At 71.6% G+C, this 57,196-nt stretch carries 46 protein-coding genes (1 of these 46 cut by a window edge); 21 read left to right on the forward strand and 25 right to left on the reverse strand.

Annotated features, from left to right (window positions below):
* Positions 1-570 precede the first annotated feature (570 nt).
* Positions 571-1,020 (forward strand): PTS glucose transporter subunit IIA, encoded by a 450-nt coding sequence (locus tag ACFY1L_RS16940; RefSeq protein WP_388824039.1) that lies wholly within the window; start codon positions 571-573, stop codon positions 1,018-1,020.
* Between the two features lie 78 nt (positions 1,021-1,098).
* Positions 1,099-2,769, forward strand: a complete 1,671-nt coding sequence (ptsP, locus tag ACFY1L_RS16945; protein ID WP_388824041.1) for a phosphoenolpyruvate--protein phosphotransferase — start codon at positions 1,099-1,101, stop codon at positions 2,767-2,769.
* An 83-nt stretch (positions 2,770-2,852) separates the two neighbouring features.
* Here ptsP and ACFY1L_RS16950 read toward each other — a convergent pair whose 3' ends face one another.
* Positions 2,853-3,746, reverse strand: coding sequence for a hypothetical protein (locus tag ACFY1L_RS16950; RefSeq protein ID WP_388824043.1), 894 nt, complete (start codon positions 3,744-3,746; stop codon positions 2,853-2,855).
* Positions 3,747-3,768: 22 nt separating this feature from the next.
* Complete coding sequence (locus ACFY1L_RS16955) at positions 3,769-5,022, reverse strand: MFS transporter (protein ID WP_388824045.1); 1,254 nt, start codon at positions 5,020-5,022, stop codon at positions 3,769-3,771.
* A 265-nt stretch (positions 5,023-5,287) separates the two neighbouring features.
* Here ACFY1L_RS16955 and ACFY1L_RS16960 point away from each other — a divergent pair, with 265 nt between their 5' ends.
* Positions 5,288-5,500 (forward strand): hypothetical protein, encoded by a 213-nt coding sequence (locus ACFY1L_RS16960; protein ID WP_388824047.1) that lies wholly within the window; start codon positions 5,288-5,290, stop codon positions 5,498-5,500.
* Positions 5,501-5,509: 9 nt separating this feature from the next.
* On the opposite strand, the gene ACFY1L_RS16965 is transcribed toward ACFY1L_RS16960, so the two are convergent.
* Positions 5,510-7,477 carry an acetoacetate--CoA ligase gene (locus ACFY1L_RS16965; protein WP_388824049.1) on the reverse strand — a complete coding sequence of 656 codons (1,968 nt, stop codon included), beginning with the start codon at positions 7,475-7,477 and terminating at the stop codon, positions 5,510-5,512.
* A 213-nt stretch (positions 7,478-7,690) separates the two neighbouring features.
* On the opposite strand from ACFY1L_RS16965, the gene ACFY1L_RS16970 reads away from it, so the two are divergent.
* Positions 7,691-10,057 carry a TIM-barrel domain-containing protein gene (locus ACFY1L_RS16970; protein WP_388824051.1) on the forward strand — a complete coding sequence of 789 codons (2,367 nt, stop codon included), beginning with the start codon at positions 7,691-7,693 and terminating at the stop codon, positions 10,055-10,057.
* 1 nt (position 10,058) lies between these two features.
* Here ACFY1L_RS16970 and ACFY1L_RS16975 read toward each other — a convergent pair whose 3' ends face one another.
* Both ACFY1L_RS16975 and ACFY1L_RS16980 read right to left on the reverse strand, forming a co-directional pair.
* Entirely contained in the window at positions 10,059-10,595 is a 537-nt protein-coding gene (locus ACFY1L_RS16975) for an NUDIX domain-containing protein (RefSeq protein WP_388824053.1), read from the reverse strand.
* Positions 10,596-10,642: 47 nt separating this feature from the next.
* Entirely contained in the window at positions 10,643-11,452 is an 810-nt protein-coding gene (locus tag ACFY1L_RS16980; protein WP_388824055.1) for a M15 family metallopeptidase, read from the reverse strand.
* 247 nt (positions 11,453-11,699) lie between these two features.
* On the opposite strand from ACFY1L_RS16980, the gene ACFY1L_RS16985 reads away from it, so the two are divergent.
* The 4 genes from ACFY1L_RS16985 (at position 11,700) to glpK (ending at position 17,142) form a co-directional block, all read left to right on the forward strand.
* Positions 11,700-12,125, forward strand: coding sequence for a Zn-ribbon domain-containing OB-fold protein (locus tag ACFY1L_RS16985; protein ID WP_388824057.1), 426 nt, complete (start codon positions 11,700-11,702; stop codon positions 12,123-12,125).
* Positions 12,122-13,312 (forward strand): lipid-transfer protein, encoded by a 1,191-nt coding sequence (locus tag ACFY1L_RS16990; RefSeq protein WP_388824059.1) that lies wholly within the window; start codon positions 12,122-12,124, stop codon positions 13,310-13,312. Before ACFY1L_RS16985 ends, ACFY1L_RS16990 begins: the two co-directional genes overlap by 4 nt.
* A 161-nt stretch (positions 13,313-13,473) precedes the next feature.
* Positions 13,474-15,126, forward strand: coding sequence for an EAL domain-containing protein (locus ACFY1L_RS16995; protein WP_388824061.1), 1,653 nt, complete (start codon positions 13,474-13,476; stop codon positions 15,124-15,126).
* 504 nt (positions 15,127-15,630) lie between these two features.
* The gene (gene glpK / locus ACFY1L_RS17000) at positions 15,631-17,142 is read left to right on the forward strand and encodes a glycerol kinase GlpK (protein WP_388824063.1); all 1,512 of its coding nucleotides are present in this window, start codon (positions 15,631-15,633) and stop codon (positions 17,140-17,142) included.
* A 67-nt stretch (positions 17,143-17,209) separates the two neighbouring features.
* Here glpK and ACFY1L_RS17005 read toward each other — a convergent pair whose 3' ends face one another.
* Genes ACFY1L_RS17005 through ACFY1L_RS17025 form a run of 5 tightly spaced genes read right to left on the reverse strand, consistent with a single transcriptional unit; the run spans position 17,210 to position 25,177 of the window.
* Positions 17,210-17,815 (reverse strand): ATP/GTP-binding protein, encoded by a 606-nt coding sequence (locus ACFY1L_RS17005; RefSeq protein WP_388824065.1) that lies wholly within the window; start codon positions 17,813-17,815, stop codon positions 17,210-17,212.
* On the reverse strand, positions 17,796-21,413 hold the full coding sequence (locus ACFY1L_RS17010; RefSeq protein ID WP_388824067.1) for a hydantoinase B/oxoprolinase family protein: 3,618 nt from the start codon (positions 21,411-21,413) through the stop codon (positions 17,796-17,798). Before ACFY1L_RS17010 ends, ACFY1L_RS17005 begins: the two co-directional genes overlap by 20 nt.
* A 24-nt stretch (positions 21,414-21,437) precedes the next feature.
* Complete coding sequence (locus ACFY1L_RS17015; RefSeq protein ID WP_388824069.1) at positions 21,438-21,833, reverse strand: DUF742 domain-containing protein; 396 nt, start codon at positions 21,831-21,833, stop codon at positions 21,438-21,440.
* 9 nt (positions 21,834-21,842) lie between these two features.
* Positions 21,843-22,280, reverse strand: coding sequence for a roadblock/LC7 domain-containing protein (locus tag ACFY1L_RS17020; RefSeq protein WP_388824071.1), 438 nt, complete (start codon positions 22,278-22,280; stop codon positions 21,843-21,845).
* The gene (locus tag ACFY1L_RS17025; RefSeq protein WP_388824073.1) at positions 22,277-25,177 is read right to left on the reverse strand and encodes a nitrate- and nitrite sensing domain-containing protein; all 2,901 of its coding nucleotides are present in this window, start codon (positions 25,175-25,177) and stop codon (positions 22,277-22,279) included. Before ACFY1L_RS17025 ends, ACFY1L_RS17020 begins: the two co-directional genes overlap by 4 nt.
* 419 nt (positions 25,178-25,596) lie before the next feature.
* Here ACFY1L_RS17025 and ACFY1L_RS17030 point away from each other — a divergent pair, with 419 nt between their 5' ends.
* Entirely contained in the window at positions 25,597-26,163 is a 567-nt protein-coding gene (locus ACFY1L_RS17030; RefSeq protein ID WP_388825368.1) for a hypothetical protein, read from the forward strand.
* A gap of 7 nt (positions 26,164-26,170) precedes the next feature.
* On the opposite strand, the gene ACFY1L_RS17035 is transcribed toward ACFY1L_RS17030, so the two are convergent.
* The 4 genes from ACFY1L_RS17035 to ACFY1L_RS17050 all read right to left on the reverse strand — a co-directional run bounded on the left by ACFY1L_RS17035 (position 26,171) and on the right by ACFY1L_RS17050 (position 34,071).
* A complete protein-coding gene (locus ACFY1L_RS17035; protein ID WP_388824075.1) occupies positions 26,171-30,787 on the reverse strand; it encodes a hypothetical protein in 4,617 nt (1,538 codons plus the stop codon).
* A 37-nt stretch (positions 30,788-30,824) separates the two neighbouring features.
* Positions 30,825-31,715, reverse strand: a complete 891-nt coding sequence (locus ACFY1L_RS17040) for a hypothetical protein (protein WP_388824077.1) — start codon at positions 31,713-31,715, stop codon at positions 30,825-30,827.
* Positions 31,716-31,746: 31 nt separating this feature from the next.
* Positions 31,747-33,273: a hypothetical protein gene (locus ACFY1L_RS17045; RefSeq protein ID WP_388824079.1), complete on the reverse strand. Its 1,527-nt coding sequence runs from the start codon at positions 33,271-33,273 to the stop codon at positions 31,747-31,749.
* A 102-nt stretch (positions 33,274-33,375) separates the two neighbouring features.
* Positions 33,376-34,071 carry a GntR family transcriptional regulator gene (locus tag ACFY1L_RS17050; RefSeq protein WP_388824081.1) on the reverse strand — a complete coding sequence of 232 codons (696 nt, stop codon included), beginning with the start codon at positions 34,069-34,071 and terminating at the stop codon, positions 33,376-33,378.
* Positions 34,072-34,244: 173 nt separating this feature from the next.
* Here ACFY1L_RS17050 and ACFY1L_RS17055 point away from each other — a divergent pair, with 173 nt between their 5' ends.
* The 5 genes from ACFY1L_RS17055 to ACFY1L_RS17075 are packed head-to-tail and all read left to right on the forward strand — an operon-like array spanning position 34,245 to position 38,615.
* Positions 34,245-35,540, forward strand: a complete 1,296-nt coding sequence (locus tag ACFY1L_RS17055; RefSeq protein ID WP_388824083.1) for an MFS transporter — start codon at positions 34,245-34,247, stop codon at positions 35,538-35,540.
* Entirely contained in the window at positions 35,537-36,358 is an 822-nt protein-coding gene (locus ACFY1L_RS17060) for a putative hydro-lyase (RefSeq protein ID WP_388824085.1), read from the forward strand. The genes ACFY1L_RS17055 and ACFY1L_RS17060 overlap by 4 nt, the downstream gene beginning before the upstream one ends.
* A gap of 18 nt (positions 36,359-36,376) precedes the next feature.
* A complete protein-coding gene (locus ACFY1L_RS17065) occupies positions 36,377-37,135 on the forward strand; it encodes a LamB/YcsF family protein (protein ID WP_388824087.1) in 759 nt (252 codons plus the stop codon).
* The gene (gene pxpB / locus ACFY1L_RS17070; protein ID WP_388824089.1) at positions 37,132-37,749 is read left to right on the forward strand and encodes a 5-oxoprolinase subunit PxpB; all 618 of its coding nucleotides are present in this window, start codon (positions 37,132-37,134) and stop codon (positions 37,747-37,749) included. Before ACFY1L_RS17065 ends, pxpB begins: the two co-directional genes overlap by 4 nt.
* Complete coding sequence (locus ACFY1L_RS17075; protein WP_388824091.1) at positions 37,746-38,615, forward strand: biotin-dependent carboxyltransferase family protein; 870 nt, start codon at positions 37,746-37,748, stop codon at positions 38,613-38,615. The genes pxpB and ACFY1L_RS17075 overlap by 4 nt, the downstream gene beginning before the upstream one ends.
* A gap of 10 nt (positions 38,616-38,625) precedes the next feature.
* Here ACFY1L_RS17075 and ACFY1L_RS17080 read toward each other — a convergent pair whose 3' ends face one another.
* From ACFY1L_RS17080 to ACFY1L_RS17100, 5 genes are all read right to left on the reverse strand, one after another.
* Positions 38,626-39,480: an SGNH/GDSL hydrolase family protein gene (locus ACFY1L_RS17080; protein ID WP_388824093.1), complete on the reverse strand. Its 855-nt coding sequence runs from the start codon at positions 39,478-39,480 to the stop codon at positions 38,626-38,628.
* On the reverse strand, positions 39,477-40,634 hold the full coding sequence (locus ACFY1L_RS17085; protein ID WP_388824095.1) for a glycosyltransferase: 1,158 nt from the start codon (positions 40,632-40,634) through the stop codon (positions 39,477-39,479). The genes ACFY1L_RS17080 and ACFY1L_RS17085 overlap by 4 nt, the downstream gene beginning before the upstream one ends.
* Entirely contained in the window at positions 40,631-41,767 is a 1,137-nt protein-coding gene (locus ACFY1L_RS17090; RefSeq protein WP_388824097.1) for a glycosyltransferase family 4 protein, read from the reverse strand. Before ACFY1L_RS17090 ends, ACFY1L_RS17085 begins: the two co-directional genes overlap by 4 nt.
* A 186-nt stretch (positions 41,768-41,953) precedes the next feature.
* The gene (locus tag ACFY1L_RS17095) at positions 41,954-43,372 is read right to left on the reverse strand and encodes a HEAT repeat domain-containing protein (protein ID WP_388824099.1); all 1,419 of its coding nucleotides are present in this window, start codon (positions 43,370-43,372) and stop codon (positions 41,954-41,956) included.
* A gap of 300 nt (positions 43,373-43,672) precedes the next feature.
* Positions 43,673-44,065, reverse strand: a complete 393-nt coding sequence (locus ACFY1L_RS17100; RefSeq protein ID WP_388824101.1) for an ankyrin repeat domain-containing protein — start codon at positions 44,063-44,065, stop codon at positions 43,673-43,675.
* A gap of 260 nt (positions 44,066-44,325) precedes the next feature.
* Here ACFY1L_RS17100 and ACFY1L_RS17105 point away from each other — a divergent pair, with 260 nt between their 5' ends.
* Positions 44,326-44,520, forward strand: a complete 195-nt coding sequence (locus tag ACFY1L_RS17105; RefSeq protein ID WP_099934012.1) for a hypothetical protein — start codon at positions 44,326-44,328, stop codon at positions 44,518-44,520.
* 40 nt (positions 44,521-44,560) lie between these two features.
* Positions 44,561-46,177, forward strand: a complete 1,617-nt coding sequence (locus ACFY1L_RS17110) for a hypothetical protein (RefSeq protein WP_388824103.1) — start codon at positions 44,561-44,563, stop codon at positions 46,175-46,177.
* A gap of 50 nt (positions 46,178-46,227) precedes the next feature.
* Here ACFY1L_RS17110 and ACFY1L_RS17115 read toward each other — a convergent pair whose 3' ends face one another.
* Positions 46,228-47,727 (reverse strand): PLP-dependent aminotransferase family protein, encoded by a 1,500-nt coding sequence (locus tag ACFY1L_RS17115; RefSeq protein WP_388824105.1) that lies wholly within the window; start codon positions 47,725-47,727, stop codon positions 46,228-46,230.
* A 99-nt stretch (positions 47,728-47,826) separates the two neighbouring features.
* On the opposite strand from ACFY1L_RS17115, the gene ACFY1L_RS17120 reads away from it, so the two are divergent.
* From ACFY1L_RS17120 to ACFY1L_RS17135, 4 genes are all read left to right on the forward strand, one after another.
* Positions 47,827-48,480: a YitT family protein gene (locus tag ACFY1L_RS17120; protein WP_388824107.1), complete on the forward strand. Its 654-nt coding sequence runs from the start codon at positions 47,827-47,829 to the stop codon at positions 48,478-48,480.
* Positions 48,477-49,244: a glycerophosphodiester phosphodiesterase gene (locus tag ACFY1L_RS17125; RefSeq protein WP_388824109.1), complete on the forward strand. Its 768-nt coding sequence runs from the start codon at positions 48,477-48,479 to the stop codon at positions 49,242-49,244. The genes ACFY1L_RS17120 and ACFY1L_RS17125 overlap by 4 nt, the downstream gene beginning before the upstream one ends.
* A gap of 62 nt (positions 49,245-49,306) precedes the next feature.
* Positions 49,307-50,644, forward strand: coding sequence for an MFS transporter (locus tag ACFY1L_RS17130; protein ID WP_388824111.1), 1,338 nt, complete (start codon positions 49,307-49,309; stop codon positions 50,642-50,644).
* A 267-nt stretch (positions 50,645-50,911) separates the two neighbouring features.
* Positions 50,912-51,286 carry an RNA polymerase-binding protein RbpA gene (locus ACFY1L_RS17135; protein WP_003977404.1) on the forward strand — a complete coding sequence of 125 codons (375 nt, stop codon included), beginning with the start codon at positions 50,912-50,914 and terminating at the stop codon, positions 51,284-51,286.
* 138 nt (positions 51,287-51,424) lie between these two features.
* On the opposite strand, the gene fxsA is transcribed toward ACFY1L_RS17135, so the two are convergent.
* The 4 genes from fxsA to ACFY1L_RS17155 all read right to left on the reverse strand — a co-directional run bounded on the left by fxsA (position 51,425) and on the right by ACFY1L_RS17155 (position 55,547).
* Positions 51,425-51,982 (reverse strand): FxsA family membrane protein, encoded by a 558-nt coding sequence (gene fxsA / locus ACFY1L_RS17140; RefSeq protein ID WP_388824113.1) that lies wholly within the window; start codon positions 51,980-51,982, stop codon positions 51,425-51,427.
* Positions 51,983-52,099: 117 nt separating this feature from the next.
* Positions 52,100-52,894, reverse strand: coding sequence for a polyprenol monophosphomannose synthase (locus ACFY1L_RS17145; protein WP_388824115.1), 795 nt, complete (start codon positions 52,892-52,894; stop codon positions 52,100-52,102).
* 555 nt (positions 52,895-53,449) lie between these two features.
* On the reverse strand, positions 53,450-55,060 hold the full coding sequence (locus ACFY1L_RS17150) for an amidohydrolase (RefSeq protein ID WP_388824117.1): 1,611 nt from the start codon (positions 55,058-55,060) through the stop codon (positions 53,450-53,452).
* 46 nt (positions 55,061-55,106) lie between these two features.
* Entirely contained in the window at positions 55,107-55,547 is a 441-nt protein-coding gene (locus ACFY1L_RS17155) for an Lrp/AsnC family transcriptional regulator (protein WP_037670872.1), read from the reverse strand.
* 267 nt (positions 55,548-55,814) lie between these two features.
* Between ACFY1L_RS17155 and ACFY1L_RS17160 the strand changes: the two genes are divergently transcribed.
* Positions 55,815-56,249, forward strand: a complete 435-nt coding sequence (locus ACFY1L_RS17160) for a hypothetical protein (RefSeq protein ID WP_388824120.1) — start codon at positions 55,815-55,817, stop codon at positions 56,247-56,249.
* A gap of 10 nt (positions 56,250-56,259) precedes the next feature.
* Here the strand turns inward: ACFY1L_RS17160 and ACFY1L_RS17165 are convergent, their stop codons facing one another.
* Positions 56,260-57,196: the 3' portion of a phosphotransferase family protein gene (locus ACFY1L_RS17165; RefSeq protein WP_388824122.1), read on the reverse strand. Its footprint extends 161 nt past the window's final position; the window shows 937 of its 1,098 coding nt (coding positions 162-1,098); the start codon falls outside the window, past its right edge; its stop codon occupies positions 56,260-56,262.

Raw genomic sequence — 57,196 nt, forward strand, 5'->3', positions numbered from 1 at the left:
CTCCGTGAATGTTCTCCCGTAATCGGGACGACACCACGAGAGCGGAACAGCCAGGCGGAATAAGCCCGGCCGTTCACAGCGTCCTCGCTGTGTTTGTTTCAAAGGAACCTCGCCCCAACCGAATAAATCCGGCCGGAGACGGGGTATCAACTAATCTGGCGTTGATTTTTGGCACGCTGTTGAGTTCTCAAGGAACGGACGCTTCCTTCGTACTCACCCTCACGGGCTTTCCTTCGGGCGCTTCCCTTCGGTGCTCCAAACTCTATCAGTGTTTTTCCGTCTCTCTGACCACCCTCCTGCGGGCATGCAGAAGGTGACCCCGAGATAGGATCTGACAAGTATGGGTGCTGCTGAGCAAGGACGCTTGGTCGCGTCGCTCGGCCTCAAGCAGGAGTACGACTGTACACGGGGCTGTGAAGCGGGTGCAAATCGATTAGGCTGGTGGTCTAGACCACTAACCGGTACCTTCGTGCGGAACCGGCACTTCATATGACATACCCTGCTGCACAGTGTGCCGTCCGTGACTGGCAGTGACGGCCCATATGCAACTCCACTCCTGGGAGGCTTCCCATGACCACCGTGACGTCCCCGATCGCAGGACGCGCCATCGGACTGGCAGCTGTGCCGGATCCGGTCTTCTCCGGGGCCATGGTCGGCCCGGGTACTGCGATCGACCCCGTGCGTGAGCCCTCCGAGGCCCTTGCTCCCGTGGACGGAGTGATCGTCTCTCTCCACCCGCACGCCTTCGTCGTCGTCGACGAACAGGGACACGGCGTACTCACCCACCTCGGTATCGACACCGTGCAGCTCAACGGCGAGGGCTTCGAGTTGCTCGTGAACAAGGGCGACACCGTGACGCGTGGTCAGAGCGTGGTGCGCTGGAACCCGGCCGCCGTGGAGGCCGCCGGGAAGTCCGCGGTGTGCCCGATCGTGGCGCTCGAGGCCACCGCCGAGGCTCTCTCCGATCTTCGTGACGACGGCGATGTGAAGGCCGGCGACAGTCTCTTCGTCTGGAAGTGACGTCAGTGCCGTCGTATGACGGCGAGTAGGACAACCACCGCGGCGGCGGGACCCGCCGCACTATCGGAGACGGGTGAGATGGAGACAACGCTGCGAGGCGTCGGCGTGAGCCACGGTGTGGCGATCGGCGAGGTTCGGCACATGGGAACGGCGGTGCTGGAGCCGCCTGCCAAGCAGATTCCGGCGGAGGACGCGGAGCGTGAGCAGGGGCGCGCCCGCATGGCCGTGGAGGCTGTGGCGGCCGATCTTATGGCGCGTGGCAATCTGGCGGGGGGCGAAGCCCAAGCAGTGCTCGAGGCGCAGGCCATGATGGCCCAGGACCCCGAGCTGATGGCGGATGTCGAACGGCGTATCGCCGTCGGAAGCACAGCCGAGCGCGCTGTGTACGACGCGTTCGCCGCATACCGCGCCCTCTTGGCCGGTGCCGGTGAGTACCTCGCCGGTCGTGTGGCGGACCTGGATGACGTGCGGAATCGTATCGTCGCCCGGCTTCTCGGGGTGCCGATGCCTGGCGTCCCGGACAGCGACGAGCCGTACGTACTTATTGCACGTGACCTTGCGCCTGCCGACACCGCGCTGCTCGATCCGACCCTGGTCCTGGGTTTTGTCACTGAAGAGGGCGGGCCGACCAGCCACAGCGCGATTCTGGCGCGGGCGCTCGGAGTTCCCGCCGTGGTCGCGCTGCCGGGTGCCGGTGAGCTGGCCGAAGGCACGATGATCGCCGTGGACGGCAGCACCGGCGAGATCTTCGTCAATCCGAGTGAGGAGAAGAAGGCACAGCTGGAGGCCCAGGCTGCTGAGCGCAAGGCAGCGCTGGCCGCCTCGACCGGGCCGGGTGCCACCTCCGACGGACACAAGGTGCCGCTGCTGGCCAACGTCGGTGGTCCGGCGGACGTGCCGGCCGCCGTCGAGGCCGGAGCCGAGGGCGTCGGTCTGTTCCGTACCGAGTTCCTCTTCCTGGACGACAGCAAGAACGCGCCGTCCGAGGAGAAGCAGGTCGAGGCATACCGGCAGGTGCTCGAGGCGTTCCCCGAGGGCCGTGTCGTCGTGCGTGTGCTGGACGCGGGTGCGGACAAGCCACTGGACTTCCTCACGCCGGCCGACGAGCCGAACCCGGCTCTGGGGGTCCGCGGTCTGCGGACACTGCTCGACCACCCCGAGGTGCTGCGCACCCAACTGACCGCGCTCGCGAAGGCGTCCGAGGGTCTGCCGGTCTACCTCGAGGTCATGGCACCGATGGTCGCGGACCGCGCCGATGCCAAGGCGTTCGCGGACGCGTGCCGTGAGGCCGGGCTGCAGGCGAAGTTCGGCGCGATGGTCGAGATTCCGTCGGCCGCGCTGCGGGCTCGGTCGATCCTGCAGGAGGTCGAGTTCCTGTCGCTGGGGACCAACGACCTCGCGCAGTACACGTTCGCTGCCGACCGCCAGGTGGGCGCGGTGTCCCGTCTGCAGGATCCGTGGCAGCCCGCGCTGCTCGACCTTGTCGCATTGTCCGCGGAGGCGGCGAAGGCCGAGGGCAAGAGCTGTGGTGTGTGTGGTGAGGCCGCGTCCGACCCGCTGCTCGCATGTGTGCTGACCGGTCTGGGTGTCACCTCCCTCTCCATGGGTGCGGCGTCGATTCCGTATGTCCGGGCGACGCTGGGCAAGTACACGCTGGCCCAGTGTGAACGTGCCGCTGCGGCGGCCCGGGCTGCGGACAGCGCCGAGGAGGCGCGCAACGCGGCTCAGGCGGTGCTGTCCGGCGAGTAGTCGGACCGGGGCAGGTGTCGGCAGGTCTGCTTGCCGCCGTTCTTAGGGGCGCTTCACTCGCGAGTGGAGCGCCCCTTGCGCTGTCAGTGGTGGTGGCCCGGTGTCGGTCCTTCCTCTCCGAGGTCGGGCGGTGCGCAGTAGTCGACGTCCGATTCCGGGGAGATCAGGTCTCCCGATTCGATGTCGGTGCAGTAGGCATCGAACACCTCACCGGCGGTGAGAGGCGCGAGCCCTTCTCCGCGGAGGCGCCAGCCGTAGACGCGGTCGGTGGTTCCGGGGGTGCTGGTGCGCATGACGAGTCCGCCTGGGCTCCGGGTGGCGATGCCGAGGGCCAGGACCGTGGTGAACTCGAGGGCTTCGGCCTCGTCGAGTTGGATGGCGCAGTCGTCGTCCTCGTCGGCGTGGAGGACGGAGACGAGGGTCTCCGAGGTTGCCGAGACGCTGCAGACGAGGTGCCGGTTGCCAGGCCCTGAGGCGTCGAGGATGCGTACGAGGAGGCCGGAGGCGCGGGTGAATGCTGCGCGGCCGATGTCCTCGCCGCAGGAGGCGCAGGCGCCGAGGCGGGCCAGGAGCGTGGACGCGTACTCCCAGGTGGCCTGCCGGACGGCTTCGTCGACGAGGGTGGGGACGAGGTCCGCCAGGGGCTGGCCGTCGTAGGGGACGGTGGGTCCGGTGGTGGCCAGTTCGGCGGTGAACCGGGTGCGGCTCGACGGGACGTCGGGGTCGAGGCCTGCGTCCGCGCAGAATTCCGCGTACTCGTCTGGATCGAAGAGTGCGACCGTGGTGTGACTGCCTTGGGAGGCGCGTGTCTTGAGGAGGGCTTCCACCTGCTGCAGATAGGTCTCGTGGCTGTCGAAGGTGAAGCTGCGGTAGCGCTGCATGGCGCTGAAGTCGTGCTCGTCGGTCAGCAGGCCGATGGTGCCGGCGATTTCGCGGCGCAGAACGCGTCGCATGGTCCGGTGGTCGGTGTGCGCCACTGTTCCCCCTGAGTGCAGTCGATCATTGCTCACTCACAGTAATCGGGGGCACTGACAACGGCGTCGGAGCGAGGCGATCCCGGACCAGTCGGTGCTGGATCAGGCAGGTCAGGGCGATGAGGGCGCCGAAGCAGGTCCAGCCGGCCGGGCCGATGGTGACGGCCGCGGTGACGGCGAGTGGTCCCACGCTGCGTTGGGCGGACTGGGCCAGGCCGTGGACGCCGAGGTAGGCGCCCTGCCCGGTGTCGGGGGCCAGGGCGACGGAGAGCTCCCAGGAGACGGTGGCATGGAGCATCTCGGCCAGGGTGAATGCGACGGCCGCGACGGTGAGGAGCGGGATCGCGGTGGCAGTGCCGCCGGTGGCCGAGAAGGCCATGGCGATACCGCCCAGGGCGAAGGCGGCTGACAGCGGAGCGAGCAGCTTGCGCGCGGCCGTCGTCGTGGTCGCGAAACGAGCCAGGGGGACCTGCAGGGCCACCACCATCACGTTGTTGAGGACCAGCAGCAGGGGTGCGAGGCCATGCGGTGCGCTTGTCGCGTGTGCGATCCAGAGGGGTAGACCGACCTTGAACACGGCGTCGTCGAGGAAGAGAACGGTTTCGGTGGCGACGTAGGCGAGATAGGTGCGGTCGCGCCAGGGGTTTGTGTGCGGCGGCTTGGTCGTGGGTGTTGGGGTCTTCGACGTGGCGACGGTGTGCGAGGCGGACGGGGGTTCGCCGCAGCGCAGCGTGAGGAGTGCCGAGGCGATGAAGGACAGGGCGTCTCCGGCCAGCAGCCATTGGTAAGCGGCGGCAGTGCCGAGGGCGAGTGCCGCCGCGGCGGCGAGACCGCCCAGGGCCCAGCCCGCGTTGGCCACAGTGCGGTGGACGGCCTGATAGCGGACGCGGTCCGGTCCTGCCACGCGAGTGGCATAAAGCCTGGTGAGGACGCTCGCCGCGCGGTCTCCGAGGCTGCCGACAGCCGAGAACGCGAGGAGCAGGGTGTAGTCGTTCGTGGTGAGCAGTGCCAAGGAGGCGACGGCACGCAGAAGTTGGACGGCGATCAGGACACGGGTGAGCGGGAATCGGTCGGCGAGGCGGCCGCCCAGGGGTGCGCCGGCGATGCGCGGGCGCAGAATCCGTACGGCGGCTGCTTCTCCGTGGCACGCCGGGACGCGCTCGTGGAAGTGCTTCGGGGTGAGCCCGATGTGCTGGTCGTCGAGAACGACCACGCGTCCGCCGTTGCCGCCGTGCCGCTGCACACGCTGACGAGCGGTGGGCTGACGCGCTGGGTGCACGTGCGGACTGTGAGCAAGTTCCTCGGCACCGACCTGCGGTGGGCGACGGCGGCGTGTGATGCAACGACGTTGGCCCGCCACGACGGCCGGTTGCTACTGACGTCGGGTTGGGTCAGTCATCTGCTCCAGGACATCGTCCACGGGCTGCTGACCGACGACGGCACGCGCGCGTTGGTGGCGCGCGCAGGAGACGTACGCGCTGCGCCGTGGCGCTCTTCTCGACGAACTGGGCGAACGTGGTGTCCGGGCGCACGGAGCGAGCGGGATGAACCTGTGGGTGCCCGTGCAGGACGAGTCGGCCGTGGTGAACGGGCTGCGTTCGTACGGCTGGTGGGTCGCGGCGGGCGCCCGCTTCCGGTCGTCGTCGGCAGCGGGGGTGCGGATCTCCGTCGCCGAGCTCGAGACTGCCGACGCGGTGCGGTTGGCCTCGGACTTCGCTGCCGTGCTCGGTGAGTCCGAGGCCACCTACGGTGGTTGACCTGCCCGGTCAGGCGCGCTTGCGGGCGAGGTCCTCGTAGAAGTGCAGCAGGTCCAGGTTGTCGATCGAGCCGGGGTTGACCGCCTTCTCCAGTGAAGTGCCCTGGAGGAGGCGCTTGACCGGGACCTCGATGCGCTTTCCGGTGAGCGTGTGCGGGATGCCGGGGACCTCGATGATCTCGTCCGGAACATGGCGTGGTGAGAGCTGTTCGCGGATGGTCTGCTTGATGCGGTTCAGGAGGGCCTCGTCCAGGGCGGCCCCGGGGGCCAGGTGCACGAAGAGGGGCATCCAGTAGCCGCCGTCGGGCTGTTCGATGCCGATCACCAGGGATTCCCTGATCTCGGGCAGGCGCTCGACGGCCTCGTAGATGTCCGCCGAACCCATGCGCACGCCCTGCCGGTTGAGCGTGGAGTCGGAGCGGCCGTGGATGACGACGGAGCCGCGGGAGGTGAGGGTGATCCAGTCGCCGTGGCGCCATACGCCGGGGTAGGTATCGAAGTAGCTGTCGTGGTAGCGGCTGCCGTCGGGGTCGTTCCAGAAGTGGATCGGCATCGACGGCATGGGGTTGGTGACGACGAGCTCGCCGACCTCGTCGACCAGGGGCTTGCCGCTCGGGTCCCAGGACTGCAGGTCGGTGCCGAGGCCGGGTGCCTGGAGTTCACCGATGTACACCGGGAGGGTCGGTACGGCTCCTGCGAAGCAGGAGCACACGTCCGTGCCGCCGCTGACGGACGCGATCCACAGATCGTCGCGGACCTCGTCGTGCAGCCAGCGGAATCCGTCGGGCGGGAGCGGTGAGCCGGTGGTTGCGACGCACTGCACCTTGGAGAGGTCGAAGTCGCGCGCGGGGTGTACGCCTGCCTTGCGGCATGCCATGACGTACGCCGCCGAGGTGCCGTAGAGGGTGGCGCCGGTGCGTTCGGCGATGCGCCACTGGGCGCCTGTGTCCGGGTAGCCGGGGCTGCCGTCGTAGAGCACGATCGTCGTCCCGGTGAGGAGGCCGGAGACGAGGAAGTTCCACATCATCCAGCCGGTCGACGTGTACCAGAAGAAACGGTCCTCGGGGCCGAGGTCGCAGTGCAGACCGAGTTGCTTGAGGTGTTCGACCAGGATGCCGCCCTGGGACTGGACGATGGCCTTCGGGAGGCCGGTCGTGCCCGAGGAGTAGAGCACCCACAGCGGGTGGTCGAAGGGGACCCGCTCGAAGACGGGCTCGGTGTCGGCGCTGGTCAGGGACGACCAGTCCAGGGCGCCTTCGGGAGCTTCGGTGCCGAGGAGGGGGATGTGGACGACGGCTCGCAGCGTGGGCAGTTCGCGGCGCAGTTCGGCGACGATGTCGCGGCGGTCGTGCTCCTTGCCGCCGTAGCGGTAGCCGTCGACGGTGAACAGGACGACCGGTTCGACCTGCTGGAAGCGGTCCAGGACACTGCGGGCACCGAAGTCGGGAGCACAGGACGTCCAGACGCCGCCCACGGCGGCCGTGGCGAGGAGGGCGACGACAGCCTGCGGGATGTTCGGGAGATAGCCGCTGACGCGGTCGCCGGGGCGTACACCGAGGGCGCGCAGCTCGGCCGCCAGGGAGCCCACCTGGCGGCGTAGCTCGGACCAGGTCACCGGGCGCGGTTCGTGGGTCTCGTCGACGTACAGGAGGGCCGGTTCGTCCGGGCGGGTCGCGGCCGCGCGCAGAGCGTGTTCGGCGTAGTTCAGGGTCGCCCCGGGGAACCACTCGGCGCCCGGCATCGAGCGGTCGCCGAGCACGCGCGCGTAGGGTGTCGAAAACCGTACGTCGAACCACTCGGCGACGGCCTTCCAGAAGGTGTCCAGTGCCTCGACGGACCAGCGGTGCAGTGCCGCGTAGCCGCCCTCGGCCGGGGCTCCGTGGCGCTCGGCCGCCCAGGCCTGGAACTTCGTCAGCTGCGCCTGGGCGATACGTTCCGGATCTGGTTGCCAGAGCGGCTGGGGGTTCACGGTCGACATGGGGCGGCTCCCGGACTGTGCGCGTCGTGTGCGTCGGTCGCGCACGTGCTGGGGTGTGCGCGTGACGCGGCTGACACGGACGATGCCATGTGATCGACTTCTACACCAGGGTGCGCCCCACATAGTCGGTGTCGTGAAGATGTGGTCTCGGCACGGGTGAACGGCAGTTGAACGGCACGCGTGTGTGGGGCGGTCAATGGCAGGGTGAGCAGCATGGACGGTCGTGACCTGGTGCGTTCGGTGAGGGTGGTCGGTTCTGCGGGGGCGGCCCAGAGGTTGCGTACCGTGAGGGCGGCGTGGCGCAGGAGGCGTGCGGATGCTTCCGCGCTGCCGCCGAGGAGGGCCGAGCGGGCGCGGGTGCCCGGGCCCGTGCAGGAGGTGGAGCCCGGTCCGGGTGGTGGCATCGTCCGGTTCAGCCGCTCGGAGCTGCGGATCGTCGTTGCCGTGAACGGGGCGGTCTTCTGGGGCTGGGACGGGGCCGAGCCCGAGCCGTCGTACGCGTTCGCGGGCCGCTGCCCGGAGCCCGATCCGCGGGCGGTTCTGGAGCCGGACAAGGACGGCGGCTGGCGGGTCGTGGCGGAGCGGGTGACGGTCGTCGTCTCGCGGCACGGGGCGGTCGAGGTGCGTACGCCCGGAGGTGTGACCCTGCGGCGTGATCTGCCGCCCCGCTGGTGGGAGCCGGTCGGCGGCGGCGCCGCGCGCTGGATGCAGCGCTCGGAGGTGTCCGCGGACGCGCGGTTCTTCGGTCTGGGGGGACGGGCGTCGGGCCCACGGCTGCGCGAGGGGACGTACCGCCTGTGGAACACGGACCCCGGCCGCGCCTTCGGGCCCGGCGACGATCCGCTGTACATCACGATGCCGGTGCAGCTGGTGGTGGCCGACGCCGGCACGCATCTGGTGTTCCACGACACCTCGTGGGACGGCACGGTGACGCTGCGGGAGGGCGAGGAGGGCGCCGGTTCCGGACACGACCGGACAGGGACGTCCGAGCTGCGCATGGACGGCGGTCCACTGCGCTGCTGGGTAATGGTGGGCACCCCCGCGCGCGTGCTGCTCGCCTGGGCGTCGCTGACGGGTGCGCCGGCGCTGCCGCCCGCCTGGGCGCTGGGCCATCACCACGCGCGCTGGGGCTTCGGCAGCGAGCAGGAGGTGCGGCGGATCGTCTCCGGCTATCAGGAGCGCGGGCTGCCGCTGGACGCCGTGCATCTGGACATCGACCACTACGACGAGCACCAGGTGTTCACCGTCGACCACGAGCACTTCCCCAAGCTGCCCGTACTGGCCGAGGAACTGCGGCGGGACGGAATCCGGCTGGTGTCGATCGTCGACCCGGCGGTCAAGGCCGCCGAGGGCAACGCCGTCTACGACAGCGGCACGGCCGAGGATGCGTTCGTACGGAACGCCTCGGGGCGTGTGGTGCGCGGGGTCGTGTGGCCCGGGGAGGCGGTCTTCCCGGACTTCACGCACGCGCGCGTGCGTGCGTGGTGGGGAGGTCTGTACAAGGAGCGGCTCGCGCAGGGGTTCGCGGGTTTCTGGCACGACATGAACGAACCCACCTCGTTCGCCGCGTTCGGAGAGTCGACGCTGCCGCGCTCGGCCAGGCACTCCCTGGAAGGACGGGGCGGGGACCACCGGGAGGCGCACAACGTCTACGCCCTGTCCATGGCCAGGGCGGCCTACGAGGGGCTGCGCGAACTGGCGCCCCAGGAGCGGCCGTTCGTCTTCTCGCGTTCCGGGTGGGCCGGTATGCAGCGCTACGGGGGGACGTGGTCCGGTGATGTGGCCACCGGCTGGCCCGGGCTGCGGGCCTCGCTGTCGCTGGTGATGGGGCTGGGGCTGTGCGGGGTGCCGTACTCGGGTCCGGACGTGGGCGGCTTCGACGGCAGTCCGTCGCCCGAGCTGTATCTGCGCTGGGTCCAACTGGGCGCGTACCTGCCGCTGTTCCGCACGCACGCGAGTCTGCGGGCAGGGCGCAGGGAGCCCTGGGAGTTCGGCCCCGAGGTGCTGGAGCACGCGCGCGTGGCGCTCGTCGAACGCCGGCGGCTGCTGCCGTACTTCATGACGCTGGCGCATCTGGCCCGGCGCACGGGAGCGCCCTATGTGCGGCCCCTGTGGTGGGGCACGCCAGAGGACCGTGCACTGCGGGACTGCGAGGACGCCTTCCTGCTGGGCGACTGCCTGCTGGTGGCGCCGGTGCTCGATCCGGGCACGGACCGGCGTGCTGTGCAGCTGCCCCGGGGGCGCTGGTACGACACGGTGACGGAGAAGGTGTACGAGGGGCCGGGGCAGGTGCTCGTCGACGCTCCCTTGTCGCGGATTCCGGTGCTCGCGCGCGCGGGTGCCGTCGTCCCCGTGCGCGGGGACGACGGCGGTCTGGAGCTGGAGGTGTGGGCGCCCGCCCGAGGACGGAGCGGCGTCGGACTGGTGGTGCAGGACTCGGGGGACGGTTGGGACGAGCCGGAACTCGAGCGCTACGTCGCCCGTTGGAAGGGACGGCGACTGGTGGTCAAGCGGGAGGGCGAGGGCGGCTCGGGCAAGCCGCCCTACCCGGTGCGGGTGCGGGGAGTCGAGCAGGGCTGACTCAGAGGTACCGGCCCTCGAACCAGGCCCGCACGGCCAGCGTGTGCAGGGGGAAGGCGAGCTCCTCCGACCTGCGTAGGAGGTGCCAGCCTTCCGTCTCGTCCGTGGCGGCGGACTGGGGGAGCCCCTCGGCCGGGCGCTCCGGGAGGAGCCCGAACAGCAGCAGATGTCCGTCGGGGGAGCTCATGGCGTCGACGAGCCGCACATCGCGGCTCGCCGAGTCGATGCCGGTCTCTTCCTTGAGCTCGCGGACCACGGCCTGCCGCCAGTCCTCACGGTCGTCTATGAAGCCGCCGGGCAGGGCGATACCCCCGCGCGCGGGGGCGATGGTTCGGGTGATGACGACCAGGGCGGTGCCCTTCGTGTCGTACACGGGCTGGAGCGCGATCGCGACCGGAAGCGGATTGCGGTAGGCCACGGCGCGGCACTCCGGACAGGTGCGGGGCCAGCCGGAGACGCCCTCTCCGTAGGGCGCTCCGCAGCTCGAACAATGCGAGTCGGGCGCGGAGTTGGGGGCGGAGGCATGAGTTTCGGACACGAAGCGGAATGTATCCGATCACGTGGAGGGCGTCTCCTCGAGGCGGCTCAGTGGCCGTTCGTGAGCGACTTCCAGGACACCGGGAAGTCGAAGTAGGTGTCCGGGTAGGGCTCGGGCTTGAACGTGTAGTGCCACCACTCCTCGGCCAGGTTCACGAATCCGAGACCCTCCAGGGTGCTCTTGAGCAGCAGCCGGTTGGCGCGCTGTTCGCCCTGGATGCGCGGGTCGAGGGTGTGGGCCAGGGTGTCGAAGCAGTCGAAGCCGGTGCCCATGTCGACGGAGTTGTCGGGGAAGCGCTCGTCCTTGGGTGCGTAGCAGGGCACGAGGGGTTCGCCGGGGTGGTACGGCCGGGTCGGCCTCGCGGGGAGCTTCACGATGGTGAGATCCATGGTGGAGCCTCGGCTGTGGCCGGATTTCTCCGCGATGTAACCGTCCTCGAACAGCCGGGTCTTGTCGACGTTCGGGTAGAACTCGCCCTTCATCGCCTGGTCGTCGAGGTCCTCGGCCCACCGGACGAAGTGGTTCACGGCGCGTTGCGGCCGGTAGCAGTCGTACACCTTGAGCGTGTAGCCCTTGCGCAGCAGCTTCGTCTGGGCCTTGTGGAGTGCTTCGGCGGCCGGCCGGGTGAGGATGCACAGCGGCTGCTGGTAGCCGTCGATGCGTTCGCCGACGAAGTTGTGCACCGTGAAGTAGCGCATCTCCTGGATGATCGTCGGGTCCACGGTTCTCAGGGCCACGAAGTCGCTGGGTGCCTTGGGCTCGGTGTTCGCCCGGGCAGTGGCAGACGTGGCGGTCACGGCCAGCAGGGCGGCGAGTGCGGTGATCAGACCGCGAACTGCACTGGTGAGTCGTGTCATGTGTCCTGCATCTATCAGGTCCCTGTTCCGCACGGGAAGCGATCGGATGCAGTTCACCCCGGATGCGACCAAGGGACGGCCGGAACCACCCCCGTGGGCCCCGGCCGTCCCTTACGTAACGACGACGCAGCAAGGACCTGTTCGGTTCGGCGGGACGCCCTGCCCATTTCCGGATGCCCGTGGCAGACTTCTGACGTCCCGTCAGATTCCGTAGTGGGGAGGGGTTGTGTCACGTACGCGCAGGCCTGTGGTCGACAGGTGGTTCGCCGGCGGCGAGGACGGCTTCAGGCTCCTCGGCACGCGCTGTGCTGCGTGCACCTCGGTCTTCTTTCCTCGCGAGGACACGCACTGCCGCAACCCCGGGTGTCCGGGCGGTGATCTGGAAGAGGTGCCGCTCTCACCTCGCGGGCGGGTCTGGTCGTACACGGACAGCCGCTATCGGCCTCCGTCACCGTATGTGACCGATCCGGAACTTCCGTGGGAGCCGTACACGTTGATCGCTGTGGAGCTCGAGGCCGAGCGGATCGTGGTGCTGGGGCAGGCGGCTCCCGGGGTCACCGTCGCCGATCTGACGGTGGGCATGGAGGTGGAGGTCGCCCCGGGCGTGCTCCACGAGGACGCGGAGACGACCTGGACGACCTGGCATTGGCGGCCTGCGGGGGTGAGGGCATGACGGGTGAGGTGGCGGTGCTCGGCGCGGGCATGCACCCGTGGGGCAAGTGGGGGCGCAGTTTCGTCGAGTACGGCGCGGTGGCGGCCCGCGCGGCGCTCGCCGACGCCGCGCTGGAGTGGCGGGACATCGGCTCGGTCGTCGGCGCGGACACCGTGCGTGGCGGCTATCCGGGGTATGTGGCCGGTGCGACCTTCGCGAAGGCCCTGGGCTGGCAGGGGGCCCGGGTGGCGAGCGTGTACGCGGCGTGTGCGTCGGGGGCGCAGGCCGTCAACACCGCTCGGGCACAGATCCTTTCGGGACTGGCGGACGTCGTCCTCGTGGTGGGCGCCGACGCGGCGCCCAAGGGCTTCTTCCGGCCCGCGGGCGGCGACCGGCCCGACGATCCGGACTGGCTGCGCTTCCGGGTTCTCGGGGCGACCAATCCGACGTACTTCGGGCTGTACGCGCGCCGTCGCATGGCCGTGCACGGGGACACCCCGGAGGACTTCGCACAGGTCAAGGTGAAGAACTCGGCCCAGGGCGCGCTCAATCCGAACGCGCGCTACCGCAAGCGGGTCACCCCCGAGGAGGTCGCCGCCTCCGCCGTGGTCGCCGATCCGCTGCGACTGCTCGACATCTGCGCGACGTCCGACGGAGGTGCGGCACTGGTGCTCTCCAGCCTGGAGTTCGCGCGCAGGCACGGCGCCCCGGAGCCGGTGCGGATCCGGGCGGTGTCCACCGTGACACCGCGCTACCCCAACACGGTGCTGGATCTGCCGGACATCGCGACGGACTCCGCAGTGGCGGTGGAGCCGGCCGCCGAGTCGTTCCGGGCGTCGATCGCGCGGGCTGCCTACGAGGAGGCGGGCGTTGGGCCCGAGGATCTCTCCTTCGCCGAGGTCTACGACCTGTCCACGGCACTGGAGTTGCAGTGGTACGAGGATCTGGGCCTGTGCGGGGAGGGAGAGGGAGCGAAGCTGCTGCGGGAGGGCGCCACGACCCTGGGCGGGCGAATACCGGTGAACGTGAGCGGCGGGCTGGCCTCTTTCGGGGAGGCGGTTCCGGCCCAGGCGATCGCCCAAGTCTGCGAGCTGACCTGGCAGTTGAGGCAGGTGGCGGGTGACCGGCAGGTCGCGGGCGCGCGGGTGGGGATCACGGCGAACCAGGGGCTGTTCGGGCACGGGTCGGCGGTCATCGCGGTGCGGTGAGGAGCGGGCCGTCGTCGCAGCCGGGCACATCCGGCCGCGCGGCCCTCTCGTCGCCGACCGGAGCAAGCCCTTTCTCGTACGCTGCGTGATCGCCCCGGAATCCTGCGTGAACGTCTCATGAACTGGGCCTGGGGGTGCGCCGGCAGAGTCATCATGCTGCCGTGCGCTCCTGGACGGACACTCTCCGCTTCGCCTTCCAGCCGGTGGTCAATCTGGCCACCGGAGGGGTTGCGGGGCTGGAGATACTTGCCCGCCCGGAGACCGGCGACATCCTGGCCGAGGCCCGCCGGGACCCCGAAATCGACGGTCGGCTGGCGGTGTTGGCGGTCCGCGCGGCGGCACGCAAGGAGACGCTGCTGCCGCTGCACGTCAACGTGTTCGCGGGCACCCTCGCCGACCTCGGCGGCCTCACCCCGCTGCACGCCGCCGTGCGCGAGGCGGGACGGCTGCCGTGGGAGGTGACCGTCGACATCGGCCCGCCGTACACACACGTGCCGCAGCAGGCGCTGCTGGAGGCGGTGGGCGCGCTGCGGGGCCAAGGCTTCCGGATCAGTGCGGACGGCATCGGGGACGGGGACGTACCCTTGCGGCTGCTCACCGACATGGCACCCGACCTGGTGAAACTGGACGCATCGCTGCTGGCGCGGCCGGCCGCGGTGAGGGCGATGCGGACGCTGTGCGAGCAGTTGGGAGCGCTCCTGTCCGTCGAGGGTGTGGAGACGGAACTGCAGTGCGCGGCCGCGGTTTCGGCCGGGGCGCAGCTGGCCCAGGGCGCGCTGTTCGCGCCGCCGGCCCGGCTGCCCGCAGCGGACGTATACGTTCCGCCCCGCTCCCCCGGTGTCGTGCCGGTTCCGCGGTCCGGACCGTCGGTGCGGGAGTTCGTGCGGCCGGCCGCGCTGTTGCCCGCCACCGCTTCCGCCGGTCAGGTTCGGGCGCTGCTCACCGGGTCGCCGGAGGTCTCCGGAGTGCTGCTCGTGGACGTGCACGGGACCCCGGTCCGGTCGGTGCACCGCTCGCGCTTCCTGCTGTCGATGTCGGGGCGCTACGGACATGCGCTGTACGCCGACCGACCGGCCGCCAAGCTCGGGGATCCACCGCGGACGGTGGGCGTCGATGCCACGGCCTGGGAGGTTCTGGACGTGGTGGCCGTCGGCGGCCGGGACCGCACGTCGGACGATGTGGCGGTGGTCGACCGGCAGGGGCGGTGTGTGGGCGTCGTACGGCTCGCGGATCTCGTGCGGGCGCTGGCCGAGAGCCGGGTCGAGGAGGCGGCCGGGCTCAATCCGCTGACGCGGCTGCCCGGTTCGGACGCGATCACCGGGGAAGTGGACCGGCGGATCGCGGACGGGCGGACGCTCGCGCTGAGCTGGCTGGATGTGGACCACTTCAAGCAGGTCAACGACGGGGCAGGGTTCGCCGCGGGCGACGAGCTGATCCGGTCCGTGGGGCGTGCGCTGCAGCATGCCGCCTCCGGCAGCACGCGCGTGGGGCACATCGGCGGGGACGACTTCCTGGTGCTCGCGGATCCGGAGGGGCTGGATCCGCTGGCCCGCTCGGTGCTGGACGCGCCCTGGTCAGCGGGCGGGCGTCCCGTCACGTTGTCCCTGGCCACGGTCCTGTGCCGGCCCGGCAGCGTGGCGGACCACCGGCAGGCCGCGGCCTGTCTGGCGCCGCTCAAGAAGGCCGCGAAGTCCCTGAACGGCGCAAGCTGGGTGCTGGGCCGCGCAGGGCTGCCCGGATACGAGATTCTGCGCGGCTCGGAGGCCACGCCCGCCCAGGCGGGGTGCGCGGTGGCGGAACCCGGGAGAGGATGAGTCTCGTACTGGTACCGGCCGTGGGTACTCCTCACGGGCTCCCGGGCGGCTGTCACCGTTGCCGTCAGCGACCTTGACGCTCTCTGGGTGCCGGTGAACACTTCCGGTGTCAGTCGGCATCGCCGTACATACACGGTGTAACCAGGCACGCACCGCGCGGGCCGCGCCTGCGGGACAGGCCCGCTCCCCCACGGGCGATTCGGCTGCGACGGCACGCTCGTCACGGATGCCGGGCGGGGCGCGGGACACTCCCTGCCTTCGGCTGAAGTCGCCATGGGAAACGCACCCTGCACACAGGACCGGGGTCGATCACCCCGGGCCAGGGGCCTAGGAGCCGCCATGAGCAACGGAGAGACAGGGATCCCACACTGCAATCGCGCGGGGATCCCGGTGGTCGGACCGCTGATCGGCGGGGTGCCTTCCGGGCTCATCCTCACAGCAGCCTTCTTCACAGCAGCTTTCTGATCCACAGCAGCTTTCTGAAGGAACGACGAAGGGGACGTCATGACGGACAAGTTCGTCGCCGCTATCGACCAGGGCACCACCTCCAGCCGTTGCATCGTCTTCAACCAGGACGGCGCGATCGTCGCCGTCGACCAGCGCGAACACCGCCAGATCTTCCCCAAGCCCGGCTGGGTGGAGCACGACGCCACGGAGATCTGGTCCAAGGTGCAGGCGGTGGTCGCCGGAGCGATCGCCAAGGCCGGACTGCGCGCCGACCAGCTCAGCGCGCTCGGCATCACCAACCAGCGCGAGACCACGGTCCTGTGGGACCGCGCGACAGGTAAGCCCGTACACAACGCCATCGTGTGGCAGGACACGCGCACCGCGGCGCTGTGCAACCAGCTCGGCGGCTCGGACGGGCAGGACCGCTTCCGCGAGCAGACCGGACTGCCGCTGGCCACGTACTTCTCCGGTCCGAAGGCCGCCTGGCTGCTCGACAATGTGCCCGGGCTGCGCGACCGCGCCGAACGGGGCGAGATCGCCTTCGGCACGATCGACTCCTGGCTCATCTGGAACCTGACGGGCGGCACCGACGGCGGGCAGCACGTCACCGACGTGACCAACGCCGGCCGCACCATGCTGATGAACCTGGAAACCCTCCAGTGGGACTCCTCGATCCTCTCCGCCATGAACATCCCCGAGGCCGTCCTCCCCGAGATCAGGTCCTCCGCCGAGACGTACGGCACCGCGGTCGGCCAGCTGGCCGGCGTACCGGTCGCCTCGGCCCTCGGCGACCAGCAGGCGGCGGTGTTCGGGCAGGCCTGCTACGACGTGGGCACAGCGAAGAACACGTACGGCACGGGCAGCTTCCTGCTGCTCAACACGGGCAACCGGCCGGTGGCGTCCAAGAGCGGGCTGCTGACGACGATGGGCTACAAGATCGGCAGTGAGGCGCCGGTCTACTGCCTGGAGGGGTCGATAGCCATCACGGGCGCCCTCGTGCAATGGTTCCGCGACCAGCTGGGCATCATCCGTACCGCCGACGAGATCGAACCCCTGGCGGCGAGCGTCGACGACAACGGCGGCGCCTACATCGTGCCCGCCTTCTCCGGCCTGTTCGCGCCCTACTGGCGCTCCGACGCGCGCGGAGTCATCACGGGCCTGACGCGCTACGTCACCAAGGCGCACCTCGCCCGGGCCGTGCTCGAAGCGACGAGCTGGCAGACGCGTGAGGTCGTGGACGCCATGTACCAGGACTCCGGGGTGCACATCACCACCCTGAAGGTGGACGGCGGCATGACCAAGAACAACCTGCTCATGCAGCACCAGGCGGATGTGCTCGACGTTCCGGTGGTCCGCCCGAAGGTCTCCGAGACCACGTGTCTGGGCGCCGCGTACGCGGCCGGGCTCGCCACCGGTGTGTGGAACGACCTCGACGAGCTGAAGTCCCACTGGCGGAAGGACGTCGAATGGACACCGTCCATGGAGGCGTCCGTACGTGACCGCCAGTACCACAACTGGCGCAAGGCCGTGGAGAAGAGCTTCGGCTGGGAGGAAGACGGCGAAAACTAGGCACGCGCGCGTGCCCGAGGCTGCGGCCCGTACCCCGGTCGGCGGGGGTACGGGCCGCGCACCTGCCTCAGGTGGCGACGCTCTGGCGGCGGTCCGCCGCGTACGCCATCGCGTGCTGGACCACGCCGATGAGGACTTGCTTGACGGACTCCCGGTCGCGGGCGTCGCACAGCACGAGCGGAACGTCGTCGTCGAGGTCGAGGGCCCGACGGACGTCGTCCACCGGATAACGGGCCGATCCCTCGAAGCAGTTGACGCCGACGAGGAAGGGTATGGAGCGCCGCTCGAAGTAGTCGACGGCAGCGAAGCAGTCCTCCAGGCGGCGGGTGTCGGCAAGGACGACGGCGCCGAGCGCGCCCTCGGAGAGCTCGTCCCACATGAACCAGAACCGCTCCTGCCCGGGCGTGCCGAACAGGTACAGCACGAGGTCCTCGCGGAGCGTGATCCGGCCGAAGTCCATGGCGACGGTGGTGGTGTGCTTGCCCTCCACACCGCTCGTGTCGTCGATCGGCCGACCGGCCTCGGTGAGCAGTTCCTCGGTGCGCAGGGGCCTGATCTCGCTGACCGCGCCGACGAGGGTGGTCTTACCCACGCCGAAACCGCCGGCCACCAGGATCTTGAGCGTGACGGGCTCGACCGGAGGCTTCCCGCGCTCAGAACGCCCGAAGATCATCGTTCTCTTCTCCTGCTTGGTCGGGGTGGTGGGGCGGCCGGCCGTAGCCTCCGCCGCCTGGGGTTTCGATGACGAGTACGTCGCCGGGAAGAACGTCCGCCGCGTCGCTTCCGCCGAGGGCGGTGACCGTGCCGTCCGCGCGCTCCACGCGGTTGGCGCCCAGCGCGCCGGGCTCGCCGCCCGCCATGCCGTACGGCGGGACCCTGCGGTGCTGGGAGAGCGTGGAGACCGTCATGGGCTCGTGGAAGCGGATGCGTCGTACCGCGCCGTCCCCGCCGCGCCAGCGCCCGGCGCCACCGCTGTCGTGACGTACCGCGAACTCGTCGAGCTGTACGGGCAGTCGCCACTCGAGGACTTCGGGGTCGGTGAGCCGCGAGTTGGTCATGTGGGTCTGCACGACGGGCGCACCGGGGAAGCCGTCACCCGCGCCGGACCCGGAGGCGACGGTCTCGTAGTACTGGTGGCGCTCGTTGCCGAAGGTGACGTTGTTCATGGTCCCGGAGCCCTCGGCCTGGACGCCGAGCGCCGCGTACAGGGCGCCGGTGATGGCCTGGGAGGTCTCGACGTTGCCAGCGACGACGGCGGCCGGCGGCTCGGGAGCGAGCATGGAACCGGGCGGCACAACGATGTCGAGGGGGCGCAGACAGCCGTCGTTGAGCGGGATGTCGTCGGCGACGAGGGTGCGGAAGACGTACAGGACGGCCGCGTTGACGACCGCGAAGGGGGCGTTGAAGTTGCTGGCCAGCTCGGGGGATGTACCGGTGAAGTCGACGGTTGCGGTGCGGTTTTCGCGATCCACCCGCACGCGTACGCGGATGACGGCGCCCGAGTCGGTCTCGTAGGCGTACTCGCCGTCGTCGAGGGCGTCGATGACCCGGCGTACCGCTTCCTCGGCGTTGTCCTGGACGTGCTTCATGTACGCCTGGACGACGTCGAGGCCGAAGTTCTCGATCATGCGGGCGACTTCGTCGACGCCCTTGCGGTTGGCGGCGATCTGGGCGCGCAGGTCGGCGAGGTTGGTCTTCGGGTTGCGGGAGGGGTAGGGCGCCTCCGTGAGCAGGCGGAGGGTCTCCTCCTCGCGGAAGCGGCCGTCCTCGGCAAGCAGCCAGTTGTCGAAGAGGATGCCCTCCTCCTCGATGGTGCGGCTGTTCGCGGGCATGGAGCCCGGCGCGATCCCGCCGATCTCGGCGTGGTGGCCGCGGGAGGCGACGTAGAAGAGGATCCGGTCACCCTGCGTGTCGAAGACGGGGGTGATGACGGTGACGTCGGGCAGGTGGGTTCCGCCGTGGTACGGGTCGTTGACGGCGTAGGTGTCGCCGGGCCGCATCGAAGAGCCGCGGCGCCTGATGACCTCCTTGACGCTCGTGCCCATCGAGCCCAAGTGGACAGGAATATGGGGGGCGTTGGCCACCAGGCTTCCGTCCGGGTCGAAGAGCGCGCAGGAGAAGTCCAGGCGCTCCTTGATGTTGACCGACTGGGCCGTGGACTCCAGCCGGGCGCCCATCTGTTCGGCGATCGACATGAAGAGGTTGTTGAAGACCTCGAGGAGAACCGGATCGGTTTTTGTATCGAGATCGGAACTCTGTGTAATCGCCGCGCGTTCCATGACCAGATGCCCGTCGTCTCGTGCCACGGCCCGCCAGCCGTCGTCGACGACGGTTGTCGCACTGGCCTCGGTGATGATCGCTGGGCCGGTGACGGTTTCGCCGGGAGGGAGGTCCTCGCGGCGGTGGAGGGGTACGTCACGCCAGGCGCCGCCGGTGTGCAGGCGCACGGTGTCCGGGGTGGCGGTGCGGCCTTCGTACGGGGCGAGGGCGGAGAGATCGGGGGGTTCGGTGATGCCGGTGGCTTCCACGGAGAGGGCTTCGACGACGATCGGGCGGTCGAGCGTGAAGGAGTACGTGGCGCGATGACGTTCTTCGAAGGCGTGGCGCATCGTGCCGGGCTCGGTCAGTTCGACGGTGAGGGTGGTGTCGGTGCCGTCGTAGCGCAGCTGGGCGCGGCGGGTGACCTGGATGCGGTCCTCGGGGACGTCCTCGGCGAGGAGTTCGGCGCGGGCCGCTCCTTCGAGGTCGTCGGCCGTCTTGAGGACGCCGGGCATGGATGCGGGCTCCAGGGGCGCTTCGGCGGACTGTTCGCGCATGGCAGTGGTGTCGGCGAGACCGATACCGAGCGCGGACAGCACGCCGGCCATGGGCGGCACGAGGACGGTACGGATCCCGAGCGAGTCGGCGACCATGCACGCGTGCTGACCGCCCGCCCCGCCGAAGGTGGTGAGGGCGTACCGGGTGACGTCGTGGCCCTTCTGGACGGAGATCCGCTTGACGGCGTTGGCGATGTTGGAGACGGCGATCTGGAGGTAGCCCTCGGCGACCTGCTCGGGCGTGCGCTCGTCGCCGGTCCGCTCGCGGATGTCGCGCGCGAGGGCGGCGAAGCGGTCGCGGACGAGGTCCGCGTCGAGAGGCTGGTCGCCGTCGGGGCCGAACACCTTGGGGAAGTGGGTGGGTTGGATGCGGCCGAGCACGACGTTGGCGTCGGTGACGGCGAGCGGGCCGCCGCCGCGGTAGCAGGCCGGCCCGGGGTCCGCGCCCGCCGAGTCCGGCCCTACGCGGTAGCGGGAGCCGTCGAAGTGGAGGACCGAGCCGCCGCCGGCCGCCACGGTGTGGATGTCCAGCATGGGGGCACGCAGCCGGACGCCCGCGATCTGTGTGGTGAAGACACGCTCGTACTCACCGGCGAAGTGCGAGACGTCGGTGGAGGTGCCGCCCATGTCGAAGCCGATGACGCGGTCGAAGCCGGCGAGCTGCGACATGCGGGCCATGCCGACGATGCCGCCCGCCGGCCCGGAGAGGATGGCGTCCTTGCCGCGGAACTGCCCGGCCTCGGCAAGACCGCCGTTGGACTGCATGAACATCAGCCGTACACCCTGGAGTTCGTCGGCGACATGCTGGACGTAGCGGCGCAGCACGGGCGACAGGTAGGCGTCCACGACGGCGGTGTCCCCGCGCGGGACGAGCTTCATCAGGGGGCTGACCTCGCTGGACAGCGAGATCTGCGGGAAGCCGATGCGAGCGGCCAGCTTCCCCACGGCCTGTTCGTGGGCCGGGTGGAGGTGGCTGTGCATGCAGACGACGGCGACGGCGCGGATCCCGTCGTCGTACGCCTCCTGCAGCGGGCCGACGAGAGCGTCCAGGTCGGGGGCGCGCAGGACGGTGCCGTCGGCGGCGATGCGCTCGTCGACCTCCACGACCCGCTCGTGGAGCAGTTCGGGGAGTTCGATGCGCCGGGCGAAGATGTGCGGGCGGTTCTGGTAGGCGATGCGCAGGGCGTCGCGGAAACCGCGGGTGACGACCAGCAGGGTGCGTTCGCCCTTGCGCTCGAGGAGGGCGTTGGTGGCGACCGTCGTGCCCATACGGACGGCCTCGATGGGTTCCTCGCGGCCGTCCAGCAGTTCGCGGACGCCCGCGACGGCCGCGTCGGAGTAACGCGCCGGATTCTCCGACAGCAGCTTGTGCGTGAGCAGGCGGCCGTCCGGGCGTCGCGCGACGATGTCGGTGAACGTGCCGCCTCGGTCGACCCAGAACTGCCAGCCTGTCACGTCAGTACCCCGCTTTCGCGCCGCTCACAGCGCCCGGAGGCCGTTGATCACGTCGCGCAGAATACTCTCGTCCGGCAGTTCGGCAGGGGGTACCGGCCGGGTCACATGGACGAATTCCCCGTCCACCAGGTCGCCGATCAGGACCCGGACCACTCCGATGGGCAGATCGAGCTCGGCGGCGAGTTCCGCGATCGACTGGGGGGCGTCACGGCACAGATCGACGATGTCCACGTGCTCCGGGGACAGCGTCGAGTCGGCGTCCGGATCGTCCGCCTGGGGTTCCGTGACGACCACGGCGATCAGGTCGAGACGGTGCTGGCCCGGACTGGTGGTGCGGCCACGCGTCATCGCGTACGGACGGACGACCGGTCCGGCCTCGTCGTCGAACCAGTGGCTTCTTCCCTGACCGTCAGCGCTCATGACATCCCACTACCCGCCCGCGGGCAGATCGGTGCGCGGAGCGGCGCCCAGATGTACACCGACCCGCTTGACGAGAAGCGTCATCTCGTAGGCGACCAGGCCGACGTCCGAGTCGGCGTCCGCGAGGACGGCCAGGCAGCTGCCGTCGCCGGCGGCCGTCACGAACAGGAAGGCGTCGTCGAGCTCGACGACCGTCTGCCGGACATTGCCCGCCTCGAAATGGCGGCCCACGCCCTTGGCCAGGCTGTGGAATCCGGAGGCGACGGCGGCGAGGTGCTCGCTGTCCTCCCGGGTGAGGTCCTTGGACACACCGGTCGGCAGGCCGTCCCCGGAGAGCACGATGGCTTTGCGGATGCTCGCGACGCGGTCCACCAGGTCGTCCAGGAGCCAGTTCAGGCCCCCGGACTCGTTGGTCGCGGTGTGGCCGGTCGCCTTCGGTGCGGTCATCGACCGTCCCCCTTTGTCGTTCCCTGTGGTGCTGTGCCGCTGTGGGCGTCATCGCCCGCGGCGTTCTCCTCGCGGCCGCGCTGCCAGCCGCGCTGGAGCGAGGCCATACGGCTGCGTACTTCGTCGGCGTCCCGCTCCTCGAGGTCCTTGCGCTCCTCCGTGTGCCGCTGGGCGCTCTGCTTCAGCTGCGGAGCCAGGTTGGCCTGCCGTACGCGCCGGGGCAGCGGGCCCGTGCCGGAGCCTGGCTCCTGCGGTGCGGTGCCGGGGCGCCGGTCGTCGGAGGCGGCGTCGCCCGGGGCGATCGCGGCTCGGTTGCGCATGGGGAGGGCCGGGGCCTCGCCGGAGCGTCCCTCGGGCGCCGGGGAGGTCGCGTGCTCACCGGGACCGTCGGCCCCGCCGTTGCCCGGGCGCAGCGGCGAGGCGCCACGGCGGCGGGTCGGCAGCGGGGGCACGGCTGCCTGGTCGGGCCCGCCCCGGCTCGCCAGGGACTCCTCGCCCCGGCGGCGGGACGGCAACGGTGCCGCGGCCTCCGGTTCGGGTCGACCCGGACCTGTGGCGGGACCGTCGACCGCGTCCTCGCGGCGCGACCGCTGCTCGGTGACCGGGCGCCCGTGCGAGCTGACCAGCTTGGGCGTGCGGCGGCGGGGCAGCGCGACCGGGGCGCTCGCAACGGCGCCGTCGTGATCGGGCTCGTCGGGGTCGGGCGCGTGATGAAGATCGCCGTGGCGGCCGGTCGTCTCGTCCTCGGCGAGGACGATGGAGCGGCGTGGGCGGAAGAGTCCGCCGCGTTCGCTGTCCTCGTCGTCGAGCGCACCCGGGAATTCCTCGATGGCGTCGAGGTCGACGGGCGCCTCCAGTTCGATCGGACCGTCCAGGAGGGAGGCCGGCAGACCCGGCAGCTCCACGGGCATCTGGGAGAGCGCGGTCCGGCGGCTCTCCTCCAGCTCGGCCTCCTTCGAGGGACGGGGCCGGTCGAGGCGGAAGCCGATGCCGTTGGTGTCCGGGACGTCGTCCGTCAGCAGTGCATCGGGGATGAAGACGACCGCGGTGGTGCCGCCGTAGGGAGACGGCTGCAGCGAGACCCGGACGTTCTGCCGCTGAGCGAGCCGGCTGACCACGAACAGGCCGAGCCGGTCGGTGTCCGAGAGCTCGAACTCCGGTGTCTCGGCGAGCCGGAGGTTGGCGTCCAGCAGGGCGTCGGCCGCCATGCCGAGGCCGCGGTCGTGGATCTCCAGGGTGAAGCCGTTGGCGACCCGCTCGCCCAGGACCTGGACGGCCGTGTGCGGCGGGGAGAACACCGTGGCGTTCTCCAGGAGTTCGGCCACGAGATGGGTGAGGTCGGCGACGGCCGGACCGGTGACCGCGACCCGCGGCAGCCGGCGGACCTCGATGCGCTCGTAGTCCTCGACCTCGGCGACGGCGGCGCGCACCACGTCCATGAGCTGGACTGGCCTGCGCCACTGCCGGGAGGGAGCGGCGCCGGAGAGGATCACAAGGCCCTCGGCGTGCCGGCGCATGCGGGTGGTGAGGTGGTCGAGGCGGAACAGGTCGGCGAGTTCGTCGGTGTCCTCGGTCCGGCGTTCCATGGTGTCGAGCAGGGTGAGCTGCTTGTGCAGGAGGACCTGGCTGCGCCGGGCGAGGTTGACGAACACCTCGGACACCCCGGCGCGCAACTCGGCCTGCTTCACGGCGGCTTCGACGGCGGCGCGCTGCAGGGTGTTGAGGGCCTGGCCGACCTCGCCGATCTCGTTCTTGTCGAACTCCAGGCGCGGGACCTCGGTCTCCACGTCGACCTGTTCGCCCGCGGACAGCCGGCGCATGACGCTCGGCAGCCGTACGCCGGACGCCTCGTGGGCCTCCAGGCGCAGTTGCCGCAGGTCGCGGATGAGGGTGCGGCCGACACGGACGGACAGGAAGAGCGAGGCGAGCAGGGCGAGCAGACCCAGGACGCCGGCGATGGCGGCCTTGGCGATGACGCCCATGGCGACCGGGCGGACGCGGTCCTGGTAGCGGTCGCCCGCCTGGTCGTTGAGGTTGCCGAGCTCGTCGAGCACGTTTCCGGCGGCGGTGTCCCAGCTCTGTGCGCTGACCTCGGGGGACGTGCCGGACCCGGAGGAGATCGCGGACTCCTCGGCCACCCGCAGCGGGGCGGTGGCGGCGTTCTTCCAGAACCGGTCGTAGCGGTCGCGTTCCGAGGAGGGCAGCAGTGGCAGATTGACGTCGTACATCAGGGTGCGCTGGGCGACCAGGTCGGAGACGTCGCGGCTCTCGCTGCGCGAGAGCTTGCCGACGATCAGGGAGGAGCCGAGGAGGGCGTCCTCACGGGAGAGCAGTTCGCGGGCGCGGGCGAGGTTGACGAGTGCGCGGTACTGCTTGTCCATCTCGACGTTGTCGACGACGTGGAGGTTGGTCAGCAGGGTGTAGCACGGGTCGACCAGGCGGTTGTACAGGTCGAGGGCCCGTGCGCGGTCGACGGTGCCGTCCGCGACGCCGCGGCGCAGGGCGTCGATGCCGTCGAAGGCGTCCAGCACGGCGGTCAGACGCTCGTCCGTGCCCTCGCCCACCGCGTCGCGCACATCGGGGTCCTTGGCGTTCTTCCGGATCTCGGCGACGGCCTTGTCCGTGGCGGCCCGGCTCTGCCGAAGGTCCGTGAGCCCGTCGGAGGCCCGGGGATCGGCCAGGTAGACGAGGGTCTGGCGGCGTTCCTGCTGCAGGACGCGGACGGTGTCCTCGATCGGGTACGCGATCTTCTCGACCACGTCCGACACGTTGAACAGCTGTTCTGCCTCGCGACCCGTGAGTACCGTGGCGAAGCCCCAGATCGCAGTCAGGGACACCAGCGGCACGAGAAGCAGCGCCACGATCTTCCGGCGGATCGACTTCCCGCGAAAGCGCATGGCCTCCCCCAGCTCGCCCCCCACCGACCGGGGGTACACATGTACGTCAACAAACGGCGCGAGCCTACTACCGACGCACACGTAACTCGAAGAGCCGTCCGGAAGCTGAACTTCCGCGCGGGCGGCGAGACATGGGGAGTTGTCCGGTCATTGGGGGAGATTGCCTCCCCGATTCCTGTGGTGACCGCCGATGTCCATCCGACCGGCCCGTCCGGCCAGTTGGCTGGAAATTTACGCTCCTTGGGAATCTTCAGGACGTCTTGTTCGTCCTTGTCCATGGGAAATGGGGGCGGAATCGGCCACAGGAGCCGCATCCCGCACCCCGGCGGCGTAAAACAGCGCAAGCCGGGCAGCCACAGGGGAGCCGTGTGATCGGACACGGAGCGAGCGGTCTGCCGGCGGTGGGGAGTGACACGTTGATGGGCACGGCGGAGCGGTGCGAGGCGCCCGGAGACGGCGTGGAGGCGCACCTGACGGTGCAGCAGAACGCCGAGGCACGGGATCGCGACATTCCGGCAACCGGTCGCGAGGCGAGGGACAGACGCGGCGCTGCGACGGGGACCAAGGACAACAACATGGACCAAGTGCAGCCTCCCTACCAGCCATTGTGGGTCGAGGAGTCGGCGCGGCGGCGCCGGATGCCCGATCCGGTGCGCACGGCGGCGGTGCGGGCGGTGCTCATCATCGCCGTGACGCTGATCCAGGCGATGGTGGCCTTCCTGTGCACCATGGCCGGTTCCTGGCTGGCCTTCCCGATGGTCATCAGCAGCGTCGTCAGTACGGTGGTGGCCACCTGGGGCGCCCTGGACGTCTGGGTGACCCGCCAGGTCTGGAACCAGCGCAACGGCGTGGTGTCGGCGCCGAGCAGCACCGCCCGGGCCCTGCGCCGCGAGCGGCGCCGGGCCCGACGTCAGGCGAGGGCCACCGAGCGGGCACAGGAGCGGATACGCCGGCAGGGCGGAACCGGCCGGTTGTCGCACTCCTGAGGGCCGGTCACGGAGCGCTGGGCGCCGGGCGCTTGAACATCCGCGTTGCAGTGATCTCGCTGTGCCCGGCCTCTCCGACAACGGCCTCACGCGGCAGACCCGGACGGAGGTGTTCCTCGACGCTGATGTACTTCAGCCCGGCCCGCAGGTCGGCGTCGTTGCGCAGCCGGATGACCAGCGGGAACTCGGCCAGTGCGGTCGTGTCGAACAGGCCGGTGGTGTAGAGGAGTTGGACGCCGAGCGCGTCGGACACGGCGCGCTGCAGCTCCAGCAGGTAGGTGGCGTTGGCGCGGCCGATGGGGTTGTCGAGGAACAGCGTGCCTGCGTGCCGGTGCTTGTCGCGGCCGCGGTCGTTCGAGCGCAGCGCGGCCATCGTGCAGTACAGGGCGATGGCCGCGGTGAGCAGCTGGCCGCCGGAGAACACGTCGCCCATCTGCCCGACGGGCACGCGCTCGGCGCGCAGCACGGCGTCCGGCTTGAGGATCTCGACGGCGACGCCCTTGGGCTGCAGTGCCGCGCCCACCCCCCGCAGGAGCAGGGACATGCCGTCGCGTCGCAGGTCGGAGTTCTTCTTCACGGCCGCCCGGGTGGCCTCGTCGATGACCTCGCCGAGCCGCTCGGTGAGCGTGGCCTGGTCGGGCTCCTCGAAGCGGATGCGCAGGAACTCCTGCCCGGACCACTCGCCGAGCCCCTCGGGCAGCCGGGACAGCCGCTGGGCTGACCGCAGGGTCGCCAGCGCCGACTCCACCAGGCCGCGCAGCCGGTCCACGATCGAGTCCCTGTTCCGCTCCAGCTGTGCCAACTCGTCGGTGAGGACGCGGAGTCGGGGCGCGAACGCGTCGGCCCACTTCTGTGCGTGCTCGGGCAGGGCGGAGGCGGGCAGTTCGCGGATCTGCTGACGTGCGGGGGTGCGGACCTGCTCGTAGCGCGTGGAGTTGGCGTGCCGTACGAGCACGTCGCTCGCCTCGCGCACGGCGGCCTCGGCGGCGGACAGGTCGGCCGCGCAGCCGCGCAGTGACCGGCGGGCCTCCGCGGCGGACTGCCGGGCCTCCTCCAGGCTGCCGGGGTACGGCTCCGGCTCCTCCTGCTCCTCCTCCATGGCGTGTTCGCGCAGCAGGTCGCGCAGCATCGCGGCGATCTCGTCGAAGCCGCCGGCCGCGTCCTCGGCCGCGCGGTGGGCGTCGAGGAGTTCCGCGTGCGCCTCCCGGGCCTGGTTCAACGCCTCGGTGCGGGAGGCAAGTTCGGCCGTCGCGGTGCGCAGCAGCGCCTGGGCGTGCTCGGCGTCGCGCGGCTCGAGCTCCTCGGGCAGTTCGGTGTGCGCGTCGCCGTCCTCGGGGGCGTGCCGCTCGGCCTCGCCACGCAGCCGCCCGAGTTGCTCACTCGCGGTCGACATCCGGGTCTCCAGGAGCTGCACCAGCTCCTCGGCCCGTGCGGCGGCCGCCTGCCGGGACGGCCCGTCGGACCCGTCCGGCGACTGCAGCAGCTGCTCGGCGCGGGTGCGGACCTTGTTGCTGAGCCGGTCCAGCTCGGCGCGGGCGGCGCTCTCGTCGCTCTCCGCGCGGGCCTGCTCGGCGCGCAGGTCGGCGCCGACGCCGACCTTCTCGTACACCTGGGAGGCGGCGCGGTAGGCCTCGCGGAGGGCGGGCAGCGACGACTTGGAGGGCGCTGCGTCGTCCTCCGGTACGTCGTCGGGGGCGCCCGCGATCTCCGCGCGCTCGGCGCGCAGCGCCCGGGCGGTCCTACGGGCGTCGTCTGCGGCGCGCTGGGCGGCGCGCCGGTCCTCGTCGGCGGCGCGGGCGCGCTCCAGACAGGCCTGGGCGCGGGCCTCCGACTCGGCGCCCTCGTCGGCCAGTTCGCGCAGTTTGACCTGCCAGCCCGCCCGCTCGCGCAGCCGGAAGGCGAGCCCGGCAAGGGCGTCGGCCGCGCGCCGGGCCTTCTGCGCAGCCTCCTGTCGCTCCTCGCGCACGTGCGACGCCTCGGCGGCGGCCTCGTCGGCCTCGGTCCGCACCGCGCGTGCCTCGGCCAGCTCGGCCTCCGCCTCCTCGGCGAAGGCCTGCGCGTCGTGGGCGGCCTGGGCGAGCTCGATGAGCCGCCCCGCGGGGCACCCCGTGCGCCAGGAGGCGAGCCGCGCCGCCAGCTCCCGGTCCTTGCCGAGCCGCGCGGCGAGCGTCCGGATCTCCTCGTCCCGCTCGGTCGCCCGCGCGCGCAGCGCCTGCCGTTCCTCGTCGGCGGCGTGCTCGTCGTGCATGGCGGGGTTCGGTGGTACGAGGAAGACGCTGCCGTCTCCCGAGTCCGTGTCCGGGGTGGGTGCGAGCAGGGCGGCGGCCGTACCGACGGCCACGGCGGACCGCGGCAGGAGGGCGGCGTCGCTGAGCGCGTCGCGGGCCCGCGCGTGTGTCTCGGGGTCGGTGATGATCACGCCGTCGACCAGCTCCGGCCGGGCGGCCAGCACGCGCGCGTGGTCGGCCGGGTCGACGGCCTGGGCGAGATAGCGCCAGCCCGGCAGCGCCGGGATGCCGTGCTCGCCGAGGAACTCCACGGTGGCCAGCACGTCCGGGCCGGGCGGCAGCAGTCCGCCGTCACCCAGCGCGCCCAGGATCCGGGCGTCGTCGGCCGCATCCGTGCGCAGGTCAAAGAGCTGACGCTCGGCGGAGGAGACGCAGTCGTCGAGGAGCTCGCGCAGTTCGTCGGCGAAGCGGTCGAGCTCCTCCGGAGTGAGGGCTGCCTGGTCGCTGCCCGTCTCGTGCCGGGGCCGCGGGACCACGGGCCGTGCTTCGTCGCCGGAGATGCTCAGCAGTTCCGCCAGCCGCTCCTCCCCCGCCAGCGCTTCGGCGATGCGGTGCTCGGCCTCGTACGACCGCTGGGTCGCCGTTGCCGCGTCCGCCGCGCGGGCCGCCGTCAGTTCTGCCCGGGACTCCGTCGAGGCAGCCTCGCGCGCGTGCTCGGTGGCCTTGCGCGAGGCCTCGCGCGCCGTGTCCCAGGCGGCGACCGCGGTCTTCTCGGCATCGCTGGCCGCCAGGGCGGCGCGCGCCGGGTCGGCGTCGGGCGCGCTGTCGTCGAGCCAGCCGGCCCGTACCGCCTCGGCGGTCTCCTGCTCGACCTCGGTGAGGCGCTGCCGCAGATGCCCGACCTCACTGCGGGCCCGCTGCGCCTCCGTGGCGGCGGCGGTCGAGTCCCGGTGGGCGGCCTCGCCGACCTCCTGGAGCGCGGCGGACCGCTCCTCCTCCTCGTTGGCGAGGGCCTCCGCACTCCCCGCGGCCGCGTGCAGCGCCCGTACGAGATCCACGGCGGCCTTGGCCCGGGCGGCGAGCGCGGGAGCCGCGTCCCGTTCGGCCACCTGGATCGCGGCGGCCACGCGCGCGACGCGGTCGGCGGCGTCGCCGTGGCGCAGTACGGCCTCGGCGGCCTGCCAGGCGGAGTGCAGGGTGCGTGCGTCCGCGAGCTCGCGCTTCTGGGCTGCTGCGGACTTCTCGGTCACTGCGAGCGCCAACGAGGCGTTCCGGTAGGCGAGTTCGGCCGCGATCAGCGCACTGCGCTCCCGGCCCGCCTCGGAATGCGTGACCGCGTAGGCGGCCGCGGTGACGCGCTGGGCGAGGTCGGCGGCCCTCACCCGCTCCTGCACGCCCCGCGCGGACAGCCGACGGGCCAGCGTGCGCGTACGGCGCTCCGCACCGGCGTGGATGTCACGCGCACGCGCGCGTGCCTCGGCGGCCTCGACGATCCGCCCGAGCAGGTCCACCGACCCGGCGGTGAAGTCCCGTTCGGCGATCAGCTCGGCCCTGCGCCCCAGCTTGTTGCCGAAGCCGCTGACCAGGTCAGCGAGCCCGTCGGTGTCCCGCGTGTCGGTCACGGCGCGCAGCAGGAGGTCGGTGAAGTCGGAGTCCTTCTTGACCGCGAAGAGGCCCGCGGCCTCGCCCTCGTCGGCGTTCATCTCCCGCTGGTAGCGGAAGAGTTCGGGGTCGAGGCCGAGGTCGCCGAGGTGCTCGATCCAGCGGTCGTGGATCTCCTCCCAGTGCACCTCCAGGTGCGGATACGCCTTGCCCGCCTCGGTGATGGCGTCCCGGAAGCCCTTCATGGTGCGACGGCGGCCCTGCGCGCCGGACTGGCCTTCGACGGGCGCGCGTACCGAAGTGGCCTCGGCGACCGGCAGGTTGTCCAGAGAGAGCCCCGGCCCGGGCCGGAAGGAGTACCAGGCCTCCGCGAACTTCCGCGGGTCGTTGGAGACTTGGCGCCCCCGCCACTCGCTGACCTTGCCGACCACGACGCATTCGCCGGTCAGCGTGTGCTGCCACTCCAGGGCGACGTGCCCGCAGTCGTCCGCGAGCAGGAACTTGCGCAGCACACCGGAGCTGGCGCCGCCCAGGGTGTTGCGGTGGCCCGGCAGCATCACCGAGAAGATGAGCTTCAGCAGCACCGACTTGCCGCCGCCGTTCTCCAGGAAGAGCACGCCGGCAGGCGCGGGGCGGCGCGGCGGACCGACGGGCTCCTCCTCGAAGAACTCAGCCTGGGTGGGCGCGGGGTCGGGCACGGGCTCGCCGACACCGCGCAGGTCAAGCACGGTGTCGGCGTAGCGTGCACCGGCGGGACCGATGGAGTAGAGGCGGACCCGGGACAGCTCGTACATGGCGGACTCTCGTAAGTCTTCGGCAGGTCGGGGAAGTTCAGGAGCGGGACGGCGCGTGGAACGGCAGCCCGGCGTCGGCCGCGAGCTCCAGGTCGTCGGTGTCCTCGGCGGGCACCAGCGTCGGCGTCCCGTCGGTCATCGGGACGACGCCGAGCTCCAGCAGCTCGGCCATCGCGGCGCTGCCCGCCATGTCCCGCACCTGGAGCTGGTAGCGGGCCGTCGTCCGGTACGTACCGCCGTTGTCGTCGCCGGTGCGCTGCAGGAAGCCGGAGTCGGTGAGGAACACCGCGGCCTTGCCGACGATGCCGGTCGTCGAACCGGCGAGTCTGCGCGCGTCCTTGGTGGCACCGGTCGCGCTGCGTCTCGCCCAGATCCGCCAGGCGGCCTCCAGACCGGGCGCCTCGGTGGCCGGGTCGGTGTTGTCGCCGTGCGCCTCGGCGCGCTCCTCCAGGCGCCGGCAGGCCTGCCGTACGAAGGCGTCGACGCCGTTGACCGTCACGCGCCCGATGTAGCCGTCGTCGGCCAGGTCCTCGGGGCGCGGGAACGCCATGGCGGCGACGGCGAGATGGGCCAGTCCGTGCAGGAACCGGTCGCCGCCGTCGGCGGACGTACGACGCGCGTAATCGCCCATACGGACGGCGAACACCGAGTCCTCGGCGGCCGTGACGGCCATCCCCGCGCGCGGGGACACCTCCAGCACCACCAGCCCGAGTCCCGCGGCCACCGCGTCCGCGAGGCGCGCGAACGGCGGGTCCTCGCGGTAGCGGCGCAGCAGCTCCGCGTACTCCTGGTCGCGCGCGGGCTGCAGCTTGGGCTGCAGTCCGAACGCGACGAGCCGCGCCGCGTCGGCGGCGTCGGCGGGCGTGACGGCGGCGGTGACCGGCGCGACTGCGGTCTCCGGCTCACTCCACTCGACGTGCTCGGTCACGGCTTGGGCTCCTTGTCGCGCTGCTGCCTGGTCATGCTGCTTCCGTCCGATCCGCTGCCATCCCCGCCGCATCCAGCAGCGCGGTCCCCACGATCAGGTCGGCCCCGCCGAACTCCGGGTCGTCCAGCTCCGTCCCGTCGTCCACGGCGAACAGCAGCTTCTCCTCGCCCTGGCGGTAGGCGGTGCCGACGGCCGGGCTGGCCGCATGGACCGCCAACAGGGCCACCAGGTACGGCAGATCGGGGTCCTGACGCCGAGCCTCCGCCAACAGGCCCGACAACCGCCGCGGCGCGTCGGCCGGCAGATCGAGCAACTCCGTCGCCGCCGCCAACTGCTCCTCGCTGAACCGGCTGTCGTCCGGCGTCGCGATCAGATCCGGCTCCGGCATCTCCGCGCCCAGGTGCTCCCGCTCCACCGGAGGCGTCAGCAGGACGTCGACCAGGTCGCTCACCCGCACCGACACCGGCGTACGCAACCCGGTCCCGCGCGCGAAGAAGGCGTCCGTGACGCGGACGGCCTGCTCCAGCGGCAGCGGCAGCACGGGGGCGACCAGATGCCCGTACAGGTCTATCCCCGACGACGTCATGGGCGTGGCGAAGGCCTGCCGGTCCTGCTCGGCGCGGAACAGCGGCCCGGCCTCCAGCAGCCGGGACTGCAGCTGCGTATGCCTGCGGATGCAGTCCTTGACGATGTCCACCAGCTCGGCGGCGCGCCGCTTGTGCTCGGCGTCCTCGGTCTCGTCCCGCGCCTTGCGGATGTTGGTGAGGATCGCGTTCTCGTGGCGGTACCGGTCGGCCACGTGGTCCAGCGCCTCGGCGATCATGTCGGGCACGGAGTTGAGCCAGTCCACCGCCCGGACGTTGCGCCGGGTCGCGTCCAGGGCTCTGCGCAGGGTCTCCGAATACTGCACCGTCCGGTAGCGGGCCTGCTCGGCCGCGAGCTGGGCGTCGGCGAGGCGGCCCCGGTTGATCAGGACCTCCAGCTTGACCTCGGCGGCGATCTGCGCGCTGGTGACGTCCGTGTCCAGCGCCCCGACCAGGACGTTGACCGCCTCGTCCGTCGTACGGAGGTAGACCGTGCCGCCGGGGCCCGGCACCTCCTCGATCAGCTTGAAGTCGTAGTCACGGCGGACGTAGCTGCCGTCCGTCGTGAACGTGCCGTACACGGCCCGGAAGCCGCGGTCGACGCTGCCGACGTTGATCAGGTTCTCCAGCACCCAGCGGGCCACGCGCTCGTGCTCGGAGACGGGCCGCTGCGGGGCCTGGGCGGCAATGCGCGGGATGAGGCGGGCGACTATCTGGTCGTGGTCGGCGCCCGTGTCGAAGTCCATGTTCAGTGTGACCAGGTCGATGGCCGAGAGGGCCACCTCCGCCATGCCGTACACCGAGTACTCGCCCGCCAGGTTGGCCTTGCGTGCATCGAGGTCGTGCAGCGGCGCCGTGCAGGCGAGCGCGCGCAGGCGCCGCGCCAGCCCCTCGTCGGCGGCCGGGCCCGGTGCGGGGCGCGGCCCCGCGCTGAGCTGGGGCGGAACACGGTCCGTCGAAGCAGGCGAAGTCACGGTGCACAGACTAGGTCCTCGGTCTGACAACGACCCAAACGACGGAGATGGGCACAGGCGTCACAGTTGTCACACCGATGGGACCAGCACTCCCCCGTCCCGCTACCCGTCCTCGCCGACCCGCCGCCGGTACACCTCGACGACCCGCTCCAGCGAGTCCTCGAGGTAGACCTCGAGCAGCTTCTCGGCCTCCGTCCGGTCGCCCACCTGCAGCGCCTGAAGGATCTGCCGGTTACGCGCGAGGTACGGCTCGTGCAGCCGGCGCGGGTCGTCCACGACGTGGAAGGCGAGGCGGAGTTCGGCGAAGACGCTGCGCATCAGTTCGTCGGTGCGGGCGCTGCCGGCGAGAGCCACCAGCTCCCGATGGAAGTGGATGTTGGCGGTACCCACTGCTTTCCAGTCACCTTCGCGCGCCGCCCGCTGCCCTTCCTCGACGACGCCGGCGAGCGCGTCCAGGCCGTACGGCGGCTCGCCGAGCCCTCGGACGACGGCGCACTCCACGAGTCCGCGGGTGCGGTAGATGTCCTCGACGTCCTCGACGGTCAGGACCCGGACGAACACGCCCCGGTTCAGCTCGTGGACGAGCAGGCGTTCGTGGGTGAGCAGCCGGAACGCCTCGCGCAGCGTGTTGCGGGACACTCCGAGCGCGCCGCCGATGCTGTCCTCCGACAGCCTCGTGCCGGGCGGGAAGAAGCCCTCGGCGATACGGCCCCTGAGGATGTCCGAGACGCGTTCCGCGGTGCTGGTGCGCCCCAGGAGAGCCCGGTCGTCGGCCAGTCCTGTCAGCTGCTCTGCCATGCCCGGAATTCAATCGCAGATACAAGAACGAAACAACATGGGTATTGAAGGATCGTTCAACGATCCTCTACCTTGCTACGCACGGCGCCGCCTCGCTCACCGCGGTGCCGACCGCTCCCGCACGGCACGGCTCACTTCTCAAGCACCCTCCGTCCTCCCTCTGCGAGGTGCCCATGAGCACGACCCCTCAGCCTCAGGCCCTGACCGCCGACCCACGAGCAGATGAACTCACCGACCACGACGGCGCGTTGGGCTGGCTGCGCGCCCTCGGCCCGCGCGGCCGCCGCGCCTTCGCCGGTGCGTTCGGCGGCTATGCCCTGGACTCGTACGACTACTTCACGCTGCCTCTGAGCATGGTCGCGCTGGCCGCGTACTTCGGCCTGGACAGCGGCCAGACCGGCCTCTTCACGACCGTCACGCTCGTGGTCTCCGCGATCGGCGGCGCCCTGGCGGGAGTTGTGGCGGACCGGTTCGGCCGGGTCAGGGCGCTGATGATCACGGTGATCACCTATGCGGTGTTCACCGTGGCCTGCGGCTTCGCGCCCAACTACGAGACGCTGCTGGTCTTCCGGGCGCTCCAGGGCCTCGGTTTCGGCGGCGAGTGGGCGGTCGGCGCGATCCTCGTCGCCGAGTACGCGAGCGCCAAGCACCGCGGCCGCACCCTCGGCGCGATCCAGAGTTCGTGGGCCGTGGGCTGGGCGCTCGCCGCGATCGTCTACACCCTGGTCTTCTCCTTCGCCGGCGACGACCTGGCCTGGCGCATCATGTTCTGGACGGGCGCGCTTCCGGCCCTCCTGGTGGTCTGGATGCGACGCCGGGTGCAGGACGCCCCGGAGGCGGCCGCCGTACGCGAACAGAGCACGCAGAAGGGCTCGTTCACGGCGATCTTCAAGCCAGGTCTGCTGCGCACCACGATCTTCGCCGGGCTGCTGTCCACCGGTGTCCAGGGCGGCTACTACACGCTCGCCACCTGGGTGCCGACGTATCTGAAGAGCGAGCGCGGCCTGTCGGTCGTCGGCACCGGCGGCTACCTGACGTTCTTGATCTCGGGCGCGTTCCTCGGCTATCTGACCGGCGGCTATCTCACCGACCGGCTGGGCCGTAAGCGCAACATCTGGCTCTTCGCCGTGCTGTCGGCGGTCTGCATCCTGGCGTACGCGAACATCCCGAGCGGCGCCAACACCCTGCTCCTGGTGCTCGGTTTCCCGCTGGGCTTCTGCATGTCGGCGATCTTCAGCGGCTTCGGGTCCTTCCTGAGCGAGCTGTACCCGACAGCCGTACGGGGCACGGGCCAGGGCTTCACCTACAACACCGGGCGCGCCGTGGGTGCCGTCTTCCCCACCACGGTCGGTTTCCTGGCCGACAGCTGGGGCGTGGGCGGTGCGCTGGTGTTCGGCGCGATCGGCTACGGCATCGCGGCCTTGGCGCTGCTGGGGCTGCCGGAGACGCGTGGAAAGGAACTCGCGTGAACCGTACGGAGGACCGCCCCCTGACCGTCGTCGACGAGCACGCGCACGCGTGGAGCCCGAAAACCGCCCGGACCCGCTTCCGGAACGGGCTCGCCGGACCCACCGCCGGGGTCGCGGCCGGCCACACCCAGGTCAACCTGATCTCGGTACCCGCCGACTGGGCGTACGACATGCTGCTGTTCTGCCAGCGCAACCCCAAGCCGTGTCCGGTGCTCGACGTCACGGACGCCGGCGCGGTCACGACGGTCCTCGCGGAGGGCGCGGACCTGCGCACCGACCTGCCGCGCTACCGGGTGTGGCAGGACGGCGAGTTGGTGGACGAACCGACGGACGTACGCGCGCACTGGCGCGACGACCTGGTGTCGTTCCTGATCGGCTGCAGCTTCACCTTCGAGTGGGCACTGGCCGAGGCGGGCGTCCCCATCCGCCACGTCGAGCAGGGCCGCAACGTCCCGATGTACGTGACCAGCCGTCAGTGCCGCCCCGCGGGGCGGCTGCACGGCCCCATGGTGGTGTCCATGCGGCCGGTGCCGCCGGAGCACCTGGCGGCGGCGATCCGGGAGAGCAGCCTGCTCCCGGCGGTGCACGGCAGCCCCGTACACTGCGGCGATCCCGCGGGGCTCGGCATCGAGGACCTCGGCCGCCCCGACTTCGGCGATCCGGTGGACGCCGAGCCGGACGACATCCCGGTGTTCTGGGCCTGCGGAGTGACCCCGCAGGCCGCGGTGATGGCCTCGCTCCCGCCGTTCGCCATCACGCACGCACCGGGGCAGATGTTCCTGACCGACGCCCGCGACGAGCAGTACCGCGTGGCCTGAGACGAGAACGAAGGATCCATGACCTCGATCGATCTGAACGCCGACCTCGGCGAGGGCTTCGGCCGCTGGCGGCTGACCGACGACGAGCGGCTGCTGTCCGTCGTCACCAGCGCCAACGTGGCCTGCGGGTTCCACGCCGGGGACGCGGCCACGATGCGGCGGGTGTGCGAGCTCGCGGCCGAGCGCGGTGTCCGGATCGGCGCCCAGGTCTCCTACCGGGACCTGGCCGGCTTCGGGCGGCGCGCGATGGACGTGCCGCCCGCTGAGCTCGCCGCCGAAGTGGCGTACCAGATCGGCGCGTTGGAGGTCTTCGCGCGCGCGGCGGGCACGCGCGTGTCGTATGTCAAGCCGCACGGCGCGCTCTACAACCGTGTGGTGCACGACGAGGAGCAGGCCGGCGCGGTCGTGGACGGTGTGCGGCTCGCCGACGCCACGCTGCCCGTGCTCGGTCTGCCCGGCTCACGGCTGCTGGAGTACGCCGAGAAAGCCGGACTCCCGCCCGTCACCGAGGCGTTCGCGGACCGCGCGTACACGCCCGAGGGCACGCTCGTACCGCGCGGCCACGACGGTGCCGTGGTCAACGACCCGGAGGCGGTCGTGGAGCGCTCGGTGGGCCTGGCCCGCGACGGAGTGGTCAGCTCGCACTCCGGGGAGCGAGTCGAGGTACGCGCGCGTTCCCTGTGCCTGCACGGGGACACCCCGGGTGCCGTCGAACTGGCCCGGCTGGTGCGGGAACGCCTGCAGGAGTCCGGGGTCCGGGTGGAGGCCTTCGCATGAGGGCACTGCCCGTCGGCGACAGTGCCCTGCTCATCGAGGTGTCCTCCGGCGAGGAGGCGCAGGCGCTGCACGCTGATCTGCTGCGCCGCCGCGCGGAGGGCGCGCTGTCGGTCCGCGAGATCGTCCCCGCGGCCCGCACCGTCCTCCTCGACGGCCTCGCCGACCCGGCCCGCCTGGCCGGCGAACTGACCGCCTCCGAGGTACCTCCCACCCCTCCAAGTGCGCGTGACGTGATCGAGATCCCGGTGCGCTACGACGGCCCGGACCTGGCCGACGTCGCCGCGCACTGGGGCGTGACCGAGCACGAGGCGGCGGGCATCCACGCGGAGACCGAATTCGACGTCGCCTTCTGCGGGTTCGCCCCCGGCTTCGGCTACCTCACCGGCCTGCCGTCGCGTTACGACGTCCCGCGCCGAGCCACCCCGCGCACGGCCGTCCCGGCGGGTTCGGTTGCGCTGGCGGGGCCGTACACGGGCGTGTATCCGCGCTCGTCGCCGGGCGGCTGGCAGCTGATCGGGCGCACGGACGCCGTGTTGTGGGACCACGCGCGCGTGCCGGCCGCGCTGCTGGCGCCCGGCACGCGCGTGCGCTTCGTCCCGGTGGGGCGCTCATGACGGACCGGGCGCTCGTCGTCGTACGGGCCGGAGCGCTGACCACGGTGCAGGACCGCGGACGCCCGGGGCACGCGCACCTGGGCGTGCCCCGCTCCGGCGCGCTCGACGGCCCGGCGGCGGCCCTCGTCAACCGGCTGGTCGGCAACCCGCCCGAGGCGGCCGTCCTGGAGACCACGGTGAACGGCTGTGCCGTACGGCCGCGTTCAGCCGGCACGGTGGCCGTGGGGGGCGCCCCCTGCGCGGTCACGGTGGACGGCAGGCCGGTCGCCTGGGGAGCGCCGGTGCACGTGCCCGCCGGTGCGGTCCTGGAGGTCGGAACGGTCGTCTCGGGAGTACGCAGCTACGTGGCCGTCTCCGGCGGGGTCGCCGTCGAACCGGTCCTGGGCAGCCGCTCCACGGACCTCCTGTCCGGCCTCGGCCCTGCCCCACTCACGGACGGCACGGTGCTGCCCCTGGGAACGCCGGAAAGCCTCCACGCGCGCGTGGACGTCGCCCCGCAGCCGGCGCCACCGGCCGAGTTGGTTCTGCGGGTGACGCTGGGACCACGTGACGACTGGTTCACGCCGGAGGCCTTGCGCGCCTTCACCACGCGCGCGTACCGGGTGTCACCCGCGAGCAACCGCATCGGCCTGCGCACGGAGGGACCCGCCCTGGAGCGGACCCGGCCGGGCGAACTCCCCAGCGAGGGAATGGTGCTGGGCGCGGTCCAGGTCCCGCCGGACGGCAGACCGGTGGTCTTCCTGGCCGACCACCCGACCACCGGGGGCTATCCGGTGATCGCGGTCGTCCGCGCCCAGGACCTCCCGGCCGCCGCCCAGGCGGCACCGGGCACGCCGGTCCGCTTCGTGGCGGTACGGCGCCGCTGAAGCGCTCCGATCACACCGCGTCCGCCTGTTCCACCACCGACAAAGCCGCCAGCGCCGCCGAAACCGCCGCCGACGCCCGCAGATCCAGCCGCGAGCTCGTCCCCCGCGCGCGGTGTCGCAGCTCGTCGGCGGCGAGTGTCAGGAGCTGCGGCAGCAGGTCGGTGCAGCGCCTGGCCACCCAGCCGGTGCCCGCGGTTGCCAGCCACAGCAGGCTCGCCGACTTGGTGGGCACGGGGAACTCGGGCTCCGGCGAGGGCGCGGTGCCCGTCGCCAGGCCCGCTTCCGCCAGCAGCGCGTGGAGGCGCACCGCCAGCTGCCGGTGGCCCCGCTCGCCGGGGTGCAGCCGGTCCGCGCTCCACATCGCGCGGTCCATGATCCAACCGCCCTCGGCCGCATGCAGGTGGACGGCCCCGTACCGGTCGGAGAGCGCATGGACCACCCGGTTGACCGCCCGCTGCCGCCGGGCCAGCGGTCGGGCCAGCGCCCCCGGCAGGCCGAGCATCGCGCCGGGGTCGGGCAGACACGCCGTGAGCAGGACCGCGCCCTGCTCGGTGAAGGCGGCGTACACCTTGTCGAGCCGTTCGGCCACGGCGTGGATGTCGAAGGTGCAGCGCAGGGTGTCGTTGACGCCGATGACGACGGAGACGACGTCCGGCCGCAGGGCGAGCGCGGCCGGCGTCTGCAGCTCCAGCACCTCCCGGGTCTGCGCCCCGCTGACGGCGAGGTTGGTGAACTCCACGGACTCCTTTGGCCCGGCGAGCCCGTCGGCGAGCAGCGCGGCCCAGCCGCGCCACCCGTCGCCGACGGGATCGCCCACGCCCTGGGTGAGCGAGTCGCCGAGCGCCACGAAACGCACCGATCTCATGCGACGCCTCCGGGCACGAAACGACGCACCGGTACCGTCGCGTCGTGCGCGGCGAGGAACGCCTCGACGGCCGTGCTCCAGCCGAAGCACTCCGCACGCGCGCGTGCCGTCTCGCGTCGCTCCCGCTCGGGGAGCGCGAGCAGCAGGTCGACGGCGTCCGCGAAGGCGTCCCCGTGGTCCGCCGCGACGGCCCCGGCGGATCCGATCACCTCCGGCAGGGCGGACGAGGTGCTCACCACCACGGGCGTCCCGCAGGCCATCGCCTCCAGCGCGGCGAGCCCGAACGTCTCGGCGGGCCCGGGGGCCAGGCACACGTCGGCGGAGGCCTGGAGTGCGCCCAGCGCGCCGCGGTCGGCGACGTGCCCGAGGAAGGTGACCGGCAACCGGCGCTCGCGTGCCCGCTGCTCCAGCCGCGGACGCAGCGGCCCGTCCCCGGCCACCACCAGCACCGCCCGCCTGCCGCGCCGCAGCAGCGCCTCCAGGGCGTCCAGTGCCGTGCCGGGCCGCTTCTCCACGGACAGCCGGGTGCACGTCACGAGCAGCGCCTCGTCCACGCGCGCGTACCGTGCACGCACCCCGGGGTCGTGCAGCGCGGGATGCCGCTCCACGAGGTCGACGCCGAGCGGAGCCCGTACGACATTGCGGGCGCCGATCCGGACGAACTCCCGCTCGGCGAACTCGGTGGTGCACACCACGCGCGCGTACGTGTGCGCCGTACGGACGTTGAGGGCGTCGGAGGCGCGCCGGGCCATGCCCTCGGACAGGCCCCAGGTGCGCAGGACGCCGTCGGCGGTCTCGTGGGAGACCATCACGGCGGGTACGCGGGCCCGCCGTGCCCACTTGCCGGTCCAGCGCAGGGTCGTACGGTCGGAGACCTCCAGGCGGTCGGGCGCCAGCTCCTCCAGGAGCCGGGCCACGCGCCGCTTGTCGGTGAGCACGCGATAGCCGCCCGTGCCGGGCAGCAGCGGCCCGGGCAGGGTGATGACGCGCCCCTGTTCGGTCTCGCGGTCGTCCGCGCGCTCGCCCGGCACGATCAGCACGGGGTCGTGACCGGCCGCCTTGTAGCCCTTGCCGAGCTCACGCAGCGCGGTACGCAGGCCGCCGGACGCGGGTGCGACGAAGTTGGCCAGCCGCACGATCCGCAGCGAGGTCATGCCGCCACCGCCGTCTTCTTGCGCGCGGCGAGCACGTCCCCGTAGTGCCCGATCAGCTGGTCGCCGACCGCCGCCCAGGTGCGGCCCTCGACCATGGCCCGTGCGGCGGCGCCGAAGGAGGCCCGCAGGGCGGGGTCGACGGCCAGGTGGCCCACGGCGTCCCGTACGGCCTCCGCGTCCCGGGGCGGGACCAGCAGCCCGGTGCGCCCGTGGGCGACCAGGTCGAGGGGGCCTCCGGTGGCGGGCGCCACCACGGGGACGCCGCTCGCCATGGCCTCCTGCACGGTCTGGCAGAAGGTCTCGAAGGGACCGGTGTGCGCGAAGACGTCCAACGAGGCGTAGATCCGGGCGAGGTCGTCACCGGTGCGGCGGCCGAGGAAGACCGCGCCGGGCAGCGCCTCGGCCAGGTTCGGCTGGCTCGGCCCGTCACCCACGACCACGACCCGCACGCCCTCCAGACCGCACACTCCGGCCAGGAGCTCGATGTGCTTCTCGGGGGCGAGCCGTCCGACATAGCCGACGATCACCTCGCCGTTGGGGGCGAGTTCACGGCGCAGTACCTCGTCGCGCAGGTCGGGGCGGAACCGGACGGTGTCGACGCCACGCGGCCACAGCTTGAGCCGGGGGACGTCGTGGTCCTCCAGGTCACGCATGGAGGCGCTGGACGGCACGAGGGTGAGGTCGGCGGCGGAGTGGACGGAGCGGATGCGCCGCCAGGCGGCTGCCTCGCCGGCGCCCATGTAGGTACGGGCGTATCCGGCCAGGTCGGTCTGGTAGACGGCCACGGCGGGGATGCCGAGCCGGGCGGCGGCGGCCATGCCGCGGACGCCGAGGACGAAGGGGCTGGCCAGGTGCACGATGTCGGCACGGTGCTCGACGATCGCCGCGGCGAGGCGCCGGCTGGGCAGCGCGACGCGGACCTGGGGGTAGCCCGGGAGCGGGAGGGAGGGGACACGGACGACGGGGCACGGCGCCGAGGCGTCGGGCCGTTTGCCGGCGGTGGGAGGCGGGGCCGGCGCGACGACGAGCGGGGAGTGACCGCGATCTACGAGGTGCCGGGCGGTCTGAAGCGCGCAGTGGGCCACGCCGTTCACGTCGGGGGGAAAGGATTCGGTCACGATGACGACACGCATACTGGTGTTCTCGCCGTGCCGGACGTGCCCGCGTCAACGTCGATCTTTGCGCACGATGAACGTCCCGTGAGCGTTCCTTCGCACACCCGAGCAGGTCAGACCGTGTCCATGACCGCCTGACCCGCGGGTCACCCCTTGTTCACCCGGCCGCCGTGACGGCGCCCGGTGCACGCGTGCGTGGCTGGCTCAAACGGCTGGTCCGTCGGGTGTGATCCGACTCCGTACGGCCGTCTGCACCTCGGCTTCCTCGGCCGGATCGGCGGCGAGCCGACGGAGCTGTTCGACGACCCGGGCGTCACCGGTCTCGGCGTGCCGGGCGGCGATCTCGCGGGTGGTCTCCTCGCAGTCCCACAGGCACTCGACGGCGAAGCCTGCGGGGAAGGAGGGATCGGTGGCGGCGAGGGCGCGGGCGGCCCGGCCGCGGAGATGGGAGGAGGCGGTCTCGCGGTAGATATGGCGCAGCACGGGGGCGGCGCAGGCGATGCCGAGCCGACCGGTGCCGTCGACGAGGGTCCACAGGGTCGGGGCGTCGGGCCCCTCGCCTCGTACGGCCTCGCGCAGTGCGCCCAGGACCAGGTCCTTGTCCTCGGTACCGCCCCGGCAGGCGAGCATGCGGCCGGCGGCGGCGCCCAGCGGATCGGGCCGGTGGGCCCAGCCGCGGGCCCGGTCGACGGCGGCGATACTGCGCATCCGTTCGAACGCGTCGACGGCGGCCTCCACCACGGCCGGTGTGCCGGTGGTCACGGCGCCCTCGATCAGGCCGAGGGCATCGGGATCATTGCTGTCGGCGAGGTAGCGCAGCGCGGTGCAGCGGGCTCCGTCGGTGCCGTCCTTGGCGGCCTGCACGATCTCGGGCCGGTCCTCGGGGCCGGCCACGGCCGTGAGGCAGCGGGCGGCCGGGACGTGCAGCGCGGCGCCCCGTTCGACGCCCTGCTGGGCCCACTCGAACACGGCCTGCACGCTCCACCCCGGACGGGGCCCGGATGGTCGCATCTGCCGCTGCCAGCGGTCGAAACAGCCGGTCTCCTGAGCGGCACGCACACGCGTGGCGATCGATTCGCGCGGATCCTCGGCCCACAGCCGCCACGGCCGGGGCTCGAAGGCGTCGCGGACGGCGGCGGCCAGCTCGGCCTCGCCCTCCGCGTCGGTGGCGAAACGGGCCAGCACAGGGGCAGCGAGGGCCCGTAGGCCGGCGTCGTCGTCGCGCAGCGCCAGTTCGTCGAGGGCCCAGGCCCAGTTGGCGCCGGAGGCGGCGTACCTGCGCAGCAGTTCGAGCGCGTCCAGCCTGCCGTACGAGGCGAGGTGGCCGAGGACGGCCAGGGCCAGCCCCGTGCGTGACTCCTCGGTGTCGAAGACGTCCTCGACGTCGAAGAGGTGCGCCTCGATCTCGTCCAGCTCGCCGTTGAGGTCGAGGTAGAGACGGGCGTAGTACAGCGAGCGGTTCTCCACCTGCCAGTCGTGGCGGGGGTCGCGCAGCACACAGTGGTTCAGCGCCGCGAGCGCCTCGGGGCGCGGGGCGGTGAGCGCGTGCAGCGTGCCGTCGCCGCGGCCCCGCTGAAGCAGGCCGAGCAGCGTACCGCTGGGCGCTATGACCGGATCGAACATGGGAAACAGCCTCACATCAAGCGTCGACGCAACCGGGGACGTGCATTACCTGGCCGCGTGCCAACACGTCGGGGCGCCCGCCGTTTCCTGCTTGCTGTAAGCCATCTTCCTCTGCCTCTCGTCATTGGCCCATGCGGACCGCATCACGGCCCGCGCGGTGCGGCAACACCTGCCCAGCCATCGCGTCCGTGAATCACGACGTCATGATGACCCGGCACTTCGACCTGCCGCGACCGAAATTTCGGCGGCCCTGTACCGCCTCCCCCGTTTTCCGTGTTTTTGCTGGTCAGAACATTCGGATCAGTGTGCTGCGAACAACTCGAGCAGTTCGGTCTTGCCGAACATCCGGGCCGTGTCGACGGCCGAGGGGGTGCCCTCGGCCGGATCCGCACCCCCCTCAAGGAGGGCCTTGATCACTTCCGTCTCACCCTTGAAGACGGCCCCGGCGAGCGGCGTCTGCCCCCGGTCGTTGACACCGCCCGCCGCGGCGCCCCGCGCGAGCAGCGCACGCACCGCATCGGCGTGCCCGTGGTACGCGGCGAGCATCACGAGCGAGTCCCCGCGGTCGTTGGTGAGGCCGGCCGGAACACCCGCGTCGACATAGGCCACGAGCGCCTCGGTCTGCCCCTGCCGGGCCAGATCGAAGATCTTGGTCGCCAGCTCCACGACCTCGGGGTCGGGGGCTTCAGTCATCGGCCGGACCGCCTCTCCATACAACCGTTCAGGTGAATCGCAAGGGTACTGGCTAGCGCAACACATGACCCGATGCGCCCGAGGTAAAGATCAGCACAGACCCGGTCGGACGCAACAGTCCGCCTCAGGCGGCCCGGAGCGCTCGACCACCCGAGGGAAATGCACCTAAATTCACCCAGTTGCACCTTTTATAGTATGGATACATGCTGTGATCCTGGAAGTACTCATGGTGACTGTCCCCGTGAACCAGGAGAACTCAAATGATCTTGTCCATCTCCGGCGTGGTCCTTCTCGGCATCATCGTCTTCCTCTTCTTCCGCAAGGACGGCCTGAAGGCCTCGCACATGCTGGTCTCCGCCCTGTTCGGCTTCTACCTGGCGAGCACGGCCATCGCGCCGAGCATCAAGGCCGGCGGCGAGAGCCTCGCGAGCCTCCTCGGCGGCATCAAGTTCTGACGCCGCCCCTCCCGCCCGTACGCACCACCAGGAGATTGCAGTGGCCCGGCGCCCCCTCCCCCGCATCCTGAGCACAGGCAGCGCGCAGATCGCCCGGAGCCGGGAGCTGGCCCGGACGGCGGCCGACAGCGCCACCGACGTCCTCCACCCGCTGATCACGGTCACCCGTGGTCTGCGCCGACTGGCCGCGGCCGGGCGGCGCAAGTGGGCCGAGACCGCCAAGGACCGGCGCGGGCCGCTGCTGTTCCTGGTGGCCTCGGTGATCCTGGTCGTGGCGCTCCTGCCGTACGGCCCGCTGCTCGCCGTCATCACCCTGATGACGGCGGCAGCCTGGCACGGCCGGGACCGCAAACCCGCGGCGCCCGAAGGGCCCGACGAGTCCCAGACACAGCGCCTCCAGTCGTTGTACGAGGCCCTGGTCCCGTACTTCTCGGCCGCCGAGGACCCCTCACCCCTGTTCGCACACGGCGGCGAGTGGGAGAAGGTCTTCCCGACGTACGAGTTCGACGCCTCGGGCCGCGTCACCCACCTCGTGATCCGCTACCCGGCGTACTTCAAGGACGGCGAGGCCGACTCGCGTGCCCGGGTCGAGCAGCTGCTGCACGCCAAGTCGGGCCGCGGCCGCGAGTACCACTTCGCGTGGGACGAGGAGGGCAACGAGCTCACCGTCACGGTCCTGCCCCCGCTGCCCACGGACATCGCCGCCCAGCGCTTCGTCACGGCGCCGGGCGAGACGGTCCTCGGCTTCACCGACCCCACCCAGGTCCAGCGCACGCTTCCCCTCACCCACGGTGAGCAACAGCGCGACGTCCCGCCGGTCGTCTGGCGCACCGGCATCCGCTCCACCGAGCCGCACCTCCTGGTCATGGGCCAGCCGGGCAGCGGCACCTCGACACTGCTGCGTTCCGTCGTCCTGCAGGCGCTCCAGTACGGCGACGTCCTGATCGTCGAGGGCGGCAGCACCGGCGAGTACGCCTGCCTGACCGGCCGCGACGGCGTCCTGGCCGTCGAGTGCGGGCTGACCGGCGCGCTGGCCAGCCTGGAGTGGGCGGCGACCGAGACGGAGCGCCGTCTGATCGCCATGAACCGCGCCCGCCAGGCCGGCCATCCGCCGCCCGAGGACACCAAGCGGCCCCTGTGGATCGTCCTGGACCGCCCGAGCGCCTTCTCCCACCTCGCGGCCGCGGACGGCCGCAAGGACCCGCAGTCCCTGCTCCAGGTACCGCTGCGACACGGACGCGCGGCGAACGTGACCGTGGTGGTGGCCGACCAGTTCGACAGCGCGGAAACCCTGACCGATGCCGTACGGCAGCACACGCGCGCGCGTGTCGTGCTCGGACCCGCGACGGACGAGCAGCTCACCACCGTCCTGGGAACGCCCCCGCACACCACGCCGGTCCCCCAGGTCCCGCCCGGCCGCGGCTACGCCCGCCTCGGCGCGGGCCCGGTCCACCGGCTCCAGGTCCCGTCGACACCGGACCCGTACGACGACGCCACGAGCGAGGCCGACCGCCAGGCGGTGCTGGCCCTGCTGCCGGCGCGGACGACGCCGGCGGACGCGGAGCCGACGGAGGCGCAGCCGGAAGCAGCGGAGCCGGCTGCGATGGAAAAGGCGGATCCGGTCCCGATGGAAGCCGTGGTCGCCGAGACCTCATGACCGCCGGTCGGCGCCGGTGAGCGAGCCCACGCCCCGGCACCGACCCCCAGTCACGCCACGAACGTACGCGGCGTCTCGCCGCCCCCGGACGCCCCGCTCTCCACCAGTCGCGCCGCCGCGGCCAACCGCACCGCCGCCTCGTCCGCCACCGCACCCCCGACGGTGAACGGCAGCCGTACATACCCCTCGAAGGCTCCGTCGACCCCGAACCGCGGCCCCGAAGGCACCCGCACCCCGACCCGCTCCCCCGCCTCGGCGAGCCGCGAGCCCGACAGCCCTCCGGTGCGCACCCACAGCGTGAGACCGCCCCCGGGCACCTCGAACTCCCAGTCGGGCAGCTCCCTTCGCACCGCCGCGACCAGCGCGTCCCGGTTGTCCCTGGCCTGTCCGCGCCGCAAGTCCACGGCCTGCTCCCAACCGCCGGTGCTGAACAGCCAGTTCACGGCGAGCTGCTCCAGCACGGGGGTGCCCAGATCGGCGTACGCGCGCGCGGCGACCAGGCTGCGGATCACGTCCGGTGCCGCGCGCACCCAGCCGATGCGCATCCCGGCCCAGAAGGCCTTGCTGGCCGACCCGACGGTGATGACGGTGGATCCGGCGGGATCGAAGGCGCAGACCGCCCGCGGCATCTCGACGGTGTCGTCGAGCCACAGCTCACTCATCGTCTCGTCGGCGATCAGCACCGTCCCCGCCGACCGGGCCGCCTCCACGAGCTGCCGCCGCTGGTCCTCGCCGGCGAGCGCGCCGGTCGGATTGTGGAAATCGGCGACGATGTACGCGATCCGGGGCGCGGCATCCCTCAGCACCTGCCGCCAGCGGTCCATGTCCCAGCCGGTCAGCCCCTCGGCCATCGCCACGGGCACGAGCCGCGCCCCCGCCTCCCGCATCAGCTGGAGGATGTTGGCGTACGAGGGCGACTCGACGGCGATGCGCTCACCGCGGCCGGCGAAGAGATGACAGATCGCGTCGATCGCACCCATGGCGCCCGTGGTCACCATGATCTGCTCGGGCATCGTCGGGATCCCGCGCGCGGTGTACCGGTCGGCGATCATCGAGCGCAGCGCGGGCAGCCCGGCCGGGTAGTCGCCGTGCGTGTGGGCGTACGGCGGCAGTTCCTCCAGGGCGCCCTGGACGGCGCGGGTCAGCCAGGGTTCGGGCGCGGGAAGCGCCGCGCAGCCCAGGTCGATCATCGAACCCAGGGCCTCGGGCGGCAGGGGCTCGAGCCCACGCGCGGGGAGCGGGTTTCCGGCCGGTACGGCCGTCCAGCTGCCGGCGCCGCGCCGGGACTCCAGGAAGCCCTCGGTGCGCAGCGCCTCGTAGGCCGCCGCGACCGTCGTACGGCTGACGGACAGGGCCAGAGCCAGCTCGCGTTCGGCAGGCAGCCGGGCGGCCACCGGGACGCGGCCCTCCAGCACCAGCAGCCGGATGCCGTCGGCCAGCGCGCGGTAGGCGGGCGGACGGCGGGTGCCCGGGCCCGCCGGGCGGTCCTGCTGGGAGTTGAGCAGCCGGGCGAGTTGTGCGGCACCCATCGCCGAGGTCCACTGGGCCATGAAAATCAGTCCACCTTCCGCGAATTGGCCATGGATGATGCTTCCACCCACGTCTCAGGGTGTCATGCACCAGGCCACTACGACCACTGGGGGTATCCCTTGGCCACGAAGGACCGTCTCGGGCGGCGGTTGATCCAGCTCTACATCGGGCTCGCGCTGTACGGCGCGAGTTCCGCACTCCTCGTGGAGGCGGGCCTGGGCCTCGAGCCCTGGAACGTGCTGCACCAGGGCCTGGCCGAGCTCACCGGCCTGACGATCGGCGTCGTGTCGATCATCGTGGGCGCGGCGGTGCTGCTCCTGTGGATCCCGCTGCGCCAGCGCCCGGGCCTCGGCACGGTCTCCAACGTCTTCGTGGTCGGCATCGCCATGGACGGCACGCTCGCCCTCGTACCGGAGGTGCACGCCCTGGCCGTACGGATCCCGCTCCTGCTGGCCGGCATCGTGCTCAACGGCGTGGCCACCGGCCTCTACATCGCCGCCCGCTTCGGGCCGGGCCCGCGCGACGGCCTGATGACCGGGCTGCACCGCCGTACCGGCCGCTCGATCCGGCTGATGCGGACGGCGGTCGAAGTGGCGGTCGTGGCGACCGGTTTCGCCCTGGGCGGCACCGTCGGCGTCGGCACGGTCCTGTACGCGGTGTCGATCGGCCCGCTCGCCCAGCTCTTCCTCCGGGTGTTCGACGTCCCGTCGGCATCCGACGGCAGCACGGTCGTTGCCGAGGGGCAACCCCGCCGCGCGATACTGCGAAGGTGACCACAGCGATACGCCACCCCTATCTCGACCACCCCGGCCCGATCGCCTTCGCCCACCGGGGCGGGGCCGCGGACGGTCTGGAGAACACCGTGCTGCAGTTCCGGCGGGCGGTGGAGGCGGGCTACCGCTACATCGAGACCGATGTGCACGCCACGGTGGACGGCAAGCTGGTCGCCTTCCACGACTCGACCCTGGACCGGGTGACCGACGGCGCGGGGCGCATAGCGGACCTGCCGTGGAAGGACGTCAGCCACGCGCGCGTGGCCGGCAAGGAGCCGGTGCCGCTCTTCGAGGAACTTCTTGAGACCTTCCCCGAGGTGCGCTGGAACGTCGACCTCAAGGCGGAGTCCTCGCTCCACCCCTTCCTGGACCTGATCGAGCGCACGCGCGCGTGGGACCGGATCTGCGTGGGCTCGTTCTCCGAGGCACGCGTGGTCCGCGCCCAGCGGCTGGCCGGACCTCGCCTGGCGACGTCGTACGGCACGCGCGGTGTGCTCAATCTGCGGCTGCGCTCCTGGGGTGTGCCGGCCGCGCTGCGCCGGTCCGCGGTCGCCGCGCAGGTGCCCGAGTCCCAGTCCGGCATCCAGGTCGTCGACCACCGCTTCATCCGCGCCGCCCACGCGCGCGGGCTGCATGTGCACGTGTGGACCATCAACGAGCCCGATCGCATGCACCGGCTCCTGGACCTGGGAGTCGATGGCATCATGACCGATCACATCGACACGTTGCGCAAGGTCATGGAAGAACGCGGCGTCTGGGTCTGAGCGCCCGACGGCCCCTCCCCCGAGCCTTCGCACGGCACTTCAGCGGGGAAGCGAGGGCACGGGTGAGCGCCGACACCGTGCGTACGGACGTCATCGACCGGCAGCGCGAGCAGCGCGGCTGGTACTTCTACGACTGGGCCTGCTCCGTCTACTCCACGAGCGTGCTCACCGTTTTCCTGGGCCCCTATCTGACGTCGGTCGCCGAGTCGGCGGCGGACGCGGACGGGTTCGTGCATCCGCTGGGGATCCCGGTGCGTGCCGGGTCCTTCTTCGCGTACTCGGTGTCCCTGTCGGTGATCGTGGCCGTGCTGGTGATGCCCCTGGTCGGCGCGGCGGCCGACCGCAGCGGCCGCAAGAAGCCCCTGCTCGGGGCCGCCGCCTATGTGGGGGCCGCGGCGACGACGGGGCTGTTCTTCCTCGACGGCGACCGCTATCTGCTCGGCGGTGTGCTGCTGATCGTCGCGAACGCGGCACAGTCCGTGGGGATGATGCTCTACAACTCCTACCTCCCCCAGATCGCCCCGCCCGAGGAGCGCGACGCGGTCTCCTCCCGCGGCTGGGCCTTCGGGTACGCGGCGGGGTCGCTGGTCCTGATCGCGAATCTGGTGCTCTATCTGGCCCACGACAGCTTCGGTGTCTCCGAGACCACGGCCGTCCGCATCTGTCTGGCCTCCGCCGGCCTGTGGTGGGGCGCCTTCACGCTCGTACCGCTGCGACGGCTGCGCGACCACCGGTCCGACGGCCCGAAGGAGCCGACCGCTCCGGGCTTCCGCCAGCTCGCGGCCACCGTCCGCCACATGCGCCGCCACCCGCTGACCCTCGCCTTCCTGCTGGCGTACCTCGTCTACAACGACGGCATCCAGACGGTGATCTCCCAGGCCTCGGTCTACGGCTCGGAGGAACTGGGCCTCGGGCAGTCCACGCTCATTGCGGCCGTCCTGCTGGTTCAGGTACTGGCCGTAGCGGGAGCGCTGGGGATGGGGCGGCTGGCCCGGACGTACGGGGCGAAGCGCACGATCCTCGGCTCGCTGGTGGCATGGACGGTGACGCTGGGGGCCGGGTACTTCCTGCCGGCCGGGGCGCCGGTGTGGTTCTTCGTCCTGGCCTCCGGGATCGGGCTCGTGCTGGGCGGCAGCCAGGCTCTGTCCCGGTCCCTGTTCTCGCATCTCGTCCCGCCCGGCAAGGAGGCCGAGTACTTCTCGGCGTACGAGATGAGCGATCGGGGTATGAGCTGGCTCGGTCCGCTTCTGTTCGGGATCACCTACCAGCTGACTGGAAGTTATCGCGACGCGATCATCTCGCTCGTGGCCTTCTTCGTCATCGGATTCGCCCTGCTCGCAAGGGTTCCGGTACGGCAGGCGATCTTCGATGCGGGCAATCCGGTTCCCGAGCGGATTTAGCACTCGCGGCGAAAGGGCTGTAGTGTACGCGTTTGGCCTGCCAGGCGTACCGTTACTGCGCGTCAAAGGTGCCGAAACGCTGGGTGACATCTGCTAGCAGATGTGACAAACCGGGCGCTGGTGGGTACAACAAGGGGCGGCTACGACGGCGACGCATGACCCGGAACGGGACACGGAACGGGAATCTTTACCGCCGACCGGACGTTGACCGGATGACGACGACAGCGACACCTGTCCTGTGGGCGACAAGCCCGGGAGGCACGATTCATGAGTGAGCGAGCTCTTCGCGGCACGCGCCTCGTGGTGACCAGCTACGAGACGGACCGCGGCATCGACCTGGCCCCGCGCCAGGCCGTGGAGTACGCATGTGAGAAGGGGCACCGCTTCGAGATGCCCTTCTCGGTCGAGGCGGAGATCCCGCCGGAGTGGGAGTGCAAGGTCTGCGGGGCCCAGGCACTCCTCGTTGACGGCGACGGCCCTGAGGAAAAGAAGGCCAAGCCTGCGCGTACACACTGGGACATGCTGATGGAGCGGCGTACCCGCGAGGAACTCGAAGAGGTCCTCGAGGAGCGCCTGGCCGTTCTGCGTTCGGGCGCGATGAACATCGCCGTCCACCCGCGGGACAGCCGGAAGTCGGCTTAGTCCCTGCCGGGGTCGAGCGGACAACCAAACGCACGCAATTGACTGCGGGCGCCTACGTGGATTCACGTAGGCGCCCGCAGTCGCATGTCTACGGTGTGCCGACCGCGCCGGCGGTCGGCAGTCGTCTCTGCGACGGGCTCACCGGGTCAGCGGCGGCCGCGGGTCCTGCGGGGTGTCGCCGCCTGGTTCGTCCCTGATGACCTCGCCCTGGACGACCTTGCCGTCGGGGCGGTGGATGCGGGCCTGCTGGAAGGCGTCGCCGAAGGAACCCGGGGCGGCCTCGCGCAGCTTGCGGTCGAGGGTGCGCTCCGTGAGCCGGCTCAGCGCCTTCTGGACCGGCGGGATCAGCAGGAGCAGACCCAGCGCGTCCGAGATCAGGCCGGGGATCATCAGGAGCAGGCCGCCGAGCATCAACAGGCCGTTGCCGCCGCCGCTCTGCGGGGTGCCGCCCCGCTGCAGCGCCTCGTTCAGGTTCTGGAAGGCGCGGCGGCCCGCCTTCTTGATCACGGCCGCTCCGAGCACGAAGCCCGCGAGCAGCAGCAAAAACACAGTGAACCCGCTTGACGCGCCCGCGACCACGGTCAGCAGCCAGATCTCCAGCACCAGCCAGGCCGCGATGCCCAGCGGCAGGAAGGTCCGCAGCCGGGAGCGCCGGGGCCGGGCGGGGTACGTGGGGGTCGGAGCACCAGTCGTCATGCACCCAGTGTGCCTGGGCCCGGCTCAGTGCGGGATAAGCGAATGATCAACCAGGGCTGTGAAGCCGTACGAAGGCACCTGTGAGACCGTACGCAGGCCGCCGGGGCCGTATGGCGATCAGGCCTTCTTGCCGCGGCCCAGCACCTTGCCGACCCGCTCCGTGGCACCCCATGCCGTGACCCGCCAGAGGGCCTCGACGAGGATGTCCCGGCTCATCTTGGAGTCGCCCAGCTCGCGCTCCACGAAGGTGATGGGCACCTCGACGACGTGGTAGCCGGCCTTGACCGCGCGGCGGGCGAGGTCGACCTGGAAGCAGTAGCCCTGGGAGGCGACCTCGTCGAGGCCGAGGCCCTCGAGGGTCTCGCGGCGGAAGGCGCGGTAGCCGCCGGTGATGTCGCGCAGCGGCAGGTCGAGGGCGAGGCGGGAGTAGAGGCTGCCGCCGCGGGAGATGACCTCGCGGCTCTTGGGCCAGTTCACGACCCGGCCGCCGGGCACCCAGCGGGAGCCCAGGACCAGGTCGGCGCTCTTGAGGGCGGTGAGCAGGCGGGGCAGTTCCTCGGGCTGGTGGGAGCCGTCGGCGTCCATCTCGATCAGGACGCCGTAGCCCTTGTCCAGGCCCCAGCGGAAGCCCGCGAGGTAGGCGGCGCCGAGCCCCTCCTTGCCCTTGCGGTGCAGGACCTGGACGTGGTCGTCCTCGGCGGTCAGCTCGTCGGCGAGCTTGCCGGTGCCGTCGGGGCTGTTGTCGTCGGCCACGAGGACGTGCGCCTCGGGGACGGCCTTGCGCACCCGGCCGACGATGGACTTGATGTTCTCCGCCTCGTTGTAGGTCGGAATGATCACCAAGGCCGTGCCGAGCGGGCCGAACTGCCTCGCCTGGGCCTGTGCCGCGGGAGTCCCGTCGCCGTCGTTCACTGCTGCCCCTTCACTTCTGTACGCAGACGTCCACCATAGTGGCCGCCGCCTGCGATGACGTGACCAGACGTTCGTATGGTGGTGTCGATTCCACAAGAGCGGGGTAAGAACGCGTTTTCCGGGGTTTTTGCGAGTCCCGGGGTGTTCGCGTGCTGCGGATGGGGGCCCGGCGCCCTTCGGGCCGACCTGGGACCCGCTGGCTGCGGGTCGACCGAAAGCCGTTGTCTACTGAGCGTCCGGGCCCCACCCGGGTCGCACCTCCCCGACCGGCCGGAACGTTCCCTCGTCGCCGCGCAGGCGCTGAGCCTGGCTCCCAGTGACGGTGCCCCGGTGCGGCACACCGTCCCTGACCCAGCGGCGCCGCGACGAGTGCGCGGTAGTTCCCCGGTCGGGCGTCCGGTGGTGGACTCGGCCGAACCTACCGGCCCCCTGCCATCGGCTGTCAACAGCCGTTTGACCTGCGGGTTTTTCGCCAATGCCCTGGTCAGGGCAGAGGACATGCAGGTCGCGCGACGCGGCGGCGGGCGGCGATCGGCGCCGCGCCACCCCGGCAGATCACTCGCCCGGCCGTACGAACACCGTCCGTCCGCCGACCACGGTCCGCAGACAGACCGGGAGGTCCTGGCCGGGGGTCAGGTCCGGCAGGCCGGGGGTGCCCGAGCGGGGGTCGGTGGACCAGCGGGCGACCCGGTCGTCGGGGGCCTGGACCACGAGCTCGTCGGTGCGCCACACGGCGTAGTCCGCGGGTGCGCCCGGCACCAGTACGCCCGCGTCGTCCCGTCCGATCGCCCGCCAGCCGCCGCGGGTGTGGGCAGTGAAGGCGGCGCGCACCGAGACGCGGTGCTCCGGTGTGCGGTGGAAGGCGGCGGCGCGGACCGTGCCCCACGGGTCGAGGGGGGTGACCGGGCTGTCGGAGCCGAAGGCGAGCGGGACGCCGGCGCGCAGCAGGGCCGCGAAGGGGTTGAGGGTGCGGGCCCGCTCGGCGCCCAGGCGCTGGGCGTACATGCCGTCCTCGCCGCCCCACAGCGCGTCGAAGGCGGGCTGCACGGAGGCGGTCAGGCCGAGCTCGGCGAAGGCCGCGATGGTCTCGGGGGTGAGCATCTCGGCGTGTTCGACGCGGTGGCGGGCGGCGCGGACACGGGCGAGGCCGACCTTCTCCGCGGCGGCACGCACGCCCTCGACGACCGTGGTCACGGCGGCGTCGCCGATCGCGTGGAAGCCCGCCTGGAGGCCCGCCTCGGTGCAGGCGACCACGTGGGCGGCCACGGCGGCCGCGTCCAGGTATGCGGTGCCGGTGTGCTCGGCGTCGCTGTACGGCGTGTGCAGGCAAGCGGTGTGGGAGCCCAGGGCGCCGTCGACGAACAGGTCACCGGCCGCCCCGACCGCGCCCAGCTCGCGCGCCCTCGCCACCCCTGCATCGGCCTGCTCGGCCCAGTAGCCGACCACCCGCGGGCCCGCCTGCTCGGCGGCGAGCGCCAGCAGGCCGGTGAAGTCGTCCTCGGAGGAGATGTCCGGCCCTGCGCATTCGTGAACGGTTCCGATACCGAGGGAGGCGGCACGGGCGAGGGCGGTGCGCTGGGCCTCGACTCGCTGGGCCGGGGTGATCGCGGCGAACGCGGCGGCCCGTACGGCGTGGTGCGCGTCGCGGGTGAGCGGGCCGTCGACCGCGCCGAGGCCCGGGACCATGTCGAGCAGGGCCGTGGTCACGACCGCCGAGTGGACGTCGATCCGGCTGAGGTACAGGGCGCGGCCGCCGGTGGCCTCGTCGAGTTCGGCGCGCGTCGGCGGACGGCCGCCCGGCCAGCGGGCCGCGTCCCAGCCGTGACCGAGCAGTACGCGGTCGTCCGGGCGGGCGGCGGCGAAGTCCCGTACGAGGACGAGGGCCGCTTCCAGGGAGGGTGCGTCGGACAGGTCGAGGCCGGTGAGCGCGAGGCCGGTGGAGGTGGTGTGCACGTGGGCGTCGGTGAAGGCCGGGGTGACGAGGGCGCCGTCCAGGTCGACCACCTCGTCGACACCGTCCGCGAAGGCGTCGGCGGCGCCCTCGGAGCCGACCCAGGCGACCTGGCCGCGCTCCACGACCATCGCGGTCGCGAAGGGGTCGGCGGGGCTGTGCACTTCTCCTCGGCGGAGCAGGACGGTGGTCGGCTCGGGGATGCGCTCACTCATGGGGAACAGTCTCGCGCCTCGCCGGGACCGTCCTGCACGCAGGTCCTCAGATCCGCGGTGGCCGCGCCTCGTACGGCGTCGACAGGACCACCGTCGTCCGCGTCGAGACGCCCGCCAGCGTCCGCAGCCGGGCCAGCAGCTCCTCCAGCTCGTGCGGGGTCGATACCCGGACCTTGAGGATGTAGTTCTCGTCGCCCGCGACGCTGTGACAGGCCTCGATCTCGGGGACGCCGGCCAGGCGGTCCGCGATGTCGTCGGGGGCGCTGGGGTCGAACGGTTTGACCGAGATGAACGCGGTCATGGGCAACCCGACGGCCTCGGGGTCGACCACCGCGGCATAGCCGCGGATGACGCCACGCTGCTCCAGCCGACGCACCCGCTGGTGCACGGCCGACGTGGACAGGCCCGTGGCCTTGCCCAGGTCTGTGTAGCTCATCCGCCCGTCCTTGACGAGCAGCTGCACGATTTGACGGTCCAGCTCCTCCATGGCGCAAGAACCTACAGTGCGCTTGATCTCCACGGATACCTCAGGAGCCCAGGTCATGCCCGGTTCGTGATGTGCCCGAGAGCTGCCTGTGAGCCGTCTGAGGGACAAAACGTCCGCCACGGGCACCTGCGGGCGGCATGTGACGAACGCCACAGCCGCCGCGACGTCTCCGTGATGCTCTCGTGATTACCGCCGAGACGGGACGGGAAGTGCTTGCTGTGGTCGAGGCCGCAGAGCCTGAACGGCCCAGCCCGAGGGGGAGAACCCATGCAGAGTCTTAAGCGCCCTGGTCGCACCGCGCCCAAGCGGCTCCACGCGGTCGTCGAGGCCGAGCCGGAGGGCGTCGAACCCGACGCCTTCGAGGACGAGCTCGACGCGTACGACACCTTCGAGATGTACCGGGTGGTCTGCCCGGACTGCGCGCAGCCCATCGCCCTGCTGGCGGACGAGGAGGTCCTGCCGGAGCACGCGCTGTGCGCCTCGCCGTGGAACCCGTTCGGCCTCACGGTGTGCGCCGGTACCGGCCGCAGGGCCGCCGAGGCCCGCTCCGCGGACGAGTCGGCGAAGGCTCAGGAGCAGGACACGGCCCTGCTGTTGACGCTCCCTCAGGGGCTCGACTGGCGGACGCAGCCGTTCTCGCACGTCGGCGGCCCGGGCTCGCGCCCGATGCGCGTGCCGGTGATGCGCCGTCAGGCTGCCTGAACCGCCTCGCTCAATCCCAGTAGCTGCCCTGCACCATGGCCCGCAGACTGCCGTGGTGCAGGATCAGTGTGTCCGGATCCGCCGGGACGACGGCCTCCCCGAAGTGCACCTGCCGGTAGGCGACGCGCAGCATGACGATCGCGTGCCGCAGCGCGGCGTACAGGGTGTGGAAGTCCATGTCGCGCGGTGTGTGGCCGGTGAGTTCGGCATAGCGGGCCTCGATGCGGTCGCGGCGCAGGAAGTCCGGCAGGCCGCGCTGGCCGAAGGCGACCGTCAGGTCCTGGAAGAAGCGGTGCAGATAGACGGTCCAGCCGAGGTCGACCTCGCGCGGGGCCGGGGCCGCCATCTCCCAGTCGAGTACGGCCGCGGGTTCGAAGCCGTCGTAGACGATGTTCCCGATGCGTGCGTCGCCCCAGTTGAGCACCGGCGTGCCCGGATCGGTCGGCCAGAGGTTCTCCAGCCGGTCGAAGGCAGCCTCGATGAGGGGTGAGCGGGCGCGTCCGGCCACCACCCAGTCGTAGTAGGCGCGTTGGGCGGTGACATGGCGGCGCAGTGCGTCGCCCTCGCCCGGGAGTGCGAGGAACTCGGCTTCCCGTACGGGCACTTGGTCGTGCAGTCGGGCCAGCAGTCCGATCGATGCCGCCTCCAGGCGCTCGCGTTCCGCGTCGCTCGCCGCGTGCAGCCAATTGCCCTCGTACGTATAGGGCATGACGTCGGGCGGTACGCGCCCCTCGACGCGCTCCATCACGAAGAAGGGCGCCCCGAGCGGCCCTGGATCCTCCTCCAGCCACAGCACCTTGGGTACGGGCAGATCCGAGTGCTCCGCCACGACGCGCATGGTGCGGTACTGGCGCGGCATGTCGTACACGGGGAAGACGGTGTACGCGGCCGGGTCCGCCGCGAGTCTCAACGCGCAGGGGCGCACGGGTGGTTCGGGGTGCTCGATG

It is taken from the genome of Streptomyces sp. NPDC001663, from assembly GCF_042893105.1.
Classification (GTDB): domain Bacteria; phylum Actinomycetota; class Actinomycetes; order Streptomycetales; family Streptomycetaceae; genus Streptomyces.

Excerpts from the sequence above, each read along its gene's own strand:
- ACFY1L_RS17095 (WP_388824099.1), bottom strand. The coding sequence starts at position 43,372 with ATGTTCGATCCGGTCATAGCGCCCAGCGGTACGCTGCTCGGCCTGCTT.
- ACFY1L_RS16970 (WP_388824051.1), top strand. The coding sequence starts at position 7,691 with ATGGACGGTCGTGACCTGGTGCGTTCGGTGAGGGTGGTCGGTTCTGCG.
- ACFY1L_RS17085 (WP_388824095.1), bottom strand. The coding sequence starts at position 40,634 with ATGACCTCGCTGCGGATCGTGCGGCTGGCCAACTTCGTCGCACCCGCG.
- ACFY1L_RS17100 (WP_388824101.1), bottom strand. The coding sequence starts at position 44,065 with ATGACTGAAGCCCCCGACCCCGAGGTCGTGGAGCTGGCGACCAAGATC.
- ACFY1L_RS17135 (WP_003977404.1), top strand. The coding sequence starts at position 50,912 with ATGAGTGAGCGAGCTCTTCGCGGCACGCGCCTCGTGGTGACCAGCTAC.
- ACFY1L_RS17090 (WP_388824097.1), bottom strand. The coding sequence starts at position 41,767 with ATGCGTGTCGTCATCGTGACCGAATCCTTTCCCCCCGACGTGAACGGC.
- pxpB (WP_388824089.1), top strand. The coding sequence starts at position 37,132 with ATGAGGGCACTGCCCGTCGGCGACAGTGCCCTGCTCATCGAGGTGTCC.
- ACFY1L_RS16980 (WP_388824055.1), bottom strand. The coding sequence starts at position 11,452 with ATGACACGACTCACCAGTGCAGTTCGCGGTCTGATCACCGCACTCGCC.
- ACFY1L_RS16940 (WP_388824039.1), top strand. The coding sequence starts at position 571 with ATGACCACCGTGACGTCCCCGATCGCAGGACGCGCCATCGGACTGGCA.
- ACFY1L_RS17160 (WP_388824120.1), top strand. The coding sequence starts at position 55,815 with ATGCAGAGTCTTAAGCGCCCTGGTCGCACCGCGCCCAAGCGGCTCCAC.
- ACFY1L_RS17005 (WP_388824065.1), bottom strand. The coding sequence starts at position 17,815 with ATGATCTTCGGGCGTTCTGAGCGCGGGAAGCCTCCGGTCGAGCCCGTC.
- ACFY1L_RS17080 (WP_388824093.1), bottom strand. The coding sequence starts at position 39,480 with ATGAGATCGGTGCGTTTCGTGGCGCTCGGCGACTCGCTCACCCAGGGC.
- ACFY1L_RS16960 (WP_388824047.1), top strand. The coding sequence starts at position 5,288 with ATGAACCTGTGGGTGCCCGTGCAGGACGAGTCGGCCGTGGTGAACGGG.
- ACFY1L_RS17115 (WP_388824105.1), bottom strand. The coding sequence starts at position 47,727 with ATGGCCCAGTGGACCTCGGCGATGGGTGCCGCACAACTCGCCCGGCTG.
- fxsA (WP_388824113.1), bottom strand. The coding sequence starts at position 51,982 with ATGACGACTGGTGCTCCGACCCCCACGTACCCCGCCCGGCCCCGGCGC.
- ACFY1L_RS17075 (WP_388824091.1), top strand. The coding sequence starts at position 37,746 with ATGACGGACCGGGCGCTCGTCGTCGTACGGGCCGGAGCGCTGACCACG.
- ACFY1L_RS17065 (WP_388824087.1), top strand. The coding sequence starts at position 36,377 with ATGACCTCGATCGATCTGAACGCCGACCTCGGCGAGGGCTTCGGCCGC.
- ACFY1L_RS17050 (WP_388824081.1), bottom strand. The coding sequence starts at position 34,071 with ATGGCAGAGCAGCTGACAGGACTGGCCGACGACCGGGCTCTCCTGGGG.
- glpK (WP_388824063.1), top strand. The coding sequence starts at position 15,631 with ATGACGGACAAGTTCGTCGCCGCTATCGACCAGGGCACCACCTCCAGC.
- ACFY1L_RS17015 (WP_388824069.1), bottom strand. The coding sequence starts at position 21,833 with ATGAGCGCTGACGGTCAGGGAAGAAGCCACTGGTTCGACGACGAGGCC.
- ACFY1L_RS17030 (WP_388825368.1), top strand. The coding sequence starts at position 25,597 with ATGGGCACGGCGGAGCGGTGCGAGGCGCCCGGAGACGGCGTGGAGGCG.
- ACFY1L_RS16965 (WP_388824049.1), bottom strand. The coding sequence starts at position 7,477 with ATGTCGACCGTGAACCCCCAGCCGCTCTGGCAACCAGATCCGGAACGT.
- ACFY1L_RS16990 (WP_388824059.1), top strand. The coding sequence starts at position 12,122 with ATGACGGGTGAGGTGGCGGTGCTCGGCGCGGGCATGCACCCGTGGGGC.
- ACFY1L_RS17025 (WP_388824073.1), bottom strand. The coding sequence starts at position 25,177 with ATGCGCTTTCGCGGGAAGTCGATCCGCCGGAAGATCGTGGCGCTGCTT.
- ACFY1L_RS17035 (WP_388824075.1), bottom strand. The coding sequence starts at position 30,787 with ATGTACGAGCTGTCCCGGGTCCGCCTCTACTCCATCGGTCCCGCCGGT.
- ACFY1L_RS17105 (WP_099934012.1), top strand. The coding sequence starts at position 44,326 with ATGATCTTGTCCATCTCCGGCGTGGTCCTTCTCGGCATCATCGTCTTC.
- ACFY1L_RS17155 (WP_037670872.1), bottom strand. The coding sequence starts at position 55,547 with ATGGAGGAGCTGGACCGTCAAATCGTGCAGCTGCTCGTCAAGGACGGG.
- ACFY1L_RS17020 (WP_388824071.1), bottom strand. The coding sequence starts at position 22,280 with ATGACCGCACCGAAGGCGACCGGCCACACCGCGACCAACGAGTCCGGG.
- ACFY1L_RS17150 (WP_388824117.1), bottom strand. The coding sequence starts at position 55,060 with ATGAGTGAGCGCATCCCCGAGCCGACCACCGTCCTGCTCCGCCGAGGA.
- ptsP (WP_388824041.1), top strand. The coding sequence starts at position 1,099 with ATGGAGACAACGCTGCGAGGCGTCGGCGTGAGCCACGGTGTGGCGATC.
- ACFY1L_RS17055 (WP_388824083.1), top strand. The coding sequence starts at position 34,245 with ATGAGCACGACCCCTCAGCCTCAGGCCCTGACCGCCGACCCACGAGCA.